Source organism: Desulfovibrio sp. (genome assembly GCF_014803725.1).
Lineage (GTDB): Bacteria > Desulfobacterota > Desulfovibrionia > Desulfovibrionales > Desulfovibrionaceae > Desulfovibrio.
The window spans coordinates 1-41,765 of the sequence record NZ_JAAVBE010000003.1 but is presented as its reverse complement, the minus strand read 5'-3'; the positions used below and the strand labels follow the sequence as shown (position 1 = coordinate 41,765).

Annotated in this window: 37 protein-coding genes and 1 pseudogene; 13 read left to right on the top strand and 25 right to left on the bottom strand. The window is 67.5% G+C overall.

Annotated features, from left to right (window positions below):
• Positions 1 to 336 precede the first annotated feature (336 nt).
• From HDR50_RS00510 to argJ, 4 genes and pseudogenes are all read left to right on the top strand, one after another.
• Positions 337 to 1,278, top strand: a complete 942-nt coding sequence (locus tag HDR50_RS00510; RefSeq protein WP_291355006.1) for a respiratory nitrate reductase subunit gamma — start codon at positions 337 to 339, stop codon at positions 1,276 to 1,278.
• Positions 1,279 to 1,289: 11 nt separating this feature from the next.
• Positions 1,290 to 2,882, top strand: coding sequence for a (Fe-S)-binding protein (locus HDR50_RS00505; RefSeq protein WP_291355004.1), 1,593 nt, complete (start codon positions 1,290 to 1,292; stop codon positions 2,880 to 2,882).
• Positions 2,883 to 3,117: 235 nt separating this feature from the next.
• Positions 3,118 to 4,477: pseudogene (gene asnS / locus HDR50_RS00500) on the top strand (asparagine--tRNA ligase).
• Between the two features lie 40 nt (positions 4,478 to 4,517).
• Positions 4,518 to 5,702 (top strand): bifunctional glutamate N-acetyltransferase/amino-acid acetyltransferase ArgJ, encoded by a 1,185-nt coding sequence (gene argJ / locus HDR50_RS00495; RefSeq protein ID WP_291355287.1) that lies wholly within the window; start codon positions 4,518 to 4,520, stop codon positions 5,700 to 5,702.
• 73 nt (positions 5,703 to 5,775) lie between these two features.
• Here the strand turns inward: argJ and HDR50_RS00490 are convergent, their stop codons facing one another.
• Positions 5,776 to 5,964, bottom strand: coding sequence for a rubredoxin (locus HDR50_RS00490; RefSeq protein ID WP_165079466.1), 189 nt, complete (start codon positions 5,962 to 5,964; stop codon positions 5,776 to 5,778).
• Positions 5,957 to 6,412, bottom strand: coding sequence for a transcriptional repressor (locus HDR50_RS00485; protein ID WP_291355001.1), 456 nt, complete (start codon positions 6,410 to 6,412; stop codon positions 5,957 to 5,959). The genes HDR50_RS00490 and HDR50_RS00485 overlap by 8 nt, the downstream gene beginning before the upstream one ends.
• Before the next feature lie 156 nt (positions 6,413 to 6,568).
• On the opposite strand from HDR50_RS00485, the gene HDR50_RS00480 reads away from it, so the two are divergent.
• A complete protein-coding gene (locus HDR50_RS00480; protein WP_291354999.1) occupies positions 6,569 to 7,261 on the top strand; it encodes a tetratricopeptide repeat protein in 693 nt (230 codons plus the stop codon).
• Positions 7,262 to 7,542: 281 nt separating this feature from the next.
• On the opposite strand, the gene HDR50_RS00475 is transcribed toward HDR50_RS00480, so the two are convergent.
• Positions 7,543 to 8,004, bottom strand: a complete 462-nt coding sequence (locus tag HDR50_RS00475) for a nuclear transport factor 2 family protein (RefSeq protein ID WP_291354997.1) — start codon at positions 8,002 to 8,004, stop codon at positions 7,543 to 7,545.
• Between the two features lie 307 nt (positions 8,005 to 8,311).
• Between HDR50_RS00475 and cysK the strand changes: the two genes are divergently transcribed.
• Positions 8,312 to 9,226 carry a cysteine synthase A gene (gene cysK / locus HDR50_RS00470; protein ID WP_291354995.1) on the top strand — a complete coding sequence of 305 codons (915 nt, stop codon included), beginning with the start codon at positions 8,312 to 8,314 and terminating at the stop codon, positions 9,224 to 9,226.
• A 78-nt stretch (positions 9,227 to 9,304) separates the two neighbouring features.
• Positions 9,305 to 12,283: an excinuclease ABC subunit UvrA gene (gene uvrA, locus HDR50_RS00465; protein WP_291355285.1), complete on the top strand. Its 2,979-nt coding sequence runs from the start codon at positions 9,305 to 9,307 to the stop codon at positions 12,281 to 12,283.
• On the opposite strand, the gene hisA is transcribed toward uvrA, so the two are convergent.
• The 8 genes from hisA to HDR50_RS00425 form a co-directional block, all read right to left on the bottom strand.
• Positions 12,280 to 13,020, bottom strand: coding sequence for a 1-(5-phosphoribosyl)-5-[(5-phosphoribosylamino)methylideneamino]imidazole-4-carboxamide isomerase (gene hisA, locus HDR50_RS00460; protein ID WP_291354993.1), 741 nt, complete (start codon positions 13,018 to 13,020; stop codon positions 12,280 to 12,282). The genes uvrA and hisA overlap by 4 nt on opposite strands.
• On the bottom strand, positions 13,017 to 13,685 hold the full coding sequence (locus HDR50_RS00455) for a hypothetical protein (protein ID WP_291354991.1): 669 nt from the start codon (positions 13,683 to 13,685) through the stop codon (positions 13,017 to 13,019). Before HDR50_RS00455 ends, hisA begins: the two co-directional genes overlap by 4 nt.
• Positions 13,682 to 14,287, bottom strand: a complete 606-nt coding sequence (locus tag HDR50_RS00450; protein ID WP_291354990.1) for an imidazoleglycerol-phosphate dehydratase — start codon at positions 14,285 to 14,287, stop codon at positions 13,682 to 13,684. The genes HDR50_RS00455 and HDR50_RS00450 overlap by 4 nt, the downstream gene beginning before the upstream one ends.
• The gene (tatC, locus tag HDR50_RS00445) at positions 14,284 to 15,324 is read right to left on the bottom strand and encodes a twin-arginine translocase subunit TatC (RefSeq protein ID WP_291354988.1); all 1,041 of its coding nucleotides are present in this window, start codon (positions 15,322 to 15,324) and stop codon (positions 14,284 to 14,286) included. Before tatC ends, HDR50_RS00450 begins: the two co-directional genes overlap by 4 nt.
• Positions 15,321 to 15,785 (bottom strand): Sec-independent protein translocase protein TatB, encoded by a 465-nt coding sequence (gene tatB / locus HDR50_RS00440; RefSeq protein WP_291354987.1) that lies wholly within the window; start codon positions 15,783 to 15,785, stop codon positions 15,321 to 15,323. The genes tatC and tatB overlap by 4 nt, the downstream gene beginning before the upstream one ends.
• Before the next feature lie 9 nt (positions 15,786 to 15,794).
• The gene (guaA, locus tag HDR50_RS00435; protein WP_291354986.1) at positions 15,795 to 17,339 is read right to left on the bottom strand and encodes a glutamine-hydrolyzing GMP synthase; all 1,545 of its coding nucleotides are present in this window, start codon (positions 17,337 to 17,339) and stop codon (positions 15,795 to 15,797) included.
• Between the two features lie 47 nt (positions 17,340 to 17,386).
• Positions 17,387 to 18,844 (bottom strand): IMP dehydrogenase, encoded by a 1,458-nt coding sequence (gene guaB / locus HDR50_RS00430; RefSeq protein ID WP_291354985.1) that lies wholly within the window; start codon positions 18,842 to 18,844, stop codon positions 17,387 to 17,389.
• A gap of 328 nt (positions 18,845 to 19,172) precedes the next feature.
• Positions 19,173 to 19,391, bottom strand: coding sequence for a heavy metal-associated domain-containing protein (locus tag HDR50_RS00425; RefSeq protein ID WP_165079455.1), 219 nt, complete (start codon positions 19,389 to 19,391; stop codon positions 19,173 to 19,175).
• Positions 19,392 to 19,498: 107 nt separating this feature from the next.
• Between HDR50_RS00425 and HDR50_RS00420 the strand changes: the two genes are divergently transcribed.
• Positions 19,499 to 21,871, top strand: coding sequence for a heavy metal translocating P-type ATPase (locus HDR50_RS00420; RefSeq protein ID WP_291354981.1), 2,373 nt, complete (start codon positions 19,499 to 19,501; stop codon positions 21,869 to 21,871).
• 15 nt (positions 21,872 to 21,886) lie between these two features.
• Here the strand turns inward: HDR50_RS00420 and HDR50_RS00415 are convergent, their stop codons facing one another.
• The 13 genes from HDR50_RS00415 to HDR50_RS00355 form a co-directional block, all read right to left on the bottom strand.
• Positions 21,887 to 22,207 (bottom strand): SMR family transporter, encoded by a 321-nt coding sequence (locus HDR50_RS00415; protein ID WP_291354979.1) that lies wholly within the window; start codon positions 22,205 to 22,207, stop codon positions 21,887 to 21,889.
• Positions 22,208 to 22,230: 23 nt separating this feature from the next.
• Positions 22,231 to 23,109, bottom strand: a complete 879-nt coding sequence (locus tag HDR50_RS00410; protein ID WP_291354977.1) for a tRNA (adenine-N1)-methyltransferase — start codon at positions 23,107 to 23,109, stop codon at positions 22,231 to 22,233.
• Positions 23,110 to 23,535: 426 nt separating this feature from the next.
• Positions 23,536 to 25,995, bottom strand: coding sequence for a PBP1A family penicillin-binding protein (locus tag HDR50_RS00405; RefSeq protein ID WP_291354975.1), 2,460 nt, complete (start codon positions 25,993 to 25,995; stop codon positions 23,536 to 23,538).
• A gap of 174 nt (positions 25,996 to 26,169) precedes the next feature.
• Positions 26,170 to 26,718, bottom strand: a complete 549-nt coding sequence (locus tag HDR50_RS00400) for a hypothetical protein (protein ID WP_291354973.1) — start codon at positions 26,716 to 26,718, stop codon at positions 26,170 to 26,172.
• 77 nt (positions 26,719 to 26,795) lie between these two features.
• Positions 26,796 to 28,151, bottom strand: a complete 1,356-nt coding sequence (locus HDR50_RS00395) for a histidine-type phosphatase (protein WP_291354971.1) — start codon at positions 28,149 to 28,151, stop codon at positions 26,796 to 26,798.
• 38 nt (positions 28,152 to 28,189) lie between these two features.
• Complete coding sequence (locus HDR50_RS00390) at positions 28,190 to 29,230, bottom strand: HD domain-containing phosphohydrolase (protein ID WP_291354969.1); 1,041 nt, start codon at positions 29,228 to 29,230, stop codon at positions 28,190 to 28,192.
• Positions 29,231 to 29,233: 3 nt separating this feature from the next.
• Positions 29,234 to 30,649 carry a pyruvate kinase gene (pyk, locus tag HDR50_RS00385; RefSeq protein ID WP_291354968.1) on the bottom strand — a complete coding sequence of 472 codons (1,416 nt, stop codon included), beginning with the start codon at positions 30,647 to 30,649 and terminating at the stop codon, positions 29,234 to 29,236.
• Between the two features lie 166 nt (positions 30,650 to 30,815).
• Positions 30,816 to 32,081 (bottom strand): carboxynorspermidine decarboxylase, encoded by a 1,266-nt coding sequence (gene nspC, locus HDR50_RS00380; RefSeq protein WP_291354967.1) that lies wholly within the window; start codon positions 32,079 to 32,081, stop codon positions 30,816 to 30,818.
• 3 nt (positions 32,082 to 32,084) lie between these two features.
• Entirely contained in the window at positions 32,085 to 33,293 is a 1,209-nt protein-coding gene (locus HDR50_RS00375) for a saccharopine dehydrogenase family protein (protein WP_291354965.1), read from the bottom strand.
• 18 nt (positions 33,294 to 33,311) lie between these two features.
• Positions 33,312 to 34,679, bottom strand: coding sequence for a histone deacetylase (locus HDR50_RS00370; protein ID WP_291354964.1), 1,368 nt, complete (start codon positions 34,677 to 34,679; stop codon positions 33,312 to 33,314).
• Positions 34,672 to 35,001, bottom strand: coding sequence for a hypothetical protein (locus HDR50_RS00365; protein ID WP_291354963.1), 330 nt, complete (start codon positions 34,999 to 35,001; stop codon positions 34,672 to 34,674). Before HDR50_RS00365 ends, HDR50_RS00370 begins: the two co-directional genes overlap by 8 nt.
• A 12-nt stretch (positions 35,002 to 35,013) precedes the next feature.
• Complete coding sequence (gene tmk / locus HDR50_RS00360) at positions 35,014 to 35,667, bottom strand: dTMP kinase (protein ID WP_291354961.1); 654 nt, start codon at positions 35,665 to 35,667, stop codon at positions 35,014 to 35,016.
• Entirely contained in the window at positions 35,643 to 36,680 is a 1,038-nt protein-coding gene (locus HDR50_RS00355; RefSeq protein WP_291354959.1) for an HD domain-containing protein, read from the bottom strand. The genes tmk and HDR50_RS00355 overlap by 25 nt, the downstream gene beginning before the upstream one ends.
• A 72-nt stretch (positions 36,681 to 36,752) precedes the next feature.
• On the opposite strand from HDR50_RS00355, the gene surE reads away from it, so the two are divergent.
• From surE to proB, 5 genes are all read left to right on the top strand, one after another.
• Positions 36,753 to 37,517, top strand: coding sequence for a 5'/3'-nucleotidase SurE (gene surE / locus HDR50_RS00350; RefSeq protein WP_291354957.1), 765 nt, complete (start codon positions 36,753 to 36,755; stop codon positions 37,515 to 37,517).
• A gap of 73 nt (positions 37,518 to 37,590) precedes the next feature.
• Positions 37,591 to 37,899: a 50S ribosomal protein L21 gene (gene rplU, locus HDR50_RS00345; RefSeq protein ID WP_291354955.1), complete on the top strand. Its 309-nt coding sequence runs from the start codon at positions 37,591 to 37,593 to the stop codon at positions 37,897 to 37,899.
• 66 nt (positions 37,900 to 37,965) lie between these two features.
• Positions 37,966 to 38,235, top strand: a complete 270-nt coding sequence (gene rpmA, locus HDR50_RS00340; RefSeq protein ID WP_165079438.1) for a 50S ribosomal protein L27 — start codon at positions 37,966 to 37,968, stop codon at positions 38,233 to 38,235.
• 153 nt (positions 38,236 to 38,388) lie between these two features.
• Positions 38,389 to 39,540 carry a GTPase ObgE gene (gene obgE, locus HDR50_RS00335; RefSeq protein ID WP_291354953.1) on the top strand — a complete coding sequence of 384 codons (1,152 nt, stop codon included), beginning with the start codon at positions 38,389 to 38,391 and terminating at the stop codon, positions 39,538 to 39,540.
• Positions 39,533 to 40,750, top strand: a complete 1,218-nt coding sequence (gene proB / locus HDR50_RS00330) for a glutamate 5-kinase (RefSeq protein WP_291354951.1) — start codon at positions 39,533 to 39,535, stop codon at positions 40,748 to 40,750. Before obgE ends, proB begins: the two co-directional genes overlap by 8 nt.
• Before the next feature lie 37 nt (positions 40,751 to 40,787).
• On the opposite strand, the gene HDR50_RS00325 is transcribed toward proB, so the two are convergent.
• Complete coding sequence (locus tag HDR50_RS00325) at positions 40,788 to 41,489, bottom strand: DVU0298 family protein (RefSeq protein ID WP_291354949.1); 702 nt, start codon at positions 41,487 to 41,489, stop codon at positions 40,788 to 40,790.
• Between the last annotated feature and the right edge of the window lie 276 nt (positions 41,490 to 41,765).

Here is a 41,765-nt window from a genome sequence, read left to right as displayed (position 1 = left end):
CCCGNGCGCCGCAAGATTTTTTTGNCGGCNNGNCCNNNTCGCAATATGCCGGATTTATTTGCGGAAATTTTTGCGCCCGCGAAAAATCCAGTCCCTGCGAATGGAATGGGCGCTTTCCATTTCTGCCNTATTCGNGTATGGATAGAAACCCGTCACGAATCCCGCCACGGAGCTCCCGGNCGCCGCATGCNGGCCCCGAGCCCTNCCNGNGCGGGCNTTNNGGCGGCNTGNTTTCCCGGTCCGGCGGTTCCGGCCGGTTGGCGCCGGGCGGCACGATTCCGGCAAAACCCCGCCATGCGGCTGCGCGGCGGCATCCTGAAGCATGGGAGAAAACGCATGATGACACTCTTCTACCTCTTGGGCTACCTGGCCGTGCTGGGCTTCATCTGCCTTGCCGCGCTGAAAATCAGGACCTATCTCAAGGCGAGCCCGCTGCACATCCGCTGGGAGCTCTACCCCGTCCCGCACGAGGGCCCCAAGAAGGAGGCCTACGGCGGCAGCTATATGGAAGAAAAGAACTGGTGGACCCACAAACGCCATGTGGACCACTGGGAAGACATCAAGGCCATCCTGGTGGAAGTGCTCTGCCTGCACGCCACCTATGAGCACAACCCCAAGCTCTGGATCCGCACCTATCCCTTCCATGTGGGCATGTACATGCTCATGGGCGGCACCATCATCCTTGTCTGTGCNGTGGTGCTCCAGCTCTTCGGCGTNGACCCCACGGGCGGCCTCATGACCTTCGTGGCCAATGTCATCAATGCGGTGGTCCTGCTCGGCGCCTTCTGCATCGCGGGCGGCGGCATCGCGCTCATCATCCGCCGCCGCGAGGACGAGGGCCTCAAGAAGTACACCACGGCGGAGCAGTACATCAACCTGGGCTCCTTCGTCGTCTTCGGCGTGCTCACCCTCTGCGCCTGGGCCTTCAACCCCTCCTACTACCAGCTGGCGCGCGATTTCATCTACAATCTCTTCACCTTCAACTTCCAGCCGCTTGGCAGCTCCTGGTTCGTGCTTAACATGCTTGTGGGCTTCTTCCTGATGATCGCCATCCCCGTGACCAACATGGGGCACCTGATCATGAAGTACTTCATGTACCATGACATCCGCTGGGGTGACGAAGCCACGATCTACAGCGACAAGAACAAGAAGCTCATCGACGAGATGCTCCAGTACCAGGTCACCTGGTCCGCCCCGCACATCGCCGGGGACGGCACGCCCAGGAACTGGGTGGACGTGGCCACCACCAACCCCGCAGCCCCCAAGAACGACGAGTAGGGAGTCCTCACATGAAAGACAAGCTGACCCTGAAAGATGTTTCCACCGTTGAAGGGCAGATGGTCAGTATTGACCTCAAGGATCTGCCCGAGCTCGCGCTCGACGTGAAGCCCATGCCCTGGAAGCCCTTCACCGAGGAGCAGAAGGAAAACACCGCCTGTATCCTCGACGAAGTGTGCGTGCTCAATATCCCCAAGCCCAAGAACCCGCAGGAAGAGGAGGAGCTCGTCAACAAGTTCCTCGAGGGCATGCGCAAGCTCTTCTCCAAGGAGAACAACTGGACGTGCCTGCCCATGCTCGAGAGCAGCATGGAAAACTGCGTGCAGTGNAATTCCTGCTCCGAGGCCTGNCANCTGTGGGAGATGTCGGGCAAGAACGAGATGTACCGGCCCAACTACCGCTCGGAGATCTTCCGCCGCATCTANCATCAGTACATCAAGAAGGANCCNTTCGCCAANTGGCGCTACGGCGACATCGGCCTCAACTGGAAGACCGTGGCGCGCCTCGGCGAGCTCGCCTACCGCTGCAATGTCTGCCGCCGCTGNGCGCAGACCTGCCCCATCGGCGTGGATAACGGCCTCATCGCCCGCGAGATCCGCAAGCTCTTCAGCCAGGANCTCGGCATCCANCCGCGCGAGCTGCACGAAAAGGGCACCATGAACCAGCTCAAGGTGGGCTCCTCCACGGGNATGACCCCCGAGGTCGTGCGCGAGAACGTGGAGTTCATCGACGAGGANTATTCCGAGATCACGGGCGTCGGCATCACCACCCCCTTCGACGTGAAGGGCGCGGACATCATGCTGCTGCACAATGCCGGCGAGATCATGGCCTGGCCCGAAAACATCGCCGCCTTCTCGCTCATCTTCCAGGAGGCNGGCCTTTCCTGGACGCTCTCCAGCAAGGCCGTGGCCTATGACGGCGTGAACTACGGCGTCTTCTACGACGACGCNCAGCTCGCCCGCATCGCNCTCGACCACATGCTNGCCGCCAAGGAACTGGGCGTCAAGAAGGTGGTGGTGGGCGAATGCGGCCANGCCAACAAGGCCATGACGGTGCTGGCNGACCGNGTNATCCCCTTCGAGTACCAGGTGCCGCGCGAAAGCTGCTANGTCACCCTGCGCGACATCATCCTCNCCGGGCGCCTCAAGCTCGACCCGTCGCGCAANGACTTCCCCGTGACCCTGCACGACCCCTGCAACGTGGTGCGCCTCATGGGCATCGTCAAGCCNCAGCGCGACATCCTGCACAAGATCGCGCCCAAGTTCCGCGAAATGCCCTGCCACGGCGTGCACAACTACTGCTGCGGCGGCGGCTCCGGCTTCGCCATCATGACCCGCAACAACATCGACGAATGGCGCGGCAACATCTCGGGCCGCAAAAAGCTGTGGCAGATCGGCGAGGCCTTCAAGGAATGCCTCGGCCCCGAGACCAAGAAGTATATCTGCGCCCCGTGCTCCAACTGCAAGGGCCAGATCCGCGAGCTNCTNGAGCACAATGACCTGTACTCCAAGAACAGCTTTGCNTACGGCGGCCTCGTGGAGCTCATCGTCAACGCCATGAGCAACGTGCAGCCNGGCTTCATCAAGTGGGAAGGCGACGAATAGCCGNTTTGCCGCAANGACTGANNGNANCNGGGGGGCTTCGGCCCCCCTTTTTNNTGCGGTTTTCGGNGNGNGGAATGGNCNGNNCGGCNCGTCCGNGGGTGAGTGGGGCCGGGCGNCCAGCCTGTCCCGGGGCCGGTGGCCCCGNNANCCCCGCATGGCTTGAGCAGCGGCCCCGAAAAGGCTATGCTGCCTTTTTTCGTGAGCGGAAAGGCGCNTTCGCGCCGGAGGAGCCNCCATGCAGCGCACTCTTATCGTNGATGTCCTCAAGGCCGNGAANCCGGCCGANGCCGTNACCGTCTGCGGCTGGGTGCGCACCCGGCGCGACGCCAAGGGCTTTTCGTTCGTGGAGCTCAATGACGGCTCCTGCCTCGCCAACCTCCAGTGCATCGTGGATGACGGCACGCCGGCGCACGCNGNNCTCGGNGANGCNTCCACCGGGGCGGCGCTCTGCGTGCGCGGGGCGCTCGTNGCCTCNCCGGGCAAGGGCCAGAAGTGGGAATTGCGGGCCGAAANCGTGGAGGTNTTCGGCCTGGCCGACCCGGAGACCTTCCCGCTCCAGAAAAAGCGCCACTCGGACGAATTTTTGCGCGGCATCGCCCACCTNNGGNCNCGCACCAACAAGTATGGCGCNGCCTTCCGCATCCGCTCCGAGGCCGGATATGCGGTGCACGAGTTTTTCCGCTCGCGCCGCTTCGCCTGGGTGCACACGCCGGTGCTCACGGGCTCGGACTGCGAGGGCGCGGGCGAGATGTTNCGCGTGACCACGCTCGCCCCGGGCCAGCAGGGCGAGGATTTCTTCACGCGGCAGGCGAGCCTCACGGTCTCGGGCCAGCTCGAGGCCGAGGCCCTGGCCCTGGGGCTCGGCCGCGTCTACAGCTTCGGCCCCACCTTCCGCGCCGAAAATTCCAACACGCCGCGCCATGCCGCGGAATTNTGGATGATCGAGCCGGAAATGGCNTTNTGCCGACCTNGNNGNCNNNATGGANCTGGGCGAAGGCCTGACCCGCCATGTGGTGGAGCATGTGCTCGACCGCTGCGAGGCGGATGTGGCGCTCTTTGACAAGTTCGTGGAGCCGGGCCTTCTGGAGCGCCTGCGCGGCATCCTGCGCCAGCCCTTCGCGCGCATCCCCTATGCCGAGGCCGTGCGCATCCTGGAAGAGGCCGACGCGGGTTTCGCCTTCCCGGTGAGCTTCGGCATCGACCTCCAGACCGAGCACGAGCGCTACCTCGCGGAAACGCATTTCCAGCGCCCGGTCATCGTTTATGACTACCCGCGCGAGATCAAGGCCTTCTACATGCGCGCCAATGACGACGGCGAGACCGTGGCGGCCATGGACATGCTGGTGCCGCGCATCGGCGAGCTCATCGGCGGCTCGCAGCGCGAGGAAAGGCTCGAGGTGCTCACCGCGCGCATGACCGAGCTCGGCCAGAAGCCCGAAGACTACTGGTGGTATCTCGACCTGCGCCGCTATGGCAGCGTGCCGCATGCCGGCTTCGGCATGGGCTTCGAGCGGCTGCTCATGTTCCTGACCGGCATCAGCAATATCCGCGATGTCATCCCCTTCCCGCGCACCCCCGGGAGCCTGGAATTTTAGCAAAAGAGTTGAAGCGCGCCCGCGACAAGGAGCGACCATGATCGACGATCTTCCCAAGGGCTTCCGGGCCGGTGCGGCCGAAGCCTGTTTCCGCAAGGCCGGCCGGGACGACCTCGGCCTCATCGTGTCCGACAGGCCCTGTGTTTTGGCGGCCATGTTCACGAAAAACCTCTTCAGGGCCGCGCCCGTGCGCGTCTGCCAGGAGATTTTGGCCAGCGGCCGCGAGGTGCGCGCCGTGGTTGCCAATTCCGGGCAGGCCAATGCCTGCACAGGCGACGAGGGCCTTGCCAATTGCCGCGAGACGCAGCGCCTCACGGCCGAGGCCCTGGGCCTCGAGCCGGACGAGGTCTTGCCCGTTTCCACGGGCGTGGTGGGCGCGCACCTGAAAATGGACAAGTGGCGCGCGGCCATCCCGGCGCTGGCGCAAAGCCTGGGCAGCCGCGACGCCGAGGGCTTCACGCGCGCCTTCATGACCACAGACGCCTTCCCCAAGTTCGCCATGCGCGAGGTGAGCCTCACCGGGGGCCTCGTGCGGCTCACGGTCATGGCCAAGGGCGCGGGCATGATTTGCCCCAACATGGCGACCATGCTCTGCGTGGCGCTCACCGACGCCTGCGTGGAGCGCGCCTCCTGGCAGGAGATGTTCCGCCGCGCCGTGAACGCCACCTTCAACAGGGTGAGCGTGGACGGCGACACCTCCACCAATGACACCATTCTCGGCCTCGCCAACTGCGCCTCGGGCGTGGCGGCCATGAACGCCGATGACGAGAAGGCGCTGGAGGACGCGCTCACGGCCATCCTTGACACGGTGGCGCACATGCTGGTGGCGGACGGCGAGGGCGCCTCCAAGGTCATCCACATCAAGGTGAGCGGCGCGGCCAACGATGACGAGGCCGAGCTCGTGGCGCGCAGCGTGGGGCACTCGCAGCTCGTCAAGACGGCCATCTACGGCGGGGACGCCAACTGGGGCCGCATCGTCACGGCCGTGGGCTACAGCGGCGCCGACTTCGACCCGGACAAGGTGAGCCTCTTTCTCTGCGGCATCGAGCGCTTCCGCAAGGGGCAGCCCGTCAACGAGGAGCTGGAGGCCGAGCTCGCCGAAAAGCTCAAGGCCAAGGACGTGGACGTGGACATCATCCTCGGGTCGGGCCCGGGCTGTTACAGCCTCCAGGCCTCTGACCTTGGGCACGAGTACGTGAGCCTCAACGCCGATTACCGGTCGTAGGGGAAGGGCGAATAAGAGAATCCCCGCTCCCGGGACGTGCCGGGAGCGGGTGTCGGACTGTTATGAGGGGCGCCTACGCTTCGTCGGTCAGGCGGCGAAAGGCTTTTTTGCCCGCGCCGCAGACCGGGCAGCGCCAGTCTTCGGGCAGGTCTTCAAACTTGGTGCCGGCGGGGATCTTGTGGCGGCGGTCGCCCTTGTCCGGGTCATAGATGTAGCCGCAATTCACCGTCTGGCAACGCCACATTTCGCTTGGGTCACTCATGGGAGCCTCCGTGGGCCGGGTTTTCGGGGGAAAAGGCGGGGTCCGGGGCGGCCGGGTCAGCGGTGGCAGCGCAACTCTCGCACAGGCCGTCGAGCTCAATGCGCGCCCCGAGGATGGCGAAGCCAGCGGCCGAAAGGCCCTCCAGCGCGGGCGCGGGCGCCGGCCCGCACACATCGGCCACGCGGCCGCAGCGCACGCAGCGCACATGCAGGTGCGGCGACACGTCGCCATCGAAGCGGCGCCCGTGGCCCCCGCCCTCGAACCGGAGGATCTCGCCGGCCTGGGCCAAGAGCTCAAGGTTGCGGTAGACCGTGCCGAGGCTGATCCTGGGCAGGGCGCGGCGCACCTTGGCGTGGATCTCCTCGGCGGTGGGGTGGGTCTTCGCCTTGCGCAGTTCGGCGAGGATCTCGGCGCGCTGTCGCGTCATTCGGGTTCGCGCTGCGGGCATCCGGCCTCCTCTGTCGCCCGACTATGCGGGACGGCCCGGGGCTCTGTCAAGGCCGGCGCCACCTGCGGCATGCCTTGCCAAGCGGAGGGCGCCGGGATAGGCTAGGCCCGCGTCCCTTGAGACGGGCGCGGCCCTGCAAACAAGAAGAGGAAAAATATGAAAAGGATGTTCCTGACGGCGCTTGCCGCCGCGTTTTTGCTGGCCGGCGGCGCCCTCGCCGGCGCGTCTTCGGCCCTTGCCGCTGCGGATGCCCAGATTCTCCAGGATGCGTGGACGGCCTACAATATCGGCAATTACCAGAAAACCCTGCGCCTCATCGAGCCGCTGGCCGGCGACGGCAACCCCAGGGCGCAGGTCATGCTCGGCCGCTGCTATGAGAACGGCCTTGGCGTGAAGCAGGATTTGGGCGTCGCCGCCCAGTGGTTCCAGCTCGCGGCGGAGCAGAATGACAGCGAGGCCCAGGTGCTCCTCGCCTATTGCTATGAGGTGGGCGCGGGCGTGCCCAAGAACCCGCAGCAGGTGATGAACCTCATGACCCGCGCGGCGGAATCCGGCAATGCCGAGGCCCAGTTCAACCTTGCGCTCAACTACAGCCAGGGGTTATACGGCGCGCCCAAGAACGAGCAGGAGAGCTTCCGCTGGGCGAGCCTTTCGGCCCAGCAGGGCTATGCCCAGGCCGAACGCTTCCTCGGGGCCTGCTACCAGTACGGCTTCGGTGTCACGGCAGACCAGGCGCTGGCCCAGGAATGGTACGCCAAGGCCGAGGCGCAGGGCCTCTCGCGCGAGGGCAGCATCTTCAACAAGGTGACGGACTACACCATGCCCGCTTCGGAGGGGGTGCAGCAGTAGGGCCGGGCGCCCCGGATTTTGACAGGGCCGCTCCTTCGGGGGCGGCTTTTTTGTGGGGCTGCGGGAGGCGGGGGCGCCCCCGGTACGGGAAAGGGGCGACAGGCGGTGTTGGGGGAAATGCCTGCGACTGGCCGAGGTATAACTGTGCGGCGGCCAGGCTCGGGAGAAAGGGCGCCGCGACATCATCACAACCGCTGTCCTGGGCTCGCGTCACGCAGCGCAAAAGGCCGCTCCCGCAGTCGCGGAAGCGGCCTTTTCCAAAAATGGACGCTGCGGCCGGCTTACTTGATCTTGCAGTTGCCGTCCTTGCACTCGGGCGTGGAAATGACGGGCGTTGCCTGGAACAGCACCACCTGTTCCGTGCCCTTGTTGTCGCCGAGCACCATGGTATAGCGCATGAGGCCCTGCGGGCGCGGCATCTCGGAGGTGCCGTGGAAAACGCCGTTGGCCGTGAGCAGCCGCGTTTCGCCGACCTTGGTCTCGCGGATATTGGAAAGCGTCATGCGGTCCACGACGAGCTTTTTGTCCTTGATCTCTTCGATGAAGTGCGCCTTGTCACGAATGTGGCCGTTGGAGCCGATATACCAGAAATTGGGCGCCAGCAGCTTTTCCAGCGCAGCCACATCGCCGGTGATGACGGCCTCGGTGTACTGTTCCACAGGGTCGGCCTTGGCATGGGCGATGCCGCCGGCAAGGCAGAGGGCGAGCGCCAGAAGCAGGGGCACGAACTGGAAAAATCGCATGGGAGTCCTCCTTTCGCACAAAGTCCCGTGGCGGCGGCCACGGGCGCGGCGTTGCCGGCAGATGCGGCGGCGCGCGGATGCTTTCTTTAAGACCAAGCGCGGCCCCTGTCAACCGGGAAAGTGGGGAAATTCCGCAACGGAAGAGGTCACGCCGCCGCGCATGCCCGGCGCGAAGATTTGCATTACCTAGCAAATCACTCTACTATCCTACCGCGCGTCGGGTGCGGCCCGGGCGGCCGCGCGGCGCGCCACTCCCTTTTTGCGCCGGCCCGCACGCGTCGCCGGTCTCCGAGTTGCAGGAGCACCCATGAAGACATCCATCCTCCAAACTATTGGCCGCACGCCGCTCTTGCGGCTCAAACTCTCCCAAGAGCTGCCGGGCACTGTGTGGCTCAAGCTGGAGAACCGTAATCCCGGCGGCTCCATCAAGGACCGCGTGGCCTTTCATTGCGTGGAGCGCGCGCTCGTGCGCGGCGACATACGCCCCGGGGGGCTCGTGGTGGAGGCCACCAGCGGCAACATGGGCATCGGCCTGGCGCTCGTGTGTGCCATGCGCGGCCTGCGCTGCGCGCTCACCATGCCCGAATCCATGAGCCGCGAGCGGCGCGCCCTGTTGCGCGCCTATGGCGCGGAGCTCGCCCTCACGCCCGCTGCCGGCGGCATGGCCGCCGCCGTGGCGGCCGCCCGCGACCTCGCGGACGAGCTGGGCGGCTGGCTGGTGAACCAGTTTTCCAACCGCGACGCCGTGGCCGTGCATTACGAGACCACGGGGCCGGAGATCTGGCATGACAGCGCGGGCCGCATGGACGTTCTCGTGGCCGGCGTGGGCTCCGGTTCCTCGCTCACGGGCACGGGCCGCTATCTCAAGGAATCCATCGCCGACTTCAGGGTCATCGCCGTGGAGCCGGCGGCCTCGCCCGTGCTTTCCGGGGGGGCGCCGGGCCCACACGCCATCCAGGGCATCGGCGCGGGCTTCGTGCCCGACATCCTCGACCGCTCGCTCATCGACGAGGTGCTGCTCGCCGATGCCGGCGAAGCCATAGCCACGGCCCGGCGCCTCATGGCCGTTGACGGCGTGTGCGCGGGCATCTCCACCGGCGCCAACGTGGCCGCGGCCCTCGCCGTGGCCGAACGCCCGGAGATGGCCGGCAGGAACATCGTCACCTTTGCCTGCGACACCGGCGAGCGCTACCTCTCCACTCCGCTCTTCGAGGCGGAGTGAAGCGCGGGCGCCGCCACTTGCCAAGCCATGCCCGGTGCTTAGATATGAAGGATGAACACGACCGCACAGCCCCCCCTGATGTGTGAGAAGGCCCGTGAGCCGCAGGCGGAGAGCCCCTGTATCCATATCGAGAACGCGCGCCAGCACAATCTCAAGAACATCAGCCTCGACATCCCCCGGGACGAGCTCGTGGTGGTCTGCGGGCCGTCCGGCTCGGGCAAGTCCACCCTGGCCTTCGATATCGTGTATGCCGAGGGGCAGCGCCGCTATGTGGAATCGCTCTCCACCTATGCGCGCCAGTTTCTGCCGCAGATGGACAAGCCGGACGTGGAGAAGATCGAGGGGCTTTCGCCCGCCATCTCGCTGGAGCAGCAGAGCGTTTCGCGCAACCCGCGCTCCACGGTGGGCACGGTGACGGAGATCTATGACTTTTTGCGCGTGTTCTTCGCCCGCCTCGGCACCACCTATTGCCCCCAGTGCGGCCGCCCCATCGAGGCCCGCGCCGCGGACGAGATCATCTCGGACATCCTCGCGCTGCCCGAGGGCGAGAAATTCATGGTGCTCGCGCCGCTTGTCGAGCTGCAAAAGGGCACCCACCAGGACCTGCTGAAAAAGCTCAAGGCCGAGGGCTTCGCCCGCGTGCGCGTGGACGGAGAGTTTTATACGCTGGACGGCGTGCCGCCGCTGGAGAAGAACAAGAAGCACTCCATTGACCTTGTGGTCGACCGGCTCGTCAACAAGGAGGGCATCCGCGGGCGTCTCGCCGATTCCGTGGAGCTGGCCCTGCGCCACGGCAACGGGCAGATGGTGCTCCACCTGCCCGGGCGCCCCGAAGGCGAGCGGGACATCGTCCAGTCCACCACGTCCGTGTGCCCCACGTGCCATATCTCGCTGCCCGCGCCGAGCCCGCAGCTCTTTTCCTTCAACGGCCCGCAGGGCGCCTGCCCGCGCTGCGTGGGCCTGGGCACCGTGGATTATTTCGAGCCCAGGCTCATCGCGCCCAACCGCGGGCTCTCGCTCACGGGCGGGGCGCTCCTCCCCTGGGCCAAGCCGAAAGTGCTGGCGCGCTACCAGACGGCGCTGGCCGCGCTCGGCAAGCGCTTCGGCTTCACGCTCGCCACGCCACTGGAGAAATATTCGGACGAGGCCCTGGCGGCCCTGTTCTACGGGGAGGACGAGCACGGCAAGCCGGCCGCGGGCTCGCTGGGCCTGCGCCGCAACTGGATGGGCGGGGTCGTGGCCCTCGGCGCCGCCGGCGACCACCAGAGCAAGAATTTCGTGGAGGCGCAGCGCCTCCAGAGCGAGGTGGCGGTGAGCGACCGGCGCTGGCCCGGCGTCATCCCGCTCCTGGAAAAGGGCATGCAGTACGGCGACGCCTGGCGCGAGGAGCTGGCGCGCTTCCGCCAGTCCTGCGACTGCCCGGACTGCAAGGGCGCGCGGCTTCGGCCCGAAGCGCTCTCCGTGCGCGTGGACGACCTTTCCATCGCCCAGTTCTGCGCGCTCCCCGTGGACAGGGCGCTGGCCTGGCTCAAGGAGCGGAAATTCACGGGCCGCCACGCCCTCATCGCCGAGCCCCTGCTCAAGGAGCTGGAGTTCCGCCTGTCCTTCCTGGGCAATGTGGGACTTGAATATCTCTCGCTCGGCCGCTCCATGAGCACGCTCTCCGGCGGGGAGGCCCAGCGCATCCGCCTCGCCTCGCAGCTCGGCTCGGGCCTCGTGGGCGTGACCTATGTGCTCGACGAGCCTTCTATCGGGCTGCATCCGCGTGACAACGAGCGCCTTTTGGGCACCCTGCGTTCGCTCCAGAAGCGCGGCAATACCGTGCTCGTGGTGGAGCACGACGAGGCCACCATCTGCGAGGCCGACACGGTCATCGAGCTCGGCCCCGGCTCGGGCGCCAACGGCGGCGAGATCATGTTTCAGGGCCCTGTGAAGGAATTGCTGGACGACGCCGACACCCTCACGGCCCGCTATCTGCGCGGCGACGAGGTCATCCCCCTGCCGGACGCACGGCGCGAGCCCAAGGGCGAGCTCGTGCTCCACGACGTGACCACCAACAACCTGCGCGGCATCGACTGCCGCATCCCCATGGGCGTGCTCACCTGCGTCACCGGGGTCTCGGGCTCGGGCAAGAGCTCGCTCGTGGTGGACACGCTCTACAAGCACCTGGCCCTGGGCCTCGGCCTGCGCGTGGACCAGCCGGGCACCATCGGCGGCCTCTCCTACGAGGGCGGGGCCACGCCCATCGAGCGCATCGTGGCCATTGACCAGACGCCCATCGGCCGCACGCCGCGTTCCAACCCGGCCACCTATACCAAGATCTTCGACGAGATCCGCAACATCTTCGCCATGACGCCGGACGCCCGCAAGCGCGGCTACCAGCCCGGGCGTTTCAGCTTCAATGTGCGCGGGGGCCGCTGCGAGGCCTGCGGCGGCGACGGGCAGATCCGGGTGGAGATGCACTTTCTGCCCGATGTGTACGTCACCTGCGATGTCTGCCAGGGCAAGCGCTACAACCACGAGACGCTGGAAGTGCGCTACAAGGGCCTGAACATAGCCGAGGTGCTTGACCTGACGGTCAGCCAGGCGCGCAAGCTCTTCGAGAGCTATCCCTCGCTGGAGCGGCGCCTGGCTGTTCTGGAGGACGTGGGCCTCGGGTACTTGCGCCTCGGGCAGCCTGCCACCACGCTTTCCGGCGGCGAGGCGCAGCGCATCAAGATCTCGCGCGAGCTCGGCAAGCGCTCGCTGCCGGGCACGCTCTACATCCTCGACGAGCCCACCACGGGCCTGCACATGCACGAGGTGGGCAAGCTCATCAAGGTGCTGCACGCCCTGGTGGACAAGGGCGCCAGCGTGGTGGTCATCGAGCATAACACGGACATGATCCTCGCGGCGGACCATGTGCTGGACATGGGCCCGGGGGGCGGCGAGAACGGCGGCCTCATCGTCTCCGCCGGCACGCCGGAGGCCATCGTGGCCGACCCGGCTTCCGTCACCGGACGCTTCCTCATGCAGGAGCGCACGGAACGGCTCAAGCGCCGGAAGAAGAAGGGCTAGGCGCCGGCCTCCTGCGCCGTCACCCAGGCAAGGGCCGCGGGGAGGTCGAGGGTGCCTTCGTAGAGGGCGCGGCCGCTGATGACGCCCTCCAGCCCTTCCCGGCTGAGCGGGTAGAGGCGTTTCACATCCTCCAGCGTTGACACGCCGCCGGCCGCGATGACCGGCACATGTGCCGCGCGCACAAGGCGCGTGAGCGCGTCCGCATTAACGCCGCTGTGCATGCCGTCGCGCTCGATATCCGTATAGATGATGAAGGCCGCGCCCGCATCCTCGAGGCGGGGCAGCACCCCGGCCACGGTGAGCCCCGTGTCCGCCACCCAGCCCCGGCTCTTGAGCCGGCCGTTTGCCGCATCCAGCGAAACGCCGATCTTTCCCGGGAAGGCGCGGCAAAGCGCCGCGAATTTTTCCGGCTCCTCCAGCGCCATGGTGCCGATGATGAGCCGCGTGACGCCGGCGTCGAGATAGGCGCGGGCCGCGTCCGCGTCGCGGATGCCGCCCCCGAGCTGCACGGGGATGCTTGCCCCCTCGCAGATGCGGCCCACGATGGCCGCGCTGGCGGCATGGCCGTCAAAGGCGCCGTCCAGATCCACCACATGCAGCCAGCGGGCGCCCAGGCGCTCCCAGTGGCGGGCGGCTTCGGCCGGGTCGTCGGCGAAGACGGTGGCGTCGTCCGCGCGGCCGCGGCGAAGCCGCACAGCCTTGCCCCCCTTGATGTCCACCGCGGGAAAGATGATCACAGCCCGAGGTCCTTCACGGCCTTTTGCATGCCGTCCACCGCCAGCTCCTGCGCCGAGACCCAGGCGCCCTTGCGCTTGAAAAATTCGCCCACCGTCAGCAGATTTTCGGTGAGGCCCACCTGTTTTTCCTCAAAGATGGAGCGGTTGCCGAGCTCGCCCTCGGCCACGTTGACGAGGAAGAATTCCACGCGCACATGCGCCGACTGCGTCACACCGGCGCTCGAGCCCTCGCGCTCGTGCCAGTCGAGTACCTGCGGGATGAGCAGGTACTGCGCGCCGTGCTGGCGCCCATAGGCCAACCAGCGCGGCAGCGCCCCGGGCTGCCCCGTGCTGTGGGCATTGGTGAGGTCAGGGGGCAGGTTCCGGCGCGGGATGAAGGTGTACTGCCGCTTGGTGCCGGTGATGAGCACCTCGCGCAATTCCCTGTCCAGCGCCACGAGCGCGTCGTGCGGGATACGGCCCTGCGGCTCGGGGATCTGCCCCACGATAAGCTGGCCCGGATGCAGCGGCTGGGTGAAAGGCGCCACCGAGATCTTGTAGCTGGACGGCACAAGCCGGGGCACGTCCGCGGTGCTTGCGGGCTGGCGCGAGCAGGCGGCGAGCGCCAGCGAAAGCGCGGCCGCGAGAACAATGGACAGGCAGGGCAGATGGCGTCGTTTGGTCATGAGTCCAGGCCTCCCTTGGTGCTTCTGATGTGCGTCCCCCTGCGGCGCACGGCGTGGCCGAGCGCAAGCCCGAGGCCCTTGGCCGCCGATTCGAGGAGGTGATGGCCGTTCTTGCCGTACAAAAAGGAAATATGCAGGTTGCAGCGCGCCGCGCTGGCGAGGGCCTTGTAAAACTCGCGCCAGAGGTCCTTCTCCTCCCCGGCGATGACCGGCGGCAACAGCTCGTCGCCGCGCCACTCCAGCCACGGGCGCCCGGAAAGGTCTATGACCACATCGGCCAGCGCCTCGTCCATGGGCACGCGTCCGTGCCCCACGCGGGCGATGCCGGCGCGGTCGCCCAGGGCCTCGCGCAGGGCGGTGCCCACGGCGAGACCCGTGTCCTCCGCGCTGTGGTGCGCGTCCACCTCAAGGTCGCCCTTGCAGGTGAGGGAGAGATCCATCTCCGCCCAGAACATGGTGAGCGTGAGCAGGTGGTCGAGGAGGCCGATGCCGGTGTGAATATCGGTCTCGCCTGTGCCGTCAAGGGTGAGGGCGGCGCGGATGTCCGTTTCCCTGGTGCTGCGCGCGAAATCCGCGCGCCGGAGAGGGAGGGCGTCGCTCATGGTTTCTCCTCGGGGCTTGCGCCCGGCGTCGTGCCGGCGTCGTGTTCGGGGTTTTCCTGTGCGGTGCCTTCCTCTGCCTTTTCCGGCGCTTCTTCCGTCGGGGCCTTGCGCTTCCTGCCGAAGGCCGCGGCCACCCAGATGCTCCCCTCATAGAGGAGGAGCATGGGGCAGGCCATGAGCAGTTGCGAGACCACGTCAGGCGGCGTGAGGATGGCCGCGAGGATGAAGATGCCCACGATGGCGTAGCGCCGCCCCCTGCGCATCATGGCGGCGGTGAGGATGCCCATGCGCGCGAGGAAGAGCGTGAAGATGGGCATCTCGAAGATCAGGCCGAAGGCAATGAGCAATTTGAGCACGAAGCTCAGGTAGTCGCTCACCTTGGGCGTGATCACGATGTCGGGCGTGGAATAGCTCACGAAAAAGCTGAAGGCGAAGGGGAAGACGATGAAATAGCAGAAGGCGCCGCCGGCGATGAAAAAGACGGCCGAGAGAAAGGCGATGGGGAGGATATGGCGCTTTTCCTCGTCATAGAGGCCCGGCGCCACAAAGGCCCATATCTGGTAGAAGATGGCCGGGCTCGCCAGAAAGACGCCCGCCACGAAGGCGATATACATGCGGGTGAAGAAGGCCTCGGGGAGCGTCGTGTACTGGGCGTGGGTGCCCGCCGGCAGCACGGCGAGCAGGGGATGGATGAGGACATCAAAAATGGGGTCCACCACGGCCCAGCAGATGCCGAAGCCGATGCCCACGGCGATGCAGCAGCGCACAAGGCGGCTGCGCAGCTCGGAGAGATGATCCATGAGGCCCATGGGCTCGCCGCCTTCGGCCTCGGGGGCGTCGTGCGGGGCCGGGGGCTGGCCTTCGGGCGTTGTGGCCGGCGGCTCGGCAGGCCCGGGGGCTTTGGGGAGAGCGTCGGACGTGGGCGGCGGGCCGTCTGGCGGCGCGCCCGCCCCGGCCTCCGTATCCGGCTGCCATTCGAGGCCGGAAAGGGAAGTCTCGAAGGGGGCCGGTTCCTGCGTGGGCGTGGTGTTGCTCATGCGCGCGGGCCGTCCTCGGGCTGGACGGTAGATGTGACGCCCGAGGCACCGGGAGCGGCCTGTGCGGCGCTGCCGCTGCCCGGAGGCGGCGTTGCGGCCTCAGCCTCGGCGCGTGCCCTGGCGAGGGCTTCGGCGAGCGGGCTGCCCTCCGGCGGGGTGAGGCTGTCGGACTCATCGGCAGTGGCGGCTGCCGCGGCTTCAGGCGCGGGCTGCGCCGGCGCCGGCTTTTCCTCGGCCGCGGTAGCGGCGGCCTCCTTGCGGCGCCGCTGCGCCTCCTGCTCGCGCAAATCGGCCTCGGCGGATTCGGCATTGAGGGTGCGCTGAAAATCCGTGGAGACGCGCCGGAATTCCCCCATGGCCTTGCCCAAGCTGCGGGACACCTTGGCGAGGCTCTTGGGCCCGAGCACGATGAGCGCCACCAGAAGGATGACGAGAAGCTCGGTGCTGCCGATGCCGAACATGGCGTCCCCCTATTCCCACTCGATGGTGCTGGGCGGCTTGGAGGAGATGTCGTAGACCACGCGGTTGACGCCCTTGACCTCGCTGATGATGCGCCCGGAGATGCGCGCCAGGAGCTCGGGCGGCAGGCGGGACCAGTCCGCGGTCATGGCGTCCACGCTGTCCACCACGCGCAACGCGATGACGTTCTCGTAGGTGCGGCCGTCGCCCATGACGCCCACGGTGCGCAGCGGCAGAAGCACGGCGAAGCCCTGCCAGACCTTGCGATACCAGCCGGCGGCGCGCAGTTCTTCCTGCACGATCCTGTCGGCGCGGCGCAGGATGTCGAGCCTGTCCTCGCGTACCTCGCCGAGCACGCGGATGGCGAGCCCGGGCCCGGGGAAGGGATGCCGCCAGACGATGGAATCCGGCATGCCGAGCTCGGCCGCCACCTTGCGCACCTCGTCCTTGAAGAGCTCGCGCAGGGGCTCGATGAGCGCGAGTTTCATGGTCTCGGGCAGGCCCCCCACATTGTGGTGGCTCTTGATGACCGCGCTCGGCCCCTTGTGCGACACGGACTCGATGACATCGGGATAAAGCGTGCCCTGCGCGAGAAAGTCCACCTGCGGCAGCTTTTCCGCCTCTTCCTGGAAGATGTCGATGAAGGCGTGGCCGATGATCTTGCGCTTTTTCTCGGGGTCTTCCACGCCCTTGAGCAGGGTGAGGAAGCGTTCGCGCGCGTCCACGACGGTGAGGTTGAGATGGAAGTGCTCGCGCAAAAAGGTGGTCACTTCCTCGGCTTCGTTGAAGCGCAAAAGGCCGTTATCCACAAAGATGCAGTGCAGCCGGTCGCCGATGGCCCGCTGGAGCAGCGCCGCCACCACGGTGGAGTCGATGCCGCCGGAGAGCGCGCACACAACGTGCTTCTCGCCCACCTTTTCCGCGGCCTCGGCCACGGCCCGCTCCACAAAGGAGGCCATGGTCCAGTCCGGCGTACAGTTCGCCACCTTGAAAAGGAAGTTTTCGAGCATCTGTTCGCCGTCCACGCTGTGGTGCACCTCGGGGTGGAACTGCACGGCGTAGATCTTGCGTGTTTCGTCGGCCATGGCCGCGATGGCGAGGGTCTCGGTGCTGCCGGTCACGGTGAAGCCCGGCGGCACGGCCGAGACCTTGTCGCCGTGGCTCATCCACACGCGCGTCGGCGCCTTGCGGTCAAGGCCCGTCCACAGGGCGCAGGGCGCGGTCATGGTGAGTTCGGCCGGGCCGTACTCCCGCGTGAGGGACTGCGCGAGCTCGCCGCCAAGCTGCTGCGCGATGAGCTGCATGCCGTAGCAGATGCCGAGCACGGGCACACCCAGCCCAAGCAGGCCCGGGTCGAGCTTCGGCGCGTCCTTTTCGCCCACGCTGGCCGGCCCCCCGGAAAGGATGATGGCCGAGGGCCGCATGGCCGCCACCTCAGCGGCCGGCGTGACGCAGGAATGGATCTCGGAATACACGCCCGCCTCGCGCGTCCTGCGGGCGATGAGCTGCGTGACCTGCGAGCCGTAGTCGATGATGATGACCCTGGAGTGCGGCATAAGGCTCCCTGTTGTGCGGCGCGGTGCCGGTGCGCCTTAACTCTATCTTAATTCTCTATGCGGTAATTGGGCGCTTCCTTGGTGATGACCACGTCGTGCACATGGCTCTCGCGCAGGCCCGCTGCCGAGATCTCGCAGAAGGTGGTGTTGCGGAAGAGGTCGTCCAGATTGTGCGCGCCCACATAGCCCATGCCGGAGCGCAGGCCCCCCATGAGCTGGTACACGGCCTCCATGACCGGGCCGCGGTAGGGCACGCGGCCCACGATGCCCTCGGGCACGAGCTTCTTGCTCTTTTCCTGGAAGTAGCGGTCGGAGCTGCCTTCCTTCATGGCGTCGATGGAGCCCATGCCGCGATAGATCTTGTAGGTGCGGCCCTGGTAGAGGATGGTCTCGCCCGGGCTTTCCTCGGTGCCGGCGAAGAGCGAGCCGATCATCACCGAGTGCGCGCCCACCACGAGGGCCTTCACGATATCGCCGGAAAACTTGATGCCGCCGTCGGCGATGCAGCAGCGGTCCATCTCGCGCGCGGCGCGGCCGCCGTCCATGACCGCCGTGACCTGCGGCACGCCCACGCCGGCCACGATGCGCGTGGTGCAGATGGAGCCCGGGCCGATGCCCACCTTCACCGCGTCCGCGCCGGCCTCGAGGATGGCGCGCGCGCCCTCGTAGGTGGCCACGTTGCCCGCGATGAGCTGGCAGTTGGGGAAGCTCGCCTTGACGTTGCGGATGGCGTTGAGCACGTTGACGGAATGGCCGTGCGCCGAATCGAGCACGAGCACATCCGCCCCGGCCTCGAGCAGCTGCGCGGCGCGCGCCTCGGAATCCTTGCCGATGCCGATGGCCGCGCCCACGCGCAGGCGCCCGTTGGCGTCCTTGCAGGCGTTGGGATATTTCTGCACCTTGTCGATGTCCTTCATGGTGATGAGGCCGCGCAGGCGCTTGTTCTCGTCCACCACGAGGAGTTTTTCGATGCGGTGCTCATGGAGATGATGCTTGGCCTCTTCAAGCGAGGTGCCCATGGGCACGGTGATGAGGCGGTCGCCGGTCATGACCTCGGCCACGCGCACGGCGCTGGCGTCCTCCACAAAGCGGACATCGCGGTTGGTGAGGATGCCCACGAGCGTGTCGCCGTCCACCACCGGCAGGCCCGAAACGCGGTAATCGCGCATCAGGTCGAGGGCTTCCTGCACGGTCTGCCCGGAAGAGATGGTCACCGGGTCGAGGATCATGCCGCTTTCGCTTTTCTTGACGCGCTCGACCTCGAGGCGCTGCCGGGCGATGGGCATGTTCTTGTGGATGATGCCGATGCCGCCCATGCGCGCCATGGAAATGGCCATGGCCGATTCCGTGACCGTGTCCATGGCCGCGGAGAGCAGGGGGATGCGCAGGGGGATGGACGGAGTGAGCCAGGTCGTGATGTCCACGGCGTCGGGCGTGATGTCGGAATATCCCGGAATAAGCAGGATGTCGTCAAAGGTCAGCGCCTTGCCGCGATTGGTGAACATGGCTCCTCCCGAAGGCTAACAACAGGATAAAATTTATCTTCTTAATCTATCATCTGCCCACCTTCATGTCAATGGCGGCGCGGGCCGCGGGAAGTCGGGAGGGGAGGGCCACGCCTGGCGCGCGGCCCCCGGGCCGGGCCGCAAAAACGCCGCCCGCTCCGGCAGGGGAACGGACGGCGATATTTGTTCAGGGTGACAGCGCGCCAAGGGCGGCCCGGTTAATTGTCACGGCCCAAATCGAGCCCGCAACCGAAGTGCGAGGGCCGTGCACGCGCATCAGCGGAACGGAGGCCGAAGCACGCGGCCGGGAAGCTCGGGCGCGAGCCGTCTACGGGCGCTGGTGCTCCGGCTCGTAGCCCAGGTCGCGGATGGCGCCCATGATGATGTCGAGCGCGATGGGCATGTTCTTGTCTTCTTCTTCGTACTGGAGCTCTTTCTTGTCGAGGTCGACCTTGGCGCTCTTGACACCGGGGATGGCGGAAACGGCCTTTTCCACAGCGTTCTTGCAGTTCTCGCAGTGCATGCCATTGACTTTCAGGGTAGCCATAGTATCCTCCTCGGGAAGTTGGCGGGGAACGCGCAACATACGCGGATTTGCCGACTTTGTGAAATATTGGATACAGTATTTTTTCTGCAAAATCAAGAGGTCAGTTCATGACGGATGCACACGTCGGGGGCGCGGCCCAGGCCTGTCCCCTGCGCTTTGATATTGGCGGCATGCACTGTGCGGCCTGCTCCTCACGCATCGAGCGCGTGACCGGGCGCCTCCCCGATGTGGAGAAGGTGAGCGTCAATCTCGCCACGGCCCGGGCCGAAGTCTGGCCCGCGCCCGGCGATGCGGAGGCCGTGCGCCGCGAATTCATGGCCGCCGTGGCCAGGCTGGGCTTCACGGCCACCCCCGCCGTCAATGAAGACGCCGAGGCGCGCTTCGCCGAGGCCAAGGCCAAAGCCCGCGCCGACCGCAAAAAGCGGCTCGGGCGCCTGTGGCCCATGGTCATCCTTTCCGTGCCGCTGCTCCTCGTCTCCATGGGGCACATGCTGGGGCTGCCGCTGCCCGCGTGGCTCGAGCCGCACGGCTCGCCCCGGGCCTTCATCCTCGTGCAGCTCGGCCTCACCTTGCCGGTGGTCTGGCTCGGGCGGCATTTTTATGTGGACGGCCTGGCCGCGCTGTTCCGCCGCTCGCCCAACATGGACAGCCTCGTGGCCGTGGGCACGGGCGCGGCCTTTCTCTACAGCCTCGTGAACACGGCGCTCGGGCTCATGGGCAACGACCCCGCCTGGCGGGCCATGAACCTCTATTATGAGTCCTGCGCCGTGCTGCTCACCATGATCGAGTTCGGCCAGTTCCTCGAGGCCACGGCCAAGCAGCGCGCGGGCGACGCCATGGGGGCGCTCATGAGTCTGGCGCCGGAAACGGCCCTGCGCCTCGCCAGCCCGGACGCGACGCCCGACGAGGTGCCGCTCTCGGCGGTGGAAGTGGGCGACCTGCTCCTCGTGCGGCCCGGTGGCCGCGTGCCCGTGGACGGCACGGTGGAAAAGGGTGTCAGCGCCGTGGACCTCTCGCTGCTCACGGGCGAATCCATCCCCGTGCCCGTGGCCCCGGGCGACAGCCTCACCGCCGGCAGCGTCAACGGCGAGGGGCCGCTCGTCATGCGCGCCATGGCCGTGGGGGGCAACACCAGGCTCGCGCGCATCGTGCGCCTCGTGCAGGAGGCCCAGGGCAGCAAGGCGCCCATCGCGCGCCTGGCGGACAGGGTGAGCTATTATTTCGTGCCCGCGGTCATGGCGCTGGCGGCGTTTTCCGCGCTCTGCTGGCTTTTCTTCAGCGCCGAGCCCGTCACCACCGCGCTCACGGTGTTCGTGGCCGTGCTCGTCATGGCCTGCCCCTGCGCCATGGGCCTCGCCACGCCCATGTCGGTCATGGTGGGCACGGGCCGCGGCGCGCAGCTCGGCGTGCTCATCAAGAACGGCGCGGCCCTCGAACGCGCGGGCAAGATCACGGCCCTCGCCGTGGACAAGACGGGGACGCTCACCACAGGGCGCCCCGAGCTCACGGCCATCATCCCGCTGGCGCCGGGCGCCGACGGCCTTGATGAGCGCGAATTGCTCGGCCTCGCCGCGGCGCTGGAAGGCCGGAGCGAGCATCCGCTGGGGCTCGCCATCATCCGGGCCGGCAAGGAGCGGGACTGCCCGCTGTGCGTGGTGGAAGACGCACGCATCGCGCCTGGCCTCGGCATCGAGGGGCGCGTGGGCCTCGCCGGGAAGTCGTGGAACGTGGCCGTGGGCAGCGCGGCCTTCATGCGCTCCCGCGGGCACGAACTCTCGCCCGAAGTGGCCGCCCGGCTCGACGCCCTGGCCGGCGAAGGGCAAACGCCCCTGCTCATGTCGCTCGCGCCCGCAGAGACGGAGGACGGCGTGGCCGCCGCCGACCAGATGGTCGCCATCTTCGCGCTGGCCGACGGGCTCAGGCCCGAATCGGCCGCGGTGGTGAAGCGCCTGCGCGGCATGGGCCTGCGGGTGGTCATGCTCACCGGCGACAATGCGCGCACGGCCGAGGCGGTGGCGAAGCTCGCGGGCATCGACGACGTGGCGGCCGGACTGTTGCCGGCGGAAAAGGCCGACCATGTGCGCCGCCTGCAGGAGGAGGGCCAGGTGGTGGGCATGGTGGGCGACGGCCTCAACGACGCCCCGGCCCTGGCGCTGGCCGACGTGGGCATGGCCGTGGGCACCGGCGTGGACGTGAGCGCCGAGGCCGGCGACATCGTGCTCATGCGCGGCGGCATGGAGGCCGTGCTCGCCGCGCTGGAGCTCTCGCGCGCCACCATGCGCAATATCAAGGAGAACCTCGGCTGGGCTTTCGGCTACAATATCCTCGGCCTGCCCGTGGCCGCGGGCCTCCTGCACGTCTTCGGGGGCCCCATGCTCTCGCCCATGATTGGCGGCATCGCCATGGCGCTCTCGTCGTTCTCCGTGGTGAGCAACGCCCTGCGCCTGCGCTTCTTCAAGGTGAAGACCAGGGTGGAATGACCGCGCAAAGCGGCTTCAGAAGAGCTTGAGCGCGGCAACGCCGCAGATGATGAGCGCAACGCCGAGGACGCGCCCGGCGCTCACCGCATCGCCGAACAGGAGGACGCCGAGGCAGAAGGTGCCGGCGGCGCCGATGCCCGTCCAGACGGCATAGGCCGTACCGATGGCGATGTGCCGTTGCGCGAGATAGAGCAAAAGGCCGCTCATGGCCATGCTCACGATGGAAAAGCCGATGGCCGGCACACGCCATGCCGGCGCCGTCTGCGCCAGCTTGAAGCCGAGGGGCCAGCCCATCTCGAAAAGGCCGGCCGTGAGGAGGATGAGCCAGGGGTTCATGTGAGGTGCCTGTTCCGGGGCGCTCAGGCCTCGTCGAGGGCTTCTTCAGCTTCAAGGATGGCGTCGCGCCGCGCCTGCCGGGCCGCCTCCTGCTTGCGCTCGCGCGTGCCCCGCGGCCCGAGGGCGTCAAATTCCGCGCTCAGTTCCTGCTGGCGGCAGAAGACCAGAAAGCCCGTGTGCGCGGTCATCCTGTCTTCCGGGCGCAGCCGGTCGGCCACGGGCTTCCAGCCGCGGATGAAGAGCTCGCAGACCTCGATCTCGGCGAAGGGGCCGTTTTCCAGCCCGAGCAACAGCCGGCTCACCTGATCCACCGTGGGCAGCAGGAAGCCCAGGGTCGCGCCGGGCCGCACCGCGGCAAGCGCCTGTTCCAGATAGTCCCACGGAGTGCGCACGTCGAGAAAGAGCGCGTCCGCATCGCTTGCGGCAAAGCCTTCGGCGATGTCGCGGCAATGCAGCTCCACGTTTTCGCCAAGGCCGGCCCAGTCGAGGTTGCGGCGCGCGAGGCGCGTGAACTCCTCGCGGGCGTCGTGGCTCACGATGCGCCCCGTGGGCCCGGCGAACCACGAAAGGCCCAGGGTGAGCGCCCCGGAGCCGCAGCCGGCCTCGATGACGGTGCGACCGGGGCCGACGCCAAGACGCAGGCAGATATAGGCGATGTCCTTGGCGTAGATGATCTGCGTCTGGCGCTTCACGCCGAGCAGGAGGTCATACAGCGTGGCCTCCTCGATACGGACGGGTACGCCCGCGTTGGTGGACGCCACGGAGCCGAAGTCGAGCGCGGCCACGTCCGCCGCCGCGAGGGTGCCGTCATTGCTGTGCCAGTCCTGCCCCTCTTCCAGCCTCTTGAGGTAGCGGCGCCCCTTGGGCGTGACGTAGATGACGAGGGAGCCGTAAGGGATCATGGTGCTTCCTGAAGTGCTTGATTGCACTTATGGAGGTGGTGTCGTGCCCGTGCTGCTTCCGTAATGCCGGAATTATCCGTCAAAAACAGCCTTGCTCCAGCCGTTGCGACGAAGGAAGCTACGGATGGAGACAGCAGTTAGTTACCGCGCCGGTCAGCCAACGATGCCACTGTCGCTATCCGTAACCCGGCAAGCCGGGCAACGGCTAGCGCTTAGGTTCCGGCTTCGTCAGAAAAAAATTTCCTCGGTCGAGTACTTAAGTACACTCCCTTCGGAAATTATTTTTCTTCCTCGCTGGAACCTAAAAATCTTATTTTTTAGGATTCTTCCGGCACCAGCACCCGTCTTCCGCTTCGCTCCAGACGGGATTAAGGAAGGCCGCGCTGCAATACTTGCCAATCTCTTTGAAAGGCCTGAGCGAAAAACCTAGAACATCTGGCGCATGAGGTCTTCGCCGCCCTCGGAGGTGTCTTCGCCGGGGCCCGTCTCAAGTCCGTCCGTGGCGGAAACGCCCTCCATGGGCTGGTCCGCGCGGTAGGCCATGTTGCCGGACATGACGATGCCCTCGGGCATGGTGAAGTCCTTCGGCTCGTAGAGCTCCTCCGCCACGGTGCGGTAATAGCGGAAGATGGGCGCGGCCGTCCTGCCGCCCTGCTCGAGGCGGCCCAGGGGCTGCAACTGGTCATAGCCCACATAGACGCCCGTGACGAGATAGGGCGTGAAGCCCACGAACCAGGCGTCGTGCTCCTCGTTGGTGGTGCCGGTCTTGCCGGCGATGAAGCGGCCGTCGATCTTGGCGCGCGAGCCGGTGCCCGCATTGACCACGTTCTTGAGCAGGGTGGCCATCATGTAGGCGTTCTGTGGGGAGAGTGCCTGCCAGTGTTCCGGGTCCTGCCGGTAGAGCTCGCGGCCCTTGGCGTCGGTGATGGAGGTGATGATGCGCGGGCGCACGCCCTGGCCCTGGTTGGCGAAGGCCGCATAGGCCTGTGTCAGGTTGAGCGGCGAGACGGCCACGGCGCCGAGGCTCACGGACAGCTCCTGCGGAAAATGCGGCTCGAGGCCCATGGCCTTGGCCCGCTGGATAACATTGGCGATGCCCACCTGCTGCGCCACGCGCACGGTGCAGGTATTGCGCGACAGGGCCAGCGCCTGCCAGAGCGGCAGCTCGCCCTTGTAATTGTGCTCGTAGTTGGAAGGGCGCCAGACCTCGTTGGTGTAGGGGTTCACATACACGAAGGGCGCGTCCAGCACGATGGAGGACGGCGTGAAGCCGAAATCCAGCGCCGTGGAGTAGACCACGGGCTTGAAGCTCGAGCCCGGCTGGCGGCGCGCCTGGGTGGCGCGGTTGAAATGGCTGTCCCCGAAGCTGTAGCCGCCGATGAGCGCCACCACGTCGCCGCTTTCCGGCTCCAGCGAGGCGAGCGCCCCCTGCACGAGGGGCTCCTGCTGGAGGCGCAGGACGATGGGGCTTGCCTTGCTGACCCGCGCCGGGTCATAGGGCACCTGGTTTTTGGTGGCGCCCTTGGCCGGCTGCTTGCCCTTGGCGGCAGGGGCGGCCGCCCCCTCCGGCGCGGGCATGGGCGCCGCCGAGACCCAGATGAGGTCGCCCGGCGCGAGCACCTGCCGCGCATCCTTTATGGACGGCGCGTTGGCCGCGGCGACCTTCGGGTTGGGCTTGCGCGCCCAGGACATGTTCGCCACCGGGATGACGCCGCTGTAGCCCGTGCCGAGCGCCACCATGGCCCTGCCCGGCTCCACCGCCGTCACCAGCGCGCGCGCCCAGGCGCCGCCGGCGAGATCCTGCGGGGTGAAGGACGAATCCTTGCCGAAGGATTGCACCTTGTCCGGCTCCATCTGGATGGCGCCGCGCCAGCCCTGGCGCTTGTCCAGCTCCTCAAGGCCGCGCCGGAGGGCATTGCCCGCCGCGTCCTGCTGTGCGGGCACCATGGCCGTGCGCACGGTGAGCCCGGCCTCGTAGACATAGTCCTCGCCGGACTTGGTCGTCTCCACGCCGAGGGCCTTGAGGTTGCTCTCGGTGAAAAACTCGATGAGCAGGCGCCGCGCCTCTTCCAGATACCAGAGGGCCGGGCCGCCCATGCCGTCGGGCATGCTCCAGTACACCAGCGGCTCGGCCACGGCCTGGGCGTATTCCTCGGAGGTAATCCACGCGAGGTCGCGCAGGCGCCCGAGCACATACATCTGCCGGTCCTTGGCGGCCTTGGGGGAGCGGAAGGGATTGTAGCGCGAGGGCGCCTTGGGCAGCCCCGCGATGACCGCGCTCTCGGCGAGGGTGATGTCGGCCGCGTGCTTGCCGAAATAGGTGCGCGCCGCGGCCTCCACGCCGTAGGCGTGTTCGCCGAGATAGATCTGGTTCAGGTAGATGGTGAGGATCTCTTCCTTGGAGAGGTCTTTCTCGATGCGGTAGGCGAGGATGGCCTCCTTCATCTTGCGCGTGTAGCTGCGCTCGGAGGTGAGCAAAAGCTGCTTGATGAGCTGCTGGGTGATGGTGCTGCCGCCCTCGCCCGTGTGCCCCTTGCGGAAATTGTTGATCGCCGCGCGGAGGATGGCCACCGGGTCCACGCCCATGTGGTGATAGAAGGAATCGTCCTCGGCGGCGAGAAAGGCCATGGGAAGAAAGCGCGACATGTCCTTGAGGCTGATGACATAGCGCTTTTCATGGCAGAGCGTGCCCAGTGTCTCGCCGTTGCGCGCAAGCACGGTCGTCGCCTGGGGGGGATCGTAATCCGCTATGCGCGTGATGCTGGGCAGGTCACGCGAGGCCCAGTAGAAGAGCGCGGCCACGGCGCCGGCGCCGAGCAGGCCGCAGAAGACCACGAGGCCGAATGACCAGAGCAGGAATTTCTTCCAGGAGAAGCGGAATCGCATGCCGTGAAATAGCGTGTTTTTCCGGCCGCGTAAAGGGGCGCCCAGGCTCTGGAGGTTGCGGGGATGCCACGAATGCGCGCGGGCCGTCAACAGGCGGTATGCCCGCGGACGGCCCGCGCGAAGCAGACGAAGCGGCGCGGAAGAGCGCCGGGATTCAGGAAGCGTTGGGCGTTGCTATTGCGCCGGCTCCCAGAGAAGCTGGTCGAGATTGCCGTTGAAGACGGCCTTGCCATAGACGGCGCGGGCGCCGTCCGCAAGGGTGGTCATCACATGCACGGCCAGGTCGCGCGGCATATAGCCCTTGTTCACATAGGTCCGGGCAAGCCCCGCGCACACGGCCACCGCGAAGTCCCTGGCCTTGTCCGCGCCGATGGCGCCGGGAAAGTCGAGATTGACATCGGCCGTCTTGGTGGCGATTTGCAGATCCATCTTCGGAGCGGTGAGCCCGAGCGCCGCGGCCTGCTCCTGCACGATGGCCGTGAACGGCGCGCCAAGATTCTGCAGGGCGGCCTTGTTTTCGCGCTCCTCGGCACCGCGGAAGGTCAGGCCGATGGCGATGAGGATGACGGCGGCGACGATGATCACCGCCCACTGCCAGGGGCTCGTCCTGGTGGGGACCTCTTCAAGCTCGTCGGCCGGAATGTTCCAGGTGCCGCCCTTCGGGCTCTTCTTGGCGGTTTCGGGCGTGGGCGTTGCGGAGTTGGGGCTTTGGTCGGTTGGCATATGGTTCTCCTTTCCGGGCTTCCGGGGGCGCGTGGCGTGCGCGGGGGCCGGAACATGGGTGTAGATGGGAAAGCGGCCTATTTCGCCACCTCGCGGGCGAAATCCAGCGGGGGCACCTGGGGGGGCGCCAGGGGGGCGCCGGCCGTGGCCTCGGCGATGCGGCCGCGGAATTCCTCAAGGGAGAAGCGCGCCTCGCCCACGATGGGCGGCGCCGTCACACTGGCGCGTAGGGGCGCATGCTCGCGCAGGCCCGCGGGGCTGAGCGGGCCCGCCGCGGGGAAGGGCGTATGCAGCGCGGCCATGGGCTGGGCGAAAAAGGTCACACGCACTTCGCGGGCGCCGTTTTTCTCCCACAGTTCCAGCATGAGCGCGGACGCCGGCGGGATGCCGTTCACAGGATAGCCCTCGAGGTGCCAGTCGACGCCAAGCAGCGCGCCCAGGTTGGCGATATTGGTGTCATGCCCCACAAAGACGGCCAGCGCGGCCTTGTTGCAGCGCTCGTCATAGTGGGTGCCGAGAAGGGCCGCGCCCATCTCCACCAGCAGGGAGGAGCCGCGGGCCCAGGCCACCAGCGGCGCCCGGTTGACCACATCGAAAACCCTGGCGTGGACGGGCAGCACCTGGCGCAGGGTGGGCGCCGTGACCTGGCCCCAGCCGGCCGCCACACCGGGCCATTCGCCATATTCGAGCAGGAAGATCTCGGCGAGGCTCGAGGCGATGGCGAGGCTGCCGGTGAGGTTCACGCTGCGCCCGTCGGGGGCCACGCTCACGGCATTGGGGATGTCGGAAAGGGCGCAGTCCTGCGGAAGATTGAAGCGGGAGCAGAGGTCGGGCGCCACAGGGGCGGAGAGCCGCCCCACGAGGGCGAGCGGCGTGGCGAGGTCGTCCTGGAGCTGACCCAGGCCGCCATTGGTCATGCTCAGGATGTCGGTGGCGGCGCCGATGGGGTCAAAGGTGTAAAGCCCCGCCTTGACGGGATGGAAGAGCGGGTCCACATGGTCGGACGTGACAGCGAAGCCGAGCCGGCAGTCCGGCGCGAGCGCGTCCAGCAGCGCGCGGGCCGTGGCGCGGGTGCGTTCGTCCGTATCGGCACGCACATAGACATCCGCCGGGCGCTGGCACAGGTTGGCCGGCAGGAGGCCCTCCTTGCGAAAGTCCGCCCCAAGGTTGCCCCACATGGCCGTGACGAGCTCGCCGCCGCGCGGGGTGAGCTCGCCGCGTTTGACCGGCCACACCGGCCACACGCGCTGGCTCCACGACTCAAGGGTCTTGTGCTTCTGTGTGGGAGCGCGCACGCCGTGGCGCGAGAGCACCACGGCCTTCACCAGGCGGCCGCCGTCGTCGGCTGCAGCCTGTGACGCGGCATACGGCGCAAGCGGCAGCATGAGCGCCAGGCAGGCCAGGAATACGAGCGTGAGGAGCAGGGAGCGCATGGGACCTCCGTGGGGGTGGTTTATCCGGCGCGGGGGCTTCAGTCCTTCTGTTCCACAAAGGCGTCCATGTCCACCGGGGTGCCAAAGGTATTCCTGGCATAGCCGGCCAGCAGGGTACGCGCCATGCTGGTGTCATACCGCTGGTCTTCTGCGAGCTCGCGCGCCGCGTCCATGGGTTCCTTGGCGGGCGCGTAGCTGCGTTCAGTGATCATGGCCGAGAACGAGTCCGCCACGGCGGCGAGGGCCGCGCCGGGCGGGACCTGGCCGGCCTTGATGCGCTGCGGATAGCCGGAGCCGTCCATGCGCTCATGATGCTCGAAGCAGATGTGGAGCAGGGCGTCGTACGCCATCTCCATCTTCTGCATGATCTTCACGCCGAGCAGGGAGTGCTGCCAGACCTTTTCGCGCTCTTCGGGCTTGAGCGCGCCCTTCTTGTCCAGCAGGAAGGGGGGCACCTTGCTCATGCCAATGTCATGCACGAGCAGGGCCAGCGCCATGCGGTCGAGATCCTTGCGGTCGTGGTCGCCCGGGTTCTGGAGCCAGAGCCACAGCCCCACGATCATGCTGTTCACCGCGTGCTTCGCCGGGTCATGCCGGCGGAACAGGCGGCGCATGAAGGCATTGATGCGCTTGGGGTCCTGCGCGAGGTATTCCGTCACCACATGCACGTCGCGGTAGAGCGGGTCGAAAAGCGCCTTCACGGGCTGCGCGTAGAACTCCGCATAGCGCAGGTAGAGCGCGTGCACGCAGATATTGGCAATCTCGGCTTCCTTCAGGTTGTGGTCCTGAAGGACGAGGTCGAGCTGGCGCACGATGTGCCGCGAATAGATGGGGTGGTCCGAGCGGGAGACGAACACATTGCCCTCGGCGCAGAGCTGCGCGAGCTCGTCCACCTGCTCGTTGGTGAGGCGCGTCCCCTTGCGCGAATAGGGCGCAAGCACGGCAATATCCTCGCGGAACACGAAGAGATCCACCGGCGGCCGATACTTGGGGAAGCTCCCCAGGATCTCCGGGCTGATCTGGTAGTACTCTTCGTTGATGTTCGCGGGAACGGCGCCGGAGGCTTTCTTTTCTGCCATGCCCTACTTCCAGTAGATCTTGACCAGGTTGGTGCCGCGCGGCGTGGCCGAGTCCTTGATCTGGCCGGCGGTGATGACCGCGCAGTCGTTGACCTTGAAGTCTTTGCTGTTATTGATGAATTCTTCCGCGCGCTCAAGGTGTGTCTGGCCGATGTGGTCCTTGTCCACAAAGACGGGCGTCACGCCCCAGGCGAAGTTGAGCGCCTTGATGGTGGATGGGTCAGGCGTGAGCGCGTAGATGGCCTGCGGGGGGCGCCGGGCGGAAACCTGCCGCGCCGAGCCGCCGGAAACGCTGTGCGACACGATGGCCTTGGCGTCCGCCTTGTCGGCGAGCAGGCACGCGGAATAGGCGAGGAATTCCGGGATGCCCTTGTCGCTCTCCGGCTCTTCCAGCTTGCGGTGGTCGAGCAGCAGCTTTTCGGCCTCGGTGGTGATCATGCGCATGAACTGCACGGTCTCCACCGGGAAATTGCCCATGGCGGTCTCTTCGCTCATCATCACGCAGTCGGCGCCGTCGAGCACGGCATTGGCCACGTCCGTGGTCTCGGCGCGGGTGGGGACGGGGTTGTTGACCATGGAGAGCAGCATCTGCGTGGCCACGATGACCGGCTTGGAGGCCTGGTTGCAGGCGCTGATGATGCGCTTCTGCAGGGCCGGCAAAAGCGGCAGCGGGCACTCCACGCCGAGGTCGCCGCGGGCCACCATCACGATATCCGTCTCGGCGAGGATGGCGTCGAGGTTGTCCACCGCGCTCTGGCGCTCCAGCTTGACCACCACAGGCACGCGCCGGCCGGACTTGGCGATGAGCTCCTTGGCCTCGCGCACGTCGTCGGCGGTCTGCACATAGGAGATGGCGACCGCGTCCACGCCGAGGGCCAGGCCGTCCTCGAGGTCCTTCTTGTCCTTTTCGGTGAGGGCGCGCACCTTGGTGGCCTTGCCGGGCAGCGCGAGGCCCTTGCGCGAGGTCACGATGCCGTCGTTGCCGGCCACGAGCAGCACGAGGCCGTCGTCGCGGCGTTCCTTCACCACGAACTGGAGGCCGCCGTCGGCGAGCACCATGCGGTCGCCGGGCTCGAGGCTCTCGAGGATGACCTCATGGTCAAAGGGCAGATAGGCGAGCTCTTCCACGCGCTTGTCGCTCGGGCCGAGCAAAAGCTTCATGCCCTTGGTGACCTGGATGGATTTTTCCGGCACCACGCCGAGGCGGATCTTGGGGCCGGAAAGGTCCTGCATGATGGTGATGGGGCGGTGGAGTTCGGCCTCCACCTCACGGATATAGTTGATGATCTTGACGAAATCCGAGGCGCTGCCGTGCGAGAAATTGAGGCGGAAGACGCTGACGCCCGCCCCGGCGAGGGCCTTGAGCTTTTCCTTGGTGTTGGAGGCGGGCCCGATGGTGGCGACGATCTTGGTTCTCATGGTATTCTCCTCCGGCTTCACGGCATGGGTGCGGCAGTGGTTTCCGGTGTGCACACGGTTGAAAGAGGTGCAAAATCATCCGAATTTTTCCCGCTGATGTCAAGGCGCGGGGCAGCGTTGGAGCGTGGGAGCAGGTGGGATGAGCCCCGGCCAGGCCGCGGTCGCTTCAGGAGAGGCGACCGCGGAAGTCCTCGTAGCCGAAGCGGCGCAGGATGCGGAAGCGCCCGCCCGCGGGAGCCAGCGGGTCGGCCTCCGCGCAGCGGCAAATGCCGATGGAGGGGAGCCTCAGGCCGTTGAAGGTGGTGGTCTTCACCATGCTGTAAATGGCCATGTCCGCGAAAACGAGGCGATCCCCCACGGCAAGCGGCGCGGCAAAGGCGTATTCGCCGATGACATCCCCCGCGAGGCAGGACTTGCCCGCGAGCCGGCAGGTCCACGCGTCGGCCCCGGCTTCGGCCGCCCTGCGGGGGGCGCCGTGGGCGGCGCGATAATACACCCCCGGCCGGTAGGGCATTTCGAGCACATCCGGCATGTGGCAGGCCGCGGAAACGTCCAGCACGGCCACGGGCATGTCGGCTTCGACCACGTCGAGCACCGTGGCCGTGAGCCAGCCCGCATCGAGGGCCACGGCCTCGCCGGGCTCGAGATAGATCTGCGCGCCGTAGCGATCGCGCCAGCGCCCGATGAGCCGGCAGAGCAGGGCGCGGTCGTACCCGGGCTTGGTGATGTGGTGGCCGCCGCCGAAATTGAGCCAGCGTCCTTCCTGAGGGAGCGCGGTTATCCAGGGCGCGAACTTTTCCTCCACGGCATCCAGGGTGCGCTCGAGCGCGTCCGCCCCCTGCTCGCAGAGCGTGTGGAAGTGGAGCCCGGAAATGCCCTCGAGCTCACCCGGCGTGGCCCCGGCCGCAAGCTGCGCCGGGCGGATGCCCAGGCGCGAGCCCGGGGCACAGGGGTCGTAAATGGGAACCGCGCCTTCGGAATGCTCAGGGTTCAGGCGCAGGCCGAAGCTCACCTCCCGGCTTTTCCCGGAAGCTCGCGCCGCCTCGGCCAAAGGCCGGAAGCGCCGCCACTGCGCAAGCGAATTGAACACGATATGGTCGCAGAGCGTGAGCAGCTCCCGGAATTCCTCCTCGCTCCAGGCGGCCGCAAAGGCGTGCACCTCGCCGCCGAAGTCCTCGCGGCCAAGGCGCGCCTCGTCCACCGAGCTCGCGCATACGCCCCACAAGGGGCCGGAGCCTGCGCGCGAGAGCAGGGGAAAGGTCGCCCAGGCCGCAAAGCCCTTGAGCGCCAGCAGGATCTTCGCGCCTGTGGCCTTTTGCACGCTGTCGAGGATGGCGGCGTTTTCGGCAAGCCGGCACTCGTCGAGCACGAAGCAGGGCGAGGGCGCGGGCGAATCCGGCGCCAGCAAAAGGTCGAGGCAGTCCCCGCGCATCGGTCAGTCCGCGGGAACTTCCACGCAGTTCCAGGGCAGCCCGAAGCGGTTGAGGTCGGCCATGAAGGGGTCGGGGTCGAATTCCTCCATGTTCCACACGCCCGGCCTGCGCCACAGCCCTTCGGCGATGAGCTTGGTCCCGATCATGGCCGGCACGCCGGTGGTGTACGAAATGGCCTGCGAGCCCACTTCGCGGTAGCAGGCCCCATGGTCGCAGATATTGTAGACATAGACCGCGCGCGGCCTGCCGTTTTTCACGCCGCGGAGCACGTCGCCGATGCAGGTGCGGCCGGTGGTCAGCGGCCCCAGGGAGGCCGGGTCGGGCAAAAGCGCCGCCAGGAACTGGATGGGCACGATGTCCTGCCCGTGGAAGCGCACCGGGTCGATGCGGGTCATGCCCACATTGCCGAGCACTTCGAGGTGGTTGAGGTAGCTCTCCGAAAAGGTCATCCAGAAGCGCGCCCGCCGGATGCCGCGCAGGTGTCGCACCAGCGATTCAAGCTCCTCATGGTACATGAGGTAGCACTTCTTCTTGCCGATGCCGTCCGGGAAGTCATAGTCCATGGACCAGGAGAGCGGGTCGGTCTCCACCCATTCCCCGTGCTCCCAGTAGCGGCCGCGCGCCGTGACCTCGCGGATGTTGATCTCGGGGTTGAAATTGGTGGCAAAGGCCTGCCCGTGGCTGCCGGCATTGCAGTCGATGATGTCGAGCACATGCACTTCGTCGAGCTCGTGCTTGAGCGCCCAGGCGGCGAACACATTGGTCACGCCGGGGTCGAAGCCCGAGCCGAGCAGGGCGGTGAGGCCCGCCTCGCGGAAGCGGTCGCGATAGGCCCATTGCCACTTGTACTCGAAGCGCGCGGTGTCCGGCGGCTCGTAATTGGCGGTGTCGAGGTAGTGCGCCCCGCATTCCAGGCAGGCGTCCATGATGTGCAGGTCCTGATACGGGAGCGCGATATTGCATACGATGGCCGGCTTCACCTCGCGCATGAGCGCGCAGAGGGCCGGCACGTCGTCGGCATCCACCTGCGCGGTGGCCATGTCCACGCCAAGGCGTTCGCGCACGCTGGCGGCCACGGCTTCGCAGCGGGAGAGGGTGCGGCTTGCGAGCGTGATCTTGCCGAAAACGCCGGTCTCGCGCTTGGCCTGCGCGCATTTGTGGGCCACGACGCTGCCCACGCCGCCCGCGCCGATGATGAGGATGTCCGTCATGTATGCCTCGCTGGTTCGCTAGTTGTTGAGGATGTGCCCGGGAGCCTGCTCCCCCGCCGTGTCCGCCGCGTCGCCGTCCAGAAGGCGCACATGGGCGTAGCGGCCGCTCTTGCGCGCCTCTTCGGCCAGGCGCGTGCCCTCGGCCCGGCAGGCCGGGCAGGCGTGGCGCGGCACGAGCAGGCAGAGGGAGCGCGGCACGCGCTCCGATTCCGTCTCGATGCGCCCGAGGCCCGAGCAGTCGCCGCACAGGCGCCAGCTTTCGTTCTGGCGCTCGCTCAGCATGTCGGTGTCATAAAAGATGCGCCGGGGCCGCGTCCACCAGCCATGGTCTTCCCTGCCCTCGGCGGGTCGCGCCGGCGGCCGGAAATAGCGGTCAAGCACGTCCTCGCAGAGGCGCGCGATATATTCGGCCACCTGCGGCCTCTGGCGGATGGCGCCCGGCGTCCAGCCCGGCTCCCGTATCTCGGCCGCCGCCGGGATGCCGGCCAGCGCGAGGCAGATGCCGAGGTTCACGTAAGGCAGCGCCCCGCGGATGGCGTAGCCGCCTTCGAGCACCGCGATGTCCGGGTTCAGGGCCGTTGTCAGCGCCGCATAGCCCTGGGCGGAAAGGCGCATGTTGGCGAGCGGGTCGGTGAAATGGTTGTCCTGTCCGGCGGAATTGATGATGATGTCCGGCCGGAAATCCTCCAGCATGGGGAGGACGGCGTTGCGCACGGCGTAGAGATAGCCCTCGTCCGAGGTCTCGGGCGGGAGGGGGATGTTGATGGTGCGCCCGCGCGCGCCCGGGCCGCCGTCCTCGCCGAGGAAGCCCGTGCCCGGGTAGAGGGTGCGGCCGTCCTGGTGCAGCGAGATGAAGAGGGTGTGCGGGTCGTTCCAGAAGATATCCTGGCTGCCGTCGCCGTGGTGCACGTCGGTGTCCACGATGGCCACGCGCAGGGGCCGGCCCTCCGGGTGCGGGTAATGGTCGCGGATATACTCCACCATGACGGCTTCATTATTGATGTTGCAGAAGCCGCGGTTGCCGTGGACCACGCGCATGGCATGGTGCCCGGGGGGCCGCACCAGGGCGAAGGCCCGGTCGGTCCTGTGCTCCATGACGAGGCGCGCCGCCGTGATGGCGCCCCCGGCCGCGGCGAGGTGCGATTCCGTGCTCACGGCCCCGGCCGAGGGCAGGCAGAAGTGCGCGCGCTCGAGCTGTGCGTGGCTCGCAAAGACCGGCCTGTGCTCGCTGATGCCCGGGATGTCGAAAAGGCCCTCTTCCTGGAGCTGGTCGCGCGTGTAGAGCAGCCGCTCCTCCCGCTCGGGGTGCGTGGGGGAGATGGCCCAGTCGAACGCGGGGAAGAAGACCACGCCGAGCGTGCGGCTGGCCGAGAGCGGCTCAATCATCGGGCTCTTCCATGTTCTCGAACACGTCCACGCCGTAGCGGGCATTGGCCGTGAGCTCGCCGAAAAAGCCCATGCCGAGCGCAAAGGTGAGATTGTCCGGCGCGATGGCGGCGAGCAGCGGGCCCCCCGCGTCCTCCAGCCGGAAGACGCCGCCGGGGGCGTTCTCGCGCCGGAGCACCGCGCACTGGATGAGGGCCGGGTCGCCCATGCGTTGCACCACGGCGAGCGGCGAGGGCAGCGCCGTGCCCGGCGCGAGCGGCGTGAAGCGCAGGCGGCCGCCATCAGCTTCGAGGGTATAGAGTTCGGGAGGTGTCTTGTCCATGGGAGCTCCTTCTCAGGCAATGCCGGTGCCGCGGTGGTGCAGCCGCTCCTCCAGCGCGGAAAGGCACTGGAGCAGCACGTCCTCGGGCGCCTGCGTGGCGTCGATGACGGCGATGCGCTCGGGCTCGGAGGCGGCCAGGGCGAGGTAGCCCGCGCGTACGCGCTCGTGAAAGTCCAGGCTTTCGGAGTCGAAGCGCCCTTCCGAGAGCACGGTGCCCTCGGCGCGGTTGCGCTCGCCCGCGCGCTCCAGCCCTTCGGCCACGCTGAGGTCGAGGAGCAGGGTGAGGTCGGGGGCGAGCCCCCCGGTGGCCTGGGCATTGATGCGGCGCAGCCGCTCCACATCATGACCGCGGCCATAGCCCTGGTAGGCGAGGGTGGAATCCGAAAAGCGGTCACAGAGCACGGTCTGACCGGCCTCCAGCGCGGGCCGGATGATCTCGGCCACATGCTGGGCGCGGTCGGCGAGGAAGAGATGCAGCTCCGCCCGGCTGGAGAGGCCGCGCGTGCGCGCGTCCAGCAGGATGGGGCGCAGGCTTCGGCCGAGGGTGCTGCCCCCCGGCTCGCGCGTGAGCACCGGGTCGTGCCCGCGCTCCTGTAAATAGGCGGCCAGCAGGCGCAGGGCCGTGGACTTGCCCGAGCCTTCTATGCCTTCAAAAGTGACAAACATTCTTCCCTCCTGGCGTTTTTGCGCCCCTTGGGAGCGGGCGGCCGGCCCTCGGGCGTGCGCGGCGGCCGGTACATGGGCCGCCCCAGGGTGGCCTGCCACGGCGTCCAGCCAGGGCCATCGCCGTCCAGCGCCGCGAAGAGCCCGCGGCACTGGGCGAGCTTGGCGTCGAGATTGTCCGCATAATGGAGGGCCAGGGCCTCCGGGGTGTGCGGCTGGCGCACGGCGCCGAATTCCAGCTCGCCGTGGTGGCTCAGGATGAGGTGCCGCAAGTGCTCCTGAAGGCCGGGTTCGAGGCCGGAGCGGGCGAGGAAGGGCGCCAGCATCTCCACGCCGAGCATGAGGTGCCCGAGGAGGCGCCCCTCGGTGGTGTAGTCGTTGGAAAAACCGCCCGAAAATTCGCGGATCTTGCCAAAATCGTGGAACAGCGCCCCGGCCAGCAGGGCCTGGCGGTCGAGCTCGGGGTATTGGTCGGCCATGCGGCGGCAGGCCTTGAACACGCCGAGCGTGTGCTCCAGAAGGCCGCCGGCATAGGCGTGGTGGACGCTCTTGGCCGCGGGCGAGAGGCGGAAAAGCGGCGCGAGCTCCGCATCTTCCAGCACCGCGAAAACGAGCTTGCGCCAGGGCTTGTGCGTGAACTCCTCGCGGCAGAGCGCCATGAGCTCGTCGAACATGGCGTCCAGCGGATAGGGGCTCGAGGGCAAAAAGGCCGTCTGGTCCACGCGGGCGGCTTCGGCTGGGTCGAGCGGGCGGAATTTTTCCACGGCGAGCTGCACGGCAGATCGGAAGAGCGAGGCCCGCCCCTCCACCTCGGCGAGGGTGCCCGGCGCGATCTCGCTGAATTCGCCGCTGAGCGGGCTCCAGATCTTGGCCTCGATACTGCCGCTCGCGTCGGCCAGCACGAGGCGCCAGTAGGGGCCGTTGCGCGACTGCGCGAGGCTCGCCTCGGCCACGGCGAAGATGCCGGAGGCCTCGGCGTTGGGCACAATGTCTTTGACGAAATCGCCTTTTTCCATATAGATAATCTCCGCCCGACCGCGCGTGGGGCGTCTTTGCCCGAGATTCCCTTCTTTCCGAGGTATTGTCAAATGCACGTTCTCCTGACCAATGACGACGGCATCCTGGCGCCGGGCCTGCGCGCCCTTTACGCCGCCCTCACGGAGGCCGGCCATACGGTCACGGCCGTGGCGCCCCTGCGCCAGCAGTCCGGCGTGGGCCACTCGCTCACCGTGTTCGAGCCCTTGCGCACGCGCATGATAGAGGAGCCGGGCTTTTCCGGCATCGGCGTCCACGGCACGCCCACGGATTGCGTCAAGCTCGGCCTGGGCGCGCTCTCGCCACGCCGGCCCGACCTCGTCATGGCGGGCATCAATCTCGGCCCCAACGTGGGGCCGGACATCTTCTATTCCGGCACCGTGGGCGCCGCGGCCGAGGGCGCGCACGACGGCGTGCCCAGCATGGCCATCTCCCACGCCGACCACTCGGGGCGGCAGGATCTTTCGGCCCATGCGCGCCACGCGGTCGCCCTCGCCGAGCGCATCGACTGGAACAAAATTCCCGCGCGGCGCGTCCTCAATCTCAACTATCCCGCGGGCGGGCTCCCTGAAGGGGAGGTCCGCGTCTGCCCGCAGTCGGACGCCGTGTGGCGCAATATTTATGATCGCCGTGAAGACCCGCGCGGCGAGCCGTACTGGTGGCTCACCGGCGACGTGCCCGAGGAGACCGTGCGCCAGGGCACGGACAAGGCGCTGCTCGCCGATGGCCATGTCACGCTGACGCCGCTGCGCTTTGAATATACGGACGACGCGGCCCTCGAAGCGCTGGCGGCCCTCGTGCCCGGCCCGCGGAGCTGACGCGGCCCGGGCGGGCGCTTGACATTTTCCGCCGCTTGGGGCAAGTATGCCTTTCTCTTTTTGGAGGTTTGAGATGTACGCGATTGTCGAAACCGGCGGAAAGCAGTACCAGGTCGAGGAAGGCACCCGCATCCTGGTGGAAAAGCTCGCCGTGGAACCGGGCGCCGAGGTCGTTCTGGACAAGGTCCTGCTCATTGGCGGCGACGACTGCAAGGTGGGCACGCCCTACCTTGAGGGCGCCACCGTCAAGGCCGAAGTCGTGGCCCAGGGCCGCGGCCCCAAGGTGCTGGTGTTCAAGCGCCGCCGCCGCAAGGATTCCAAGTCCCTGCACGGCCACCGGCAGGATCACACCGCCCTTCGCATCAAAAGCATCAACAGCTAGGCCGGGCTGCCGGCGCGCCTGCCGCCGAGGCGGGCGCCGTGCCGGTGAAGCGGCCGAGGAGGCATCATGGCTCACAAGAAAGCGGGCGGTTCGTCACGCAACGGCCGCGACAGTCCGGGGCAGCGCCGGGGCATCAAGCGCTATGGCGGGCAGCCTGTGCTTGCCGGCAACATCATCGTTCGTCAGCTGGGCACAGTCGTCTATCCGGGCCTCAATGTGGGCATGGGGCGCGACTATACGCTGTTCGCCAAGGTGGACGGCGTGGTGCGCTTTGAAAAGTTCACGCGCAAGCGCCGCGTCCACACGCGGGTGCATGTGGACGAAGCCGCGGCCTAGCTGCTCGAAAAGCCGTACGGCAGATACCGGGTTTTCGGGGAAGGCGCCGCCATGGGCGGGCCTTCCCTTTTCGCGTGTTTGCGGGCATAGTGGGGCCACATTCGGGGCTTGCCTGCGGCATGGTGCCGCGGGCGCCCCTCTGCGAGGCATGCCATGCGTTTTGTGGATGAAGCCAGAATCCTCGTCAAGGCGGGCAAGGGCGGCCGGGGCTGCATGTCCTTTCGGCGCGAGAAATTCGTGCCCAAGGGCGGCCCGGACGGCGGCGACGGCGGCAACGGCGGTTCGGTCTATCTCCGGGCGGACAGCCGCCTCCTCTCCCTCTACGATTTCCGGCTCAAGCGCGTCTATGAGGCGCAGAACGGCCAGCCCGGGCGCGGCGGCCAGTGCGACGGCAAGAAGGGCGCGGATCTCGTGCTCGGGCTGCCCGTGGGCACGCTCGTCTTCGCCGAGAGCGTGCGCCGGGGCGACGCGCCCGAAGTCGAGGCGGACGAAGCCATCGCCGAGGACGGCGGCGAACGCCTCCTCGCTGACCTGAGCGAACCCGAAAGCCTCGTGCTCGTGGCGCGCGGCGGCCGCGGCGGCAAGGGCAACGAGCATTTCAAGTCGGCCACCATGCGCGCGCCGCGCTTCGCCCAGCCCGGCGAGCCCGGCGAGGAAGTGACCCTACGTCTCGAGCTCAAGATTTTGGCGGATGTGGGCCTCATCGGGCTCCCCAATGCCGGCAAGTCCACCTTCATTTCCCGGGTCTCGGCCGCGCGCCCGAAAATCGCGGATTACCCCTTCACCACCATCACGCCCAACCTCGGCGTGATGATTGACGAGGTCGACCCGGAAAAGCGCATGATCATCGCCGACATCCCGGGCCTCATCGAGGGCGCGCACGCGGGCCTCGGCCTCGGCCACCGCTTTCTCAGGCATGTGGAGCGCACGCGTTTCCTCGTGCACATGCTGAGCATCGAGGACGTGGACGACGCGGACCCCTGGGCCGGTTTCGAGCTCGTCAATGAGGAACTGCGCCGTTTTGACCCGGAGCTCGCCGAGCGCCGGCAGATCGAGGTCATCAACAAGATCGACCTCGTCTCCGAGGAGCGCCTTCAGGCCCTCATGGCCCGGGCGGCCAAGGACGAGCGCCGCATCTACTTCATCTCCGCCAAGGAGCGTATCGGCCTCGAGCCGCTGGTGGAAGAGCTCTGGCGCCTCAAGGACGAGCTCGGCCGCCACGAGCCGCTGGTGCATTTCCACACCGAGCCGCCGGTCGAGGACGAGGAATTCCCCGAGATCGAGGTCGAGTACACCAATGAATGACGAGGCCTCGGCCGGCGCGGACGCGGACTGGGCCCGGGAGCGGCGCCGCCTGCTCGCCCGGGCGCACTGCATCGTCATCAAGGTGGGGAGCGCCGTCCTCACGGACGCGGACGGGCTGGCCCTTGAAGTGCTGGATTCCCTCGCCGCTCAGATGGCGGTGTTGCGGGCGCCAGGCGCGGGTGATGCCGGCGGGCGCCGTATCGTCCTCGTCTCCTCGGGCGCCGTGGCGGCCGGCCGCGCGGCTCTTGCAAGCCAGGGCATCGACGCCCGGGGCCGCGACCTCGCCGTGCGCCAGGCGGCAGCCGCCGTGGGGCAGGGCCTGCTCATGCGCGCCTGGGACAGGGCCTTCCGCCCGCACGGTGTCGCCACCGCGCAGGTGCTGCTCACGCGGGACGATTTGCGCTCCCGCAGCCGCTTCCTCAATGCCCGCAATACCTTCGCCGAGCTTTTGCGCTGGGGCGTGCTGCCCATTGTCAATGAAAATGACACCGTCTCGGTCGCCGAGCTCAAGTTCGGCGACAATGACTGCCTTGCCAGCCTGCTTGTGAACCTCGTGGGCGCGGATCTGTTCATCAACCTTACGTCGGCGCGGGGCGTGTGCGCGCGCGACCCGCAGGCCGACCCCGGGGCGCCGGTGCTGGCCCGCATCGAGGATGTGGCGCGGCTCGACCTGGGGCGCCTCTGCGGCGCCAAGACGGCCGTGGGCACCGGCGGCATGCGCTCCAAGCTCATGGCCGCGCGCCGGGCCGCACAGCTCGGCGTGCCCACGCTCATCCTGCGCGGGCGCGAGCAGGACGCCCTGACGCGGGCCTTCGGCCTCGTTGATGAAGAAGGCGCGGAAGCCCCGGCGGGCACCTGGGTAGACCCCGCGCGCCACGCCATTCCGCGGCGCAAGTTCTGGCTGGCCTACCAGTCCGACCCGGCGGGCAGCGTGACGGTGGATGCGGGCGCGGCCGCGGCCCTCATGCGCGAGGGCGGCAGCCTGCTGCCCGGGGGCGTGTGCGAGGTTTCTGGCAGCTTCCAGAAGGGGGCGCTCGTGCGCGTGGAGCATGCGGGCCAGCCGCTCGGCGTGGGCCTCACCAATTACAGCGCGGCCGACCTGCGCAAGATCATGGGCCTCAAGCGGCACGAAGTGGCGGCTATCCTCGGCGACGCGCACTACCCGGACGTGATCCACCGCGACAACCTTCTGCTGGACGCCGCTGTCTGACGTGGTGCGGGCTCTGTCCCGCCTTCGGGGCGTCCGGTCAGGGCTTCCGGGCTTCGTCCCGCGCAAGCGCCGCCCGCGCGAGCTCGTCCACGCGCTCAGAAAAGAGGCGCCCGGCCTCATAGATCTCGCACATGTCCGCATCGCCCGATTCCGCAAGGCGCCGCAGGGCAGGGGCGTCCATCATGTCCTGTGGCAGCTTTGAAAGCGCCCAGGCCGCCATGCCCCGGCAGATGCTGTCCACATCGGCAAGACCCTTGCGCAGCCAGGGCCGCGCGCCGGCGCACATTTCGGGCCGCGCCTCGGCAAGTCGCCCCACGGCCCAGTAGCAGGAGCGGCGGAGGATGTCATTGTCGCAATAATTGTCGGCGTGTCCCAGGTCCATGATATAGGAAATGAGGATGCGATGGTACGTCTCGGCCAAGGTCTCGCTGGCGGCCAGGCACTCCGCGAAGGCGTCGGGGATGCCCCAGCCGATATTGCCCGAATCCTCGTTCATGTGCCACATGAAGCGCCGGATGACATTCCGCGCCGTTTCGGGCTCGGTGCGCGCAAGCTCGGCCACCGTGGCGCCCAGGGCCACGGCCGCCCGGTGCATGGTGAGCGGTCCGAGCAAAAGGAAGGAGAAGAGCGGCCCCACGCTGGTCATGCCGCCCGCGGCTATCTCCTCAAGGTGCTCCTGCCAGTCCGGCTCCTGGAGGATGCGTTTGAGCTGCTGCTTGGAGCTGCGCATTTTGGGCATGGCGGCCTCCTGTGCTGTTTCCTGAAGGATAGTCCTTTTTCGGCCGGCTGCAAGCCGAAGCCCCACCGGGCGTTGCGCAGGCCCGCAAACCCGCGCCAGCCACAGATTTGCGGGGGGTTGAAAAAAGTTTGAAAAATTCCCTTGACAGGGTGGGTGTGCAAACCTATTTTAGCACTCCGCGCCGAGAAACGGGGCAGGCGAAAAAAGTTTTCGCGAGGCCTCTTGACAAGGGCGGGAATCGGACGCATATAACGCGTCGCGCCGCTGAAAGGCGGC

What these genes read in the sequence shown, in the direction of transcription:
- tatC (WP_291354988.1), bottom strand. Translation starts at nt 15,324, where the DNA reads ATGAGCAACACCACGCCCACGCAGGAACCGGCCCCCTTCGAGACTTCC.
- guaB (WP_291354985.1), bottom strand. Translation starts at nt 18,844, where the DNA reads ATGTTCACCAATCGCGGCAAGGCGCTGACCTTTGACGACATCCTGCTT.
- HDR50_RS00405 (WP_291354975.1), bottom strand. Translation starts at nt 25,995, where the DNA reads ATGCGATTCCGCTTCTCCTGGAAGAAATTCCTGCTCTGGTCATTCGGC.
- cysK (WP_291354995.1), top strand. Translation starts at nt 8,312, where the DNA reads ATGAAGACATCCATCCTCCAAACTATTGGCCGCACGCCGCTCTTGCGG.
- rpmA (WP_165079438.1), top strand. Translation starts at nt 37,966, where the DNA reads ATGGCTCACAAGAAAGCGGGCGGTTCGTCACGCAACGGCCGCGACAGT.
- HDR50_RS00410 (WP_291354977.1), bottom strand. Translation starts at nt 23,109, where the DNA reads ATGATCCCTTACGGCTCCCTCGTCATCTACGTCACGCCCAAGGGGCGC.
- HDR50_RS00455 (WP_291354991.1), bottom strand. Translation starts at nt 13,685, where the DNA reads ATGACCAAACGACGCCATCTGCCCTGCCTGTCCATTGTTCTCGCGGCC.
- HDR50_RS00415 (WP_291354979.1), bottom strand. Translation starts at nt 22,207, where the DNA reads ATGAACCCCTGGCTCATCCTCCTCACGGCCGGCCTTTTCGAGATGGGC.
- proB (WP_291354951.1), top strand. Translation starts at nt 39,533, where the DNA reads ATGAATGACGAGGCCTCGGCCGGCGCGGACGCGGACTGGGCCCGGGAG.
- HDR50_RS00420 (WP_291354981.1), top strand. Translation starts at nt 19,499, where the DNA reads ATGACGGATGCACACGTCGGGGGCGCGGCCCAGGCCTGTCCCCTGCGC.
- HDR50_RS00375 (WP_291354965.1), bottom strand. Translation starts at nt 33,293, where the DNA reads ATGACGGACATCCTCATCATCGGCGCGGGCGGCGTGGGCAGCGTCGTG.
- pyk (WP_291354968.1), bottom strand. Translation starts at nt 30,649, where the DNA reads ATGAGAACCAAGATCGTCGCCACCATCGGGCCCGCCTCCAACACCAAG.
- tmk (WP_291354961.1), bottom strand. Translation starts at nt 35,667, where the DNA reads ATGTTTGTCACTTTTGAAGGCATAGAAGGCTCGGGCAAGTCCACGGCC.
- HDR50_RS00480 (WP_291354999.1), top strand. Translation starts at nt 6,569, where the DNA reads ATGAAAAGGATGTTCCTGACGGCGCTTGCCGCCGCGTTTTTGCTGGCC.
- HDR50_RS00475 (WP_291354997.1), bottom strand. Translation starts at nt 8,004, where the DNA reads ATGCGATTTTTCCAGTTCGTGCCCCTGCTTCTGGCGCTCGCCCTCTGC.
- rplU (WP_291354955.1), top strand. Translation starts at nt 37,591, where the DNA reads ATGTACGCGATTGTCGAAACCGGCGGAAAGCAGTACCAGGTCGAGGAA.
- HDR50_RS00390 (WP_291354969.1), bottom strand. Translation starts at nt 29,230, where the DNA reads ATGGCAGAAAAGAAAGCCTCCGGCGCCGTTCCCGCGAACATCAACGAA.
- HDR50_RS00370 (WP_291354964.1), bottom strand. Translation starts at nt 34,679, where the DNA reads ATGATTGAGCCGCTCTCGGCCAGCCGCACGCTCGGCGTGGTCTTCTTC.
- uvrA (WP_291355285.1), top strand. Translation starts at nt 9,305, where the DNA reads ATGTGTGAGAAGGCCCGTGAGCCGCAGGCGGAGAGCCCCTGTATCCAT.
- obgE (WP_291354953.1), top strand. Translation starts at nt 38,389, where the DNA reads ATGCGTTTTGTGGATGAAGCCAGAATCCTCGTCAAGGCGGGCAAGGGC.
- HDR50_RS00490 (WP_165079466.1), bottom strand. Translation starts at nt 5,964, where the DNA reads ATGAGTGACCCAAGCGAAATGTGGCGTTGCCAGACGGTGAATTGCGGC.
- HDR50_RS00400 (WP_291354973.1), bottom strand. Translation starts at nt 26,718, where the DNA reads ATGCCAACCGACCAAAGCCCCAACTCCGCAACGCCCACGCCCGAAACC.
- nspC (WP_291354967.1), bottom strand. Translation starts at nt 32,081, where the DNA reads ATGCGCGGGGACTGCCTCGACCTTTTGCTGGCGCCGGATTCGCCCGCG.
- surE (WP_291354957.1), top strand. Translation starts at nt 36,753, where the DNA reads ATGCACGTTCTCCTGACCAATGACGACGGCATCCTGGCGCCGGGCCTG.
- HDR50_RS00395 (WP_291354971.1), bottom strand. Translation starts at nt 28,151, where the DNA reads ATGCGCTCCCTGCTCCTCACGCTCGTATTCCTGGCCTGCCTGGCGCTC.
- HDR50_RS00425 (WP_165079455.1), bottom strand. Translation starts at nt 19,391, where the DNA reads ATGGCTACCCTGAAAGTCAATGGCATGCACTGCGAGAACTGCAAGAAC.
- HDR50_RS00325 (WP_291354949.1), bottom strand. Translation starts at nt 41,489, where the DNA reads ATGCCCAAAATGCGCAGCTCCAAGCAGCAGCTCAAACGCATCCTCCAG.
- tatB (WP_291354987.1), bottom strand. Translation starts at nt 15,785, where the DNA reads ATGTTCGGCATCGGCAGCACCGAGCTTCTCGTCATCCTTCTGGTGGCG.
- HDR50_RS00355 (WP_291354959.1), bottom strand. Translation starts at nt 36,680, where the DNA reads ATGGAAAAAGGCGATTTCGTCAAAGACATTGTGCCCAACGCCGAGGCC.
- HDR50_RS00450 (WP_291354990.1), bottom strand. Translation starts at nt 14,287, where the DNA reads ATGAGCGACGCCCTCCCTCTCCGGCGCGCGGATTTCGCGCGCAGCACC.
- guaA (WP_291354986.1), bottom strand. Translation starts at nt 17,339, where the DNA reads ATGCCGCACTCCAGGGTCATCATCATCGACTACGGCTCGCAGGTCACG.
- HDR50_RS00365 (WP_291354963.1), bottom strand. Translation starts at nt 35,001, where the DNA reads ATGGACAAGACACCTCCCGAACTCTATACCCTCGAAGCTGATGGCGGC.
- HDR50_RS00485 (WP_291355001.1), bottom strand. Translation starts at nt 6,412, where the DNA reads ATGCCCGCAGCGCGAACCCGAATGACGCGACAGCGCGCCGAGATCCTC.